This window comes from Actinomyces naeslundii (genome assembly GCF_001956585.1).
Taxonomy (GTDB): domain Bacteria; phylum Actinomycetota; class Actinomycetes; order Actinomycetales; family Actinomycetaceae; genus Actinomyces; species Actinomyces naeslundii.
In genome coordinates, this window is record NZ_MSRR01000027.1 from 1 (window position 1) to 57,671 (window position 57,671).

Consider the following 57,671-nt stretch of genomic DNA (forward strand, 5'->3'; position numbering starts at 1 on the left):
CCACCCGCCCCGCATCCCACAGCGCCGTAGCGAGGTTATGGCGTACTGTCAGCGTGCCGGGGTGGTCGGACCCCAGAACCCGCAGCTGATCGGTCAGCACCGCCTGATATGCCCCGATGGCTTCCTCCACCCGCCCCGCACTCTGCAGCGCCGCAGCGAGGTTATGGCGTACTGTCAGCGTGCCGGGGTGGTCGGACCCCAGAACCCGCAGGTGATCGGTCAGCACCGCCCGGAAAGCCTCAATGGCTTCCTCCACCCGCCCCGCATCCCGCAGCGCCCTAGCGAGGTTATGGCGCGTTGTCAGCGTGCTGGGATGGTCGGACCCCAGAACCCGCCCATAGCCTTGAACCAGCAAACGATATTCAGCAACAGCCTCACCCAACTGACTGTCCCGACAGAGCGCCACTGCCAGATTACTCCGAGCTTCAAGCACATTCTGATGATCAGAGCCAAACTTTCTTTCCATATCACCAAGAAGATCACGACAGACGCCAACCGCCACACCCTCGTGTTTATCACCCATCAAGGCCATAGTTCTGACGAAACCCACAGGGAGGAGATCATGCTCCACCGAATCACTCTCCGGCACATCACCACCATCGTTGCATAACGCCAGCGATTCTTCCGTGCGACCCAGGCAGTTCAGCAGTTCAACGAGATTACTTCGAGTAGCCCAACTATCAGGATGACCACTTCCCAACACCGCCGACTGATCCTCAAGAAGACTCCTCAACTCTGCGGCGCCATCTTCGAGTCTACCAGAACCAGCCATCGCCTTTGCTCGACCGTAGCGCACCAGCAACGTCCTTGGGTGATGAATCCCGAACGCTCGCTCAAACGCAGGCAGAAGAGCACTATACCTATTCAAAGCATCTTTCACCACCCCACCCCGAAGAACATAGTCCGCAACTGTCGCCCTGACATTGAGCATCACCTTCTCAGACAGAGGATTTCCCATAAGTAAAGCAGCTAGCGCTTTCTTTCCATGCTCGACAGCATCATCCACCTCATCGCAGGAGTCAGCATTCTGAGCAAGACACCATTGCGCTGCAGCCCGAGCCAGTATCAGTTCTTCCGACTGCCCACCTTCATCCAAGCCAAGAAACCACCGGCAGACGAAAATCGACACCTCAGTCGGATGAAGGTAGACACCCTCGGCACGATGGCAGATCCATTCCGCCAAAGCATCTTGTGTCAACAGGCGCAACTGACGCCACCCCTGCTTACCGAAATGACCATCAGCCTTCCTCCGCAGGAATTCAGCCAGCAAAGGCTCAACAAAGAACTCGACTCCCTGCTCACTTCGACACCAGCACAGCTTCTCTATAGCTCGCCTCAACCCCATACGTACGTCATAATGCACACCCTCCCCCCTCCGATTGATGACTCCCACAACAACTTCGGACACGAAACGGCAAGCACTACCATCCACGTCAGGACTGATCGCAGCGGCATAAAGAACACTCAAACTTACCGCGCCATCTAACTCATCCCACCGCCCCTTCAGAACTGCCATCACATCCTCAGGTAACCAAAAACCTTCATCCTTGAGGACGACCGCACCATGATGACCCTCGATGTGTTCCCAAGTTCGGCGCTCCGAGAGCCATAGTCTGATCAGGAAGGGGCTGTTCAGGCGGTCGGAGATCCACAACAGGTCCTCCTCACTCGTGCGAGGCGCTTCCTCCTGAATCATACTCGACAATTCACCACTCCCAAGCATCGGAATCTTTATGCGTTGCGCACCTCCGAGATTTTGCGCTTTGTTCAGCCATCGACGATAGACTCCACTATTCTCCCCCTCAGGCCACACGGTTCCAACCACCAGGACAGGCGAGCTTCTCCTGGAGGAAACGGCATCCAAGAAAGCAGGCAGCTCACGCCCCATGAGGTGCATGTCTTCTATCGCAATAATAACAGGTATCTCTCGAAGTGATAGAGAGACAATCACGTCTGCCAGCTCCTGGCTAGCAGTGCGCAGCACGCTACGACCTTGCTCTCCGAGAAGAATTTCTTTCTTCAGGCGATTGAGCTCCTGAACCCTCCGCCACGACACGCCAAGACCTTGAAATCCCCATTTCACAAGCGTTGGCCCACAAGGGATACTGATTCCATGCTTTTTCAAGACATCGAAAGCAGCACCTAGCCCCTCATCGACAAAGGCACTCCGTACCTCATCCACCACACCCACGGCCAGCCTGCGGGTTTTGTCTGTCCAGCCCTCCACCTGGCGTCGGGCCATCGTTAGCGGCAGCGTATGGGCCTCTAACTGCGGTCTCATCGCCGAGACAACATCCTGACTGGTCCCTGACGATAGGCGCTCACAGTTCAACCCCCACCAACCAAATGTGGGAAGCGTTCCTGCGGGCCACACGAAGCCACCGATCGTTGGCGCCACAAGCTTGCGTCCGGCCATCGGATCAGTTCCCGCACCGCCTCGAGTGCGCACAGCATCTCCCATTGCCGGCCAGTACGTGTCCTCCTGCTGTGAGCGGAGGCGGGCGTAGAGTTCCTGAACTATTCGGGTCTTTCCGCTCCCAGACGGACCACTCAGTACAACAACCCGAGGGAGGTCACAGTCAGGATCCCTCAGCGCCTCAAGACGCTCGAACAGGAGGTCGACAACATTCTGATGCTCACCCAACAGTGCATGAACCATGAAAATACCCTACCGCACGGGTAGTAGAACCGGTCCTGCCCACGAATCAGGCCGCCGTCGTACCTCTACGGCCACTCCTGGGACCACAGGCGGATGACGTGGCGGCGCTCACCAGCAACAATAAGGACCGACGTCCTCCCGGCCGACGCCGGGAGCCAGGCCCACCGGCGACCTCAGGGAAGGACCCCACATGCCAGCCGCCATGTCCTCAGACACCGCCCTCTCCCCCACCGGCTCGTCGGCCGGACCGCTGCTCGGCCTGGACGGCGAGCCTCTGCGTATCGGGGTCCTCACCTCCGGCGGGGACGCCCAAGGCATGAACGCGGCCGTGCGGGCCGTGGTACGCACCGCGATCCGCCTGGGGGCAAAGCCGTACGCGGTCATGGAGGGCTGGGCCGGCGCCGTGGCCGGCGGCGACGGCATCCGCCCCCTGGAGTGGGACTCGGTGGGCTCCGTCCTCCAGCGCGGCGGCACCATCATCGGCACCGCCCGCTCGGCCGAGTTCCGCGAGCGCGCCGGTCAGCTGGCGGCCGCCCGCAACCTCCTGGAGCACGGCATCGACCGGCTCGTGGTCATCGGCGGCGACGGGTCCCTGACCGGCACCAACGAGTTCCGCAAGAACTGGCCCTCCCTGCTCGAGGAGCTCGTCGCCGGCGGCGACATCAGCGCGGAGACGGCCGCCGCCCATCCCGTCCTCATGGTGACCGGCCTGGTGGGCAGCATCGACAACGATCTCGTGGGCGCCGACATGACCATCGGCACCGACTCGGCCCTCCACCGCATCCTGGAGGCCATTGACGACATCTCCTCAACGGCCGCCTCCCACCAGCGCACCTTCGTCGTGGAGGTCATGGGCCGCCACTGCGGCTACCTGGCCCTCATGGCGGCCGTGGCCGGGGGCTGTGACTACGTCCTGGTCCCCGAGCTTCCCCCGGGCAAGGACTGGGAGGAGGACATGTGCTCCAAGCTCAAGGCGGGTCGGGAGGCCGGGCGCCGCGAGTCCATGGTGATCGTCGCCGAGGGTGCCACCGACCGCGAGGGCAACCGCATCACCGCCGACGACGTCCGCCAGGTCATCGCCGACAAGCTGGGCGAGGCCGCCCGCGTCACCATCCTGGGTCACGTCCAGCGCGGTGGCCGCCCCAGCGCCTACGACCGCTGGATGTCCACGCTGCTGGGCTGCGCCGCCGCCCGCGAGGTGGTGTCCATGGAGCCGGGCAGCGAGCCGGTCATCATCGCCGAGCGTCACAACCGCATCCGCCGCCTGCCGATGATGGAGCAGATCGCCGCCACCCGCGCCGTCAAGGACCTCGTGGCCGCCCACGACTACCTCGGGGCGATCCAGGCCCGCGGCGCCAGCTTCGGCAGCATGCTCGAGCTGTTCGAGACCATGTCCACGCCTCCCGCCGAGCCCTCCACCAATGCGGACTCGACGCCTTCGTCCACTGCTCGCCCCAAGCGGGTCGCCATCATCCACGCCGGCGGCCTGGCCCCAGGGATGAACACGGCGGCGCGTGCGGCCGTGCGCCTGGGCATCGACCACGACTTCACGATGCTGGGAGTCTACGGCGGCTTCCCCGGCCTGCTCGACGGCGATGTGCATGAGCTGACCTGGGCCGACGTCGAGGGCTGGGTCGGCGACGGCGGCGCCCAGCTGGGCACGCGCCGCGAGGTGCCCACCATCGAGCAGCTCTACGCCCTGGGGCGGGCCATCGAGCTCCATGAGATCGATGCCCTGCTGGTCATCGGCGGCTACAACGCCTACCTGAGCGCCTTCCGACTGGTCACCGAGCGGGACCGCTACCCCGCCTTCCAGATCCCGATCGTGTGCGTGCCGGCCTCCATCGACAACAACCTGCCCGGCTCCGAGCTGAGCATCGGCACCGACACCGCCCTCAACAACGCGGTGGTGGCGCTGGACTCCATCAAGCTCTCCGCGGCGGCCTCGCACCGCTGCTTCGTTGCCGAGGTCATGGGCCGCAAGTGCGGCTACCTGTCCCTGATGTCCGGTCTGGCCACCGGCGCGGAGAAGGTCTACCTCAACGAGGAGGGCATCACCCTCAAGGGCCTGGCCGCCGACTCCGAGCGGATGGTGGAGTCCTTCCGCTCAGGACGCAGCCTCTACCTGGTGATCCGCAACGAGCGGGCCAGCGTCAACTACACCACCGACGTGCTGGCCCACATCTTCGCCGAGGAGGGCAAGGGCCTCTACGACGTGCGCGAGGCGATTCTGGGCCACCAGCAGCAGGGCGGCAGCCCCACGGCCTTCGACCGGATCATGGCGACCAAGCTCGTCGCCTACTCCCTGGAGCTGCTGGCCGGTGCCCTCAAGCGCGGCGAGCCGACGGCCTCCTACGTGGGCCTGGTGGGGGGCAAGGTCTCCAACCACCCGTTGGACCGGATGAACGACGACCTCGACCGCGACAACCGTCGTCCCCGCTACCAGTGGTGGCTGGGCCTGCGCCCCGCCGTGGCCCTGGTCAGCCAGAACAGTGGGACCCTGGCGCTCGAGGACGTCCCCGACTTCGGCGAGGCGGTCGACGACGCGGCCGGCGATCAGAGGTAGCAGGGGGTGCCTGCCCGCCCCGGTCCGCGGCGCGCGGCGGTCCCACCCGGGGCCGCTGGAGCCTCCACCGGGGCGGACGCGGCCCGCACTCGGAGGAGCGCCTGGGCGGCCCTGGTCCTGCTTGTCGGAAGCCTGTCGCTCGGCGTCGTCCTGGCTCTGGTGGGCGGCCCCTGGCAGGTCCTCGCCGTCCTGCACCTGGGGGCGCTGGCGATCTGGTTCCTCGTGTGGCGCCGCGGCTGGCGCGACCTGCTTCGATCCGCAGGGCCTCGCAGTCCCTGGTTGCTCTTCGCCGTCGGCGCGGGCCTGTGCGCTCTCAGCGCCGTGGCACACCACCCGATCGACCGGATGGAGCCGGTTCACCACTCCGTCCGTCGTCGCCATGCTCGCCGAGACGCTGGTGACGGCCGCAGCCGTCTGGTACCTGGGACGCCCGAGCCGCATGTCAGCATCCCACCGCTAGATCCCACCGCTAGGCCGGGCTTCGGAAGCCTGTCGGACTCGAGACTGCCCGGGGTCTGGAGGACGCACAGTGGACCTCACGGACTGCGCCCGCGACATCCGTCGTCGAGGGTGAGGGTGCGTACGCGACGAACCACGTGCTTGTCCGCGCCTGAGCTGCGGGGCCGGGTATCGTGCCTGGCGTGCGCGCGCTGACCCGACCTCGGTTCCTTCTGGCCGCCGCCTTGGCGGGCGTGGCCGCGGGTCTCGTCGGGATCGCGATGGCGCTGCTCCTGGAGCTCTTCGAGGCGCTGTTCTACGGCGTCGTCCACGGCGGGCTTCTGGAGCGCCTGGCCGCTGCCCCGCCCTGGCGGCGCGCACTCGCCCCGACCGTGGGCGGTCTCGTCGCCGGTGGCGTGTGGTGGTGGCTGCGCGCAACCGGTGGGGTGGCCGACGTGGAGACCGCGGTGGCAGACCGCTCGGGTAGGAAGGCGAACCGGATGGGACTGGCACGCCCCTTCCTCGACGCCGTCACCCAGGTCCTCACGGTCGGTTCGGGCAACTCGGTGGGCCGCGAGGGCGCCCCGCGTCTGGCCGCCGGGGCGGTCGCGGCCGGACTCGCCGCCCGCCTGGGGATCGGCAGGCCCGAGAGCGCGATCCTCATCGCCTCCGCCGCCGGGGCCGGCCTGGCGGCCATGTACAACGCGCCGCTGGGAGGGGCGGCCTACGCCGTCGAGCTCGTCATGGTCGCCGGGATGCGGCGGCACGGGGCCCTCGTAGCGGTCCCGGTGTGCGTCATCGCCACGCTCGTCTCCTGGCTGCACTCCCACGGACGACCCGCCTTCGAGGTCGCCTCGCAAGGACTGTCGTCGGGGACCGTCCTCGGACTGGTTCTGCTCGTGCCCGTCGCCGCTGCGCTGGGAGTGGGCGCCAGGCAACTGTGGTCGTGGATGCTGGTACGCCGGGTGCGCACCGTACGGCGGCTACCAGTGGCGATCGGGGTGGCGGGACTGGCAACCGGGTTGGTGAGTCTGTGGGTTCCGGCCGTCGTCGGCAATGGCCGCGACGCCATGGAGGTGGCCCTGGGCGCCCACGTTCCGGAAGACTCGAGCGGCGCCCCGGGTGCGGTCCTGGTCATGCTGCTGGGCATCGTGGCCCTCAAGCCGGTCCTCACCGGGCTCACGCTCGGGGCCGGTGCCACCGGGGGACGCCTGGCCCCCTCCCTGGCCGTGGGATCGAGCGCGGGAGCCGCGCTGGCGATCGCGCTTCAGGCCGGCGGGGTGGAGACCAGCATCTCGGTGCTGGCGATGGCGGGTGCGGGCGCGGTGCTCGCCACGACCCAGAAGGCCCCCGTCTTCGGGATCGTCTTCACCTGGGAACTGGCCCGGGCCGGAGCCTGGACGCTGACAGCACTGATCGCCGTCGTCCTGACGGTCATGCTGCTGACCTCCCCCACCTGGCGGCAATCCGCAGTATCCCGGCTGCGGGGCTCGGGGAAGCGATAGCCGAAGCCTCCTGCCACGTGTCAGGGTCATTAAATCTTCCGATCGACCGTATACTCCTGCGCGGATCGCGACAGACAGACACTTCTCACCGGAATCACTATGGATCGTCACAGGGGCGTCGCCCCGCCCCGCCACGCGTTACGGCCCTCCACGGCCGACGCCTACACCTTCGAGACCGGGCAGCCCGCTGTTTCCGAGGGCGTCACCCTTGCCGCCGTCGCCCTGCTGGTCGGCGCCCCGGCGCTGGGAATCGCCCTGGCACTCCTTCGGGGTCCGTGGATCCTCATGCTCGCCATCCTTCACCTCGGCGGGCTCGCTCTCTGGTTCGGGCTGGCCCACCGCGGCTGGCGCGACCTGCTGGCCGGTGGCGGCATCCACAGCAGGACGCTGCTCTTCACGACCGGAGCCCTGGCCGGGATCGCCTTCGGCGGACTGCACGCCTGGATGGGGCCGACAGGTACCGGCCCCCTGTGGAAGCCGGAGATCACCGCATCCACGGCGCTTCACGCTCTGGTCTTCGCCATCTTTGTCGGCATCGCGTATAACGCGATCCCTGAGGAGATCACGCTGAGACGCACCCTGTTCGCACCGGTGCGAGAGCGCCTCGGCGCCACAGCGGCCGTGCTGTTGACGACGGCATCCTTCACCGCCCTGCACCTGCCGACCTGGCTGACCTCGGAGACCAGCCTCAAGGGCTACGCCTGGCAGATTCTCCACAAGGTGCTCTTCGGACTGCTCGCCGGCTGGTCGGTGGTGCGGCTGCGGTCGGTGTTCTTCGCGCTGGGCCTGCACGTCAGCGGAAACGCGCTGGGCCTGTTCATCGGCCAGCTTCAGAGCGAGAACCTGCCCGACTTCGAGATCTCGTGGCTCAACGCGGCGATCCTGCTCACCGGCGCAGCCGTCGCCGCCGGCCTCATCCATCTCCTGGGCCGACGGCGGAAGCAGCCCTCTGCGCTCAGTCCTTGATCGTGAGGATCTCGTCGACGTCGACGCGGTCGGGGGCGAAGGCCGCCAGCGCCGAGTCCGCGGGGTGGCCCAGCGCGATCCCGACCGCCACGATCTCATCGGCTCCGATCCCCATGGCCTCGCGCACCTCGTCCGGGTACATGACCAGGGCGTAGGCGTTGATAGCGCCAAGGCCCTTGTCGGCAGCCGCTAGGACGAGCATGGCGGAGAAGGCCCCGAGGTCGTGGAAGGACCACGGAGTGGACTCGACCGGGATCGTCACGTACAGGACCGCCTGAGCGTTGAACAACCGTCCCTGCGATGCCTGGAACTCCTGGACGCCATCGCCCAGCTGGGCACCGATCTGCTCGCCGAGCGCGGCCATGTTCTCCTGGGTGGTCGGAGACCACTCGGTACGAGGCTTCACCGGAAGGTCGGAGTCTCCCTTCCTGCCGGCAGCGACGTCCGCGGCATGGCGCTTCTTGATCCCGGCCAACGTAGCCCCAGTGGCCGCATAGACCCGCCAGGGCTGGGAATTCACCCACGACGGCGCCTGCTGGGCGGTGCGGACGACGTCGACCAGGTCCTCCCGGGAGACGGGCTGATCGGTGAAGTCTCGCACCGAGTGACGATTGGCGACGACCTGGCTGAACTCCATGGTGCTCTCCTACTTCCGATGTCCACGGGTTTGTCCACCGAGACCAACGATCGGCCGGCCGGCACTATTCCAGTGACGAGGCCCTCGGGCTGGCGCGGCGAGCACCCAACCGCTCAGGCCCGACGGCGCAGCAGCACCGAGTCCCAGCCGGCCAGGACCGCGGGCAGCCCCGCGTGCCCGGAGCCGGGCTGGACGTCCGGGTCGCCGGCGCGCAGGACCTGCTCGGCCTCGGTCCACTGCCCCGCCTGCAGCCCCTCGGCCGCGAGCGCGGCCAGCAGACCGCCTTCACCGGTCAGGGTCAGGTCATCGCGGGCGCACTGGGCGATGAGCAGGAGCTGCTCGACGCGGTTCTCACCCGTCTCATCCGGCTCCGGGGACCGCCACTGACGCAGGATGACCCAGGCGGTGGGGTGGTCGGCCGCCAGGAGCCGGAAGGTGCCCAGGGCGAGGGCGTCGTCGTCGTGGCGCAGTGCGATGAGGGAGCGGTAGTGCTCGAAGACGCTGCCGGGCACTCCCGCCTGGGCTGCGGCGTGGACGGTGCCGTGGTCGGGAGCCAGGGCGATCCAGGGCTCGCCGGTGGTGAACCCGGCCTTCTCGCTACCGTCCCAGTGAACGGGGGTGCGGGCGTTGTCCCGGGAGATGGGGGCCAGACCGGTCAGGACGGCGGCCGGGTCGTCGCCGGCGCGCACGCGCTCGTGGAAGTGGTTGATGGACTCCAGGTCCCGGTAGTCCTTGATGGAGCGGAAGACCGTGTTGGCCATGCCGAGCTCCTCACCCTGGTAGACGTAGGGCGTGCCGCGGTGGGTGTGGAGGATCGTGGCGAGGGTCTTGGCCGAGCGGACGCGCCAGGCCGGGTCGTCGTCGCCGAAGCGGGAGACGGCGCGGGGCTGGTCGTGGTTGTCCCAGTAGGCGGAGTTCCAGCCCTTCTCCGCCGTGACGACGCCGGAGGAGTCCGTGACGGGGGCGAGGGCCGCCTGCCAGTCGGCGAGGTTCTTCTTGAGGACGACCAGGTTGAGGGGCTGCGGGTCGAACTTGCCTCCGGGCCCGTCGGTGAGACTGACGTGCTCGAACTGGAAGACCATGTCGAGCTCGGCGCGGGCGGGGTCGGTGTAGAGGGCGGCCTCGCTTCGCGTGGCTCCGGGCATCTCGCCAACGGTGATGACGTGGCCGGGCCGGGGTGCGAGGACCTCTTGGTTCATCTCGTGGAGGAACTCGTGGATGCGCGGCCCGTTGGCCACCGCGGCGAAGGCGTTGCCGTAGAGGTCGCCCTCGCCCTGGGGCGCGTCGGTGAGCGGGTAGGTCTTGGAGATGAAGTTGATGACGTCCATGCGGAAGCCGTCAACACCGCGCTCCAGCCACCAGGTCATCATCTCGTAAACGGCGCGGCGCATCTCGGGGTTCTCCCAGTTGAGGTCGGGCTGCTTGGGTGAGAAGAGGTGCAGGTAGAACTCCTGGGTGTCCTCGTCCCAGGCCCAGGCCGACCCGGAGAAGGCCGATCCCCAGTTGGTGGGCTCGGTGCCCGGCTGCCCGGGAGCCAGCCCGTCGACCTGCCGGGCGGGTTTCCAGATGTACCAGTCACGCTTGGGGTCCTGCGTCGAGGAGCGGCTGGCGGTGAACCAGGGGTGCTCGTCGCTGGTGTGGTTGACGACGAGGTCCATGACCAGACGCATGCCGCGGGCGTGGAGCCCCTCGATGAGGGCATCGAGGTCCTCCAGGGAGCCGAAGAGGGGGTCGATGTCCTGGTAGTCGGAGATGTCGTAGCCGTTGTCGTCCTGCGGGGAGCGGTAGACGGGGCTGAGCCACACGACGTCGACCCCGAGCTCGTCGAGGTGGTCCAGGCGGTTGGTCAGACCCGGGATGTCACCAATTCCGTCGCCGTCGGAGTCGGCGAAGGAGCGGGGGTAGACCTGGTAGACGACGGCGCGGCGCCACCAGTCCGGTTCGTCACCGACGTGGTGGGGAGAGACGACCAGAGGTGCGGGACGGGTCATGGGAGGCTTCCTTCCTACCGGCGTGTGGCGGAATCTGAAGGGGAGACAGGAGCAGGTGAGAGCAGCCCCGTCCGCATCGGGGCTGCAGGCGTCACCCGGGTGCACGACGTCGGGCCCGGCAGCTCGGGAACCGTCCCGGCTGCACCGCCGCAGTCTTGGCGGCCCCGTGCCGATTGTGTCAGAAAGCGCTGCCAGCCGCGGCCGATTATGATGATCTCTCGCGCCTTGCCCCAGGTGCCACCTCTCCCATCGTGTCCCTGTGACGACCCCTGTGAAAGGCCGATCGTTGGTTTCTCCTCTCTCCAATGCCCCTGACACGCTGCGTCCGGCAGCAGCCCCTGCCGAGGCGGTCGTCGTCGGGACGACGCCGGCCGAGTCCCGTTACCGGTTCACGGTGCTGACCTCCCGACTCATCCGCATGGAGTTCTCTCCCTCGGGCGTGTTCACCGACGCCGCTACCCAGCTGGTCGTGAACCGGGATCTCGGCGAGGCGCCGTTGTTCCGGGTGGTGCGGGGTGAGGACCGATTGGAGATCGTCACCGAGCACCTGCACCTGACCCATATCCCCTCGCTGGGCTTCTCCCCATCGGGCCTCAGCGTCAGGCTGCGCTCGACGGCGCTCCACGCCCACGGCGGCACCTGGCACCACGGCGACGTGTGGGACCCCGACGAGACCTTCCCGACGAACCTGGGCGGCACCACCCGCACCCTCGATGAGGCCGACGGCGCCGTCGCCCTCAGCCCGGGACTGCTGAGCCTGAACGGCATCACCGCCCTGGACGACTCTGCCTCGCTGCTGCTCACCCAGGACGAGTGGGTCCGGCCCCGTGAGTCCGGCAACCGCCTGGCCGACGGGGCGCAGGACCTCTACGTCTTCGGCTACGGCCAGGACTACCGGGGGGCGCTGCGCGACTTCTTCCGCCTCACCGGCCCAAGCCCTCTCATTCCGCGGGCGCTGCTGGGCAACTGGTGGAGCCGCTACTACCCCTACAGCGGCCAGGAGTACCTGGCGCTCATGGACCGCTTCACCGCCGAGGAGCTGCCCTTCTCCGTGGCCGTCATCGACATGGACTGGCACCTCACCGACATCGACCCGGCGATCGGCACGGGCTGGACCGGCTACACCTGGAACCGGGATCTCTTCCCAGACCCTGCGGCCTTCCTGGCCGGCCTGCATGAGCGGGGCATGCTCACCACGCTCAACGTCCACCCCGCCCAGGGGGTGCGGCGCCACGAGGAGGCCTATGAGGAGGTCTGCGCCGACCTGGGCCTGGATGCCGGCAGCGGGGAGGATGTGCCCTTCAACGTCGCCGACCGGGTCTTCATGGGCTCCTACCTCTCGCGCCTCCACCACCGGCTGGAGGACCAGGGCGTGGACTTCTGGTGGCTGGACTGGCAGCAGGGCGGCTCCACGACGGTTCCCGGCCTGGATCCGTTGTGGATGCTCAACCACGTCCACTACCTCGACTCGGGCCGCGAGCGCCCGACGGAGGCGGGCGGCGTGGAGCGGCGTCGGCCGGTGACCTTCTCCCGCTTCGCCGATGCCTCGAGCCACCGCACCCCGGTGGGCTTCTCCGGGGACACGATCATCAGCTGGGACTCCCTGCGCTTCCAGCCGCGGTTCACGGCCACGGCCGCCAATATCGGCTACTTCTGGTGGTCCAACGACATCGGCGGGCACATGCTGGGCTACAGCGATGACGCGATGGCGGCGCGATGGTTCCAGCTGGGCTGCTTCTCCCCCATCAACCGCCTGCACTCGTCGAACTCGGCCTTCACCTCCAAGGAGCCATGGCGCTACTCTCGCGACGCGCGCGCCACGATGGAGGCGCACCTGAGGCTGCGCCACCGGCTGGTGCCCTACCTGTACACGTGGGCGCGGCGCTCGGTGAGCGAGGGCGTGGGACCGGTGCGTCCGCTCTACCACGACCACCCGCGGACGCTGGCCGCCTACGAGCACCGGAACACCTTCTGCTTCGGAGACCTGCTGGTGGTGCCCTTCACCTCCCCACTGGACGAGACCACCGGCCTGGGCCGGGAGCTGACCTGGCTGCCCGACGGCGTCTGGTACGACCTGCCCACGGGGCGCCGTTATGAGGCCGCCGCCGGCGGGCACGGGCGCATGCTGAGTCTGTCGCGCCCACTGGACCGCATCGGTGTCCTGGCCAGGGCCGGCTCGGTCATCCCGCTGGCCGGGAACCTGATGGAGGCAGCCGGGGACAATCCGCGCGAGCTGGAGGTCGTCGTCGTGCCCGGAGACTCGGGGTCCTTCACCCTGGAGGAGGACGATGGCTCGGCCGAGCCGGGGCCGGACCGGGTCGCCCGCACGCACATGGCACTGACCTGGCCGGACACCGAGGACGAGGACGGCGGGGACGCGGTGCTGCGTATCCGCCTGGAGGGGGCCGCCGACGTCGTCCCGGACTCACGGAAGGTGACGGTACGGCTTCTGTCCTGTCGGGTGGCGGGCGCCTGGCTGGGGGTGGGCGAGCAGGCGTGCCGACTGGCCACCGAGGAGGTCGATGGTGACGGATTCACTCTGGGGGCGGGCACGCTCGTGCACGTCGGTGAGCTGTCCCGCCAGGAGCTGGCCGACGGCGTCGGACTGGTGCTGCGCGGCACGCGGCAGGAGCCGATGGACTGGCGCGACGAGGTCCACACGATCCTGGATACCGCGCGCGTGGAGTACATGGCCAAGGACCTGGCCTGGGCCGCTGTGCAGAGGGGCCTGAGCGGGACCGCCCTCCTGGGTGAGATGGAGGCCCTGGGACTGCCTGAGACGCTGCGAGCCGCCGTGGCCGAGGTACTCCCCCACTCCTGAGCACGGCGCGAGGGCCGGCTCTGGCGGGTGAGCGCGAACTGGCCGGCGCTACCGCAGCCCGCGGCTAGGCTGTCGGTCATGAGTGAGAGTCCCTCCCCCCGTTTCCCCGAGGCCGAGCCCTACTTCGTCGGGGACGAGCGCACCAATCGCGAGCGCATGCTCGCCGGTGACTGGTACGTCTCCGACGACCCGGACAGTGCCAGGATCGCGGCGCACGCCCGCAAGATGCTCTACCGCTTCGAGCGGGCCTTCGCCGAGGGTGAGGAGGACTGCTGGGACCTGCTGCGCTCGGCGATCCCGGGACTGGGTGACAAGGCTCGCCTGCTGCCGCCGGTGCGTGTGGACTACGGGGACAACATCACCGTGGGTGAGGGGACCTTCGCCAACTACGGGCTCGTGGCGCTCGACGTCGTGGAGATCCGTATCGGTGCCCACTGCCAGATCGGCCCGAACGTCCAGCTGCTCACGCCGGTCCATCCCCTGGAGCCGACGCCGCGCGCCTGCTCCCTGGAGGCGGCCGACCCCATCACGATCGGGGACAACGTGTGGCTGGGCGGTGGGGTGATCGTGTGTCCCGGTGTGACCATCGGGGACAACTGCGTCATCGGCGCGGGCTCGGTGGTCACCAAGGACATTCCCGCCGGCAGCCTCGCAGTGGGCAACCCGGCCCGGGTCCTGCGCCAGCTGGACGACTCCACCTTCGGGCCCCGACATCAGTCGTGACGCTTGCGTACGACGCCGCGTCACACCCAAGACTGAGGCTGCGCCGCAATCGGCCCCGTCAACCGGCTCCATGACCTGTCCAAGGAGACGTCACGATGAACCCCGAAGCTTTCTCCGACCTGGCCACTGCCCGGCATTCTGTGCGCGACTTCCGGCCTGACCCGGTGCCGAGCCAGGTCCTCGACGCGATCCTTGACGATGCCCGTCAGGCCCCGAGCTGGTCGAACACACGGCCCTTCATGGTGGCGCTGGCCACCGGTGAGCGGGCGGATCGCCTGCGCTCGGCCTACATCGCCGAGTTCGATGCCACACTGCCCTTCCAGCACAAGGAGCCCGGCGCCATGGCCCGCCTGGTCCTGAGCGGCAAGGCGCCCGACGGCGACTACCGCACCTGGGCGCCCTACCCCGCGGAGCTGCTGCCCCACTCCCAGGCTGTCGGCGGCCGGCTGTACGCGCACATGGGTATCGCGAGGGACGACCGCGAGGCCCGCGACGCGGCCGCCCGCCGCAACTGCGAGGCCTTCGACGCACCGATCATCGGTTTCGTCCTTATCCACAAGGGCTTCATGCCCTTCGCAGCGCTCGACGCCGGGATCATGCTGCAGACCCTGTTCCTATCGGCCAAGGCCCACGGCGTCGACTCCTGCCCCCTCGGGGTCCTGGCCACCTGGCGCCGCCCCTTCGACGCCGAGTTCGAGGCACCGGCCGACTACCACCTCATCACGGGCTTCGCCCTGGGGCATGCCTCCGACGCCCCGGTCAACGACTTCCGGGCTGAGCGGCGCCCCGTACGCCTGGTGCCGACCCGTTCATGACTGGGGGCGGGCCGTCACCAACCACGCTGCTCGACGGCGCCGCCGGGCGGCGCCAGCAGGGCGGGACGATGAGCCCGCGCCGGTGAACCGCAACCAGCACGGCCAGACCGGCCGTCGTGCACAGCAGGACTGCAACGACGGATCCCTCGACCCCCATGGATCCGCCAGTGAGCAGATCGGGGCCGGTGAAGCGGGCCTCGATGAGTCCGCGCCCCGATCCGGTGCCAGAGATGTCGGAACCGAAGACGCCGCCCTGGACGAAGTTCCAGGCGACATGCACCCCGATCGCCAGCCACAGGCGCCGGGTGAGCAGGTAGCAGGCGCCCAGCAGGATTCCTGCCTCCAGCACGATCGCCACCGAGCCGAAGACCGTGGCATGAGAGTTGGTCAGGTGGGCGGCGCCGAAGAACACCGCAGTGATGGCCAACGCCCACCAGGTCCCCAGCCATCCCTCGATGATGCGCAGCATGACACCCCTGACGAGGATCTCCTCGGTGAATCCTGCGAAGATTCCGGCTCCGAGACCGGCGAGGATCCCCGTGCTCCAGCCGACGTCCACCACATGGTAGGAACCGAGCAGGGCCAGAACCCCGATGACGGCGCACATGAGCAGCGCCCCCATGGCGAGGCCGACCGAGAACTCGCGCAGCGCCGCCCCGCGCCCGCCGAGCTCAATGACGGGCCGGCCACCGATGAGGCGCACCAGCAGCCAGTACCCGAGCAGGACCAGGGGCGCTGCGCTGATCGCCGTGACGATTCCGCCACCCGACAAGGTCTCAACACCACCATTGGCCGTGAGACGCGCGAATCCGGTGATCACTGCGAGAATCACTGCGAAAGTCTGAGCGCCGATGACGACCGGGACTCCCAGAAGGAACTGGAGCCAGCCGAGGCGCTCCGCCTTTCGCGGAGGGATGCGCCACTGGGGACTGACCGGAACGAGCCGGTCCAGGAGGCGAGGAGTCCGAGGCTCCAATGATGAAGCCGGAGAGGAAGCCGGGGTGTTCATGACCCCAGTGTTTCCTGCCTGCCGGTAGCCACGCCTCCCCCGCCAGGAGGAACCGGCCCTTATCCCGCGCTCAGCGCAGTTCTCGGTAGCGTGAGAGATTGATCCGTCAGATCTTGGCCACGGGGGCGTAGCGCAGGATAAGGCGCTTGGTGGTGGGGGCACCGTCGATGACGAACTCGACGCGGGCGGTCAGGGAGCGCCCCTTGCCCTCCAGGCCGACGACGGTGCCCACCCCATAGGAGTCGTGACGCACCTGGTCGCCGGCCCTCAGCCCGGCCACGGCCGCGGGCAGGTCCTCCGAGGCGGCTGCGTTCCCGGCCGACGAGGGGGTGCTCTGCTTGCCACGGGCCTCGAGACGGGTAGAGGCCCGTTTGGCGGCCCGGTCCTGGGCGGTCTCCACGCGCCCCAGCTTGCCCGAGCGCTTGGCACCTCCCCCCACGGGCGGGGCGAAGTCATCGTCGTCGGAGTAGCCGCCGGAGTAGGAGCCCTGCCGAGAACCACCCGAGCGCTGGCCTCCCGAGCCGAAGCCGCCCTCGCCCCAGCTGCTCCCCCAGCCGGTACCGCCGCCGCGCAGCGCCTCCATGGAGGAGGTCAGGCGCTTCCAGTCGATGGTCTCGCCCGGCACGTCGTCGAGGAAGCGGGAGGCGGGCATGGCGTTGGCGGCGCCCCAGGCCGAGCGCACGGCGGCGCGGGTGAGGTAGAGGCGCTCGCGGGCCCGGGTGAGGGCCACGTAGGCCAGGCGCCGCTCCTCGGCAAGCTCGGTCTCCTCTGCCAGGGAGCGGGCGTGAGGGAAGGTGCCGTCCTCCATGCCGGTGACGAAGACGACCGGGAACTCCAGGCCCTTGGCGGTATGGACGGTCATGAGGGTGATCTGGCCCTGTTCCTCGGCCCGCCGGGCGTCCTCGTCCTCCAGGTCGGCGCTGGGCGGGAGCTGGTCGGAGTCGGCCACGAGCGAGACGCGTTCGAGGAAGTCGGCCAGGGTGCCGTCGGGGTTGGCGGCCTGGAAGTCACTGGCCACGGAGTGGAGCTCGGCGAGGTTCTCCACGCGGGTGGCATCCTGGGGGTCGTCGCTGGCGCGCAGCTCGGCGAGGTAGCCCGAGGCGTCCAGGGCGGAGTCGAGGACGTCGGCGACGCCGTCGCCGGCAGTGACCATATGCCGCAGGGTGGTGAGCAGCTCGTGGAAGCCGCGGACCTGGTTGCGGGCCCGGGTGGTCAGGCCCTCGACCTCGGGGGGCTCGCCGGACTCGGCGATGGACGGCTGCCCGTCTGCGCTGTCAGCGCCCGCGGCCCCGCCTGGCTCATCGGCCCGCGCCTCGCGGGGGGCTCCGGCGGCGTCGGCGACGGCCTGCCCGAAGGAGACGGCGTAGCGGGCGGCGTGCTCGGCCAGGGCGCCCTCGGCCTTGTCCCCCAGGCCGCGCTTGGGGACGTTGAGGATGCGGCGCAGGTTGACGTCGTCGTCGGGATTGTCGACGGCGCGCAGGTAGGCGATGGCGTCCTTGATCTCGCGGCGGTCGTAGAAGCGGGTGCCGCCGATGACCTTGTAGGGCTGGCCGGCGCGCATGAAGGCCTCTTCGAGCGCCCGGGACTGGGCGTTGGTGCGGTAGAAGACAGCGACGTCACGGGGGTGCACGCCGTGCTCGTCGGACAGGCGGTCGACCTCCTGGCTGATCCAGCGGGCCTCGTCGTGCTCGGAGTCGGCGACGTAGCCGGTGATGGGGGCGCCGTCGCCGGCGGCGGTCCACAGGTTCTTCTCACGCCGGCCGCTGTTGCGGGAGATGACAGCGTTGGCGGCCGAGAGGATGTTCTGGGTGGAGCGGTAGTTCTGCTCGAGCAGGATGGTGCGCGCCGTCGGGTAGTCCTCCTCGAACTCCTCGATGTTGCGGATGGTGGCGCCGCGGAAGGCGTAGATGGACTGGTCGGAGTCGCCGACGACGGTGAGCTCGCCCGGGGGCAGGGCCGACCCCGCCCCGGAGGTGCCGGGGCCGCCGACGAGCTCGCGCACGAGGACGTACTGGGCATGGTTGGTGTCCTGGTACTCGTCGACCAGGATATGGCGGAAGCGGCGCCGGTACATCTCAGCCACGGCCGGCCGGGTCTGGAGCAGGGCGACGGTGCGCATGATGATGTCGTCGAAGTCCAGGGCGTTGGCGGCGCTCAGGCGCTCGGCATAGGCGCGGTAGACCTCGGCGAGGTGGCGCTCGAGGGGGTTGGAGGTGACGGCGCGCTCGGCGAACTGGGCCGGGGTGATGAGCTCGTTCTTGAGGTCGGAGATGCGGTGGGCGAAGGTCTTGGGGGTGAAACGCTTGGGGTCGATGCCCAGCTCGCGCACGATGAGGGTGATGAGGCGGGTGGAGTCGGCGGCGTCGTAGATGGAGAAGGTGGAGCGCAGGCCGGCGGCCTCGTGCTCGCGGCGCAGGATGCGCACGCAGGCGGAGTGGAAGGTGGAGACCCACATGCGCTCGCCGGCGGGGCCCACCAGGGCGGTGACGCGCTCGCGCATCTCGGCGGCGGCCTTGTTGGTGAAGGTGATGGCCAGGATCTCGCCGGGGCGGGCGCGGCCGGTGGCGATGAGGTGGGCGATGCGGTGGGTCAGGACCCGGGTCTTGCCCGATCCGGCCCCGGCGATGATGAGCAGCGGCGCGCCGGCGTGGGTGACGGCGGCCTCCTGGGCGGGGTTGAGGCCGGAGAGCAGCTCGGCCGGATCTGAGACCGTCACCCCCCAGGCCAGGCCGGAGGCGTGGCCCGACGGCGCGGCGCCGTCGGCTCGGGCCCGCGCCGCGGCGGCATTGGCCTGAGCCCGGGCGACCAGGGCGGAGATCTCGTCCTGACGCTCCTCCCAGGTGGGGGCTGCGGCGGCCTCGTCCTCGGGGGACGGGGCCTCCTCGGGGCCCCAGTCCTCCTCCGGCGCCTCGACGTCGGCCCAGGAGTCGTCGTCGAAGGCCCCGCCGGTGGGCACGAGGGCGGGTAGCGCAGCCTCGGGCGGCGGAGTGGCCGCACCGCCGGAGCCGGGCATGGGCAGGGCACCGAAGAGGGAGTTCATCGCGTTCATCGTGAGGCCAAGCCTAGGCCAGGGCACCGACACGTTCCGTTCTTCTCGACCCCAGCCCGACATTGACAGTGTACTGTCGATATTGACAGCGTGCTGTCAGTAGATGGTGAGCCAACCTGAGAGAAGCCGAGATGCGGACCATAGCCCTGTACACGACCGAAACCATGGCGGACTGGGAGTACGCCTACCTCACCACTCAGATCGCGGGCGCGGAGCACCTCAAGCCCGAGCGCTTTCGGCTGCTGCTCGTGGGCGACGGGCTGGAGCCGGTGCGCACGCTCGGGAACCTGCCGCTGGAGCCGGAGGCCGACCTCGACGCGCTGGATGCACTGGCCGACGATGGCTCGCTCGCAGCCCTGGTCATCCCTGGAGGGGACCACTACGCGGCCGGGCACGAGAAGCTCATCGAGGCGGTCGGCCATCTCGTGGATAAGGAGATTCCGGTGGCGGCGATCTGCGGTGCCACGCTTCTACTGGCCCGGGGCGGTTTCCTGGACGAGCGCCGCCACACCTCGAATGCCGCCTCGTACCTGGAGGCCAGCGGATACCGAGGGGGTGCGCACTACGAGGAGGCCCCAGTAGTCACCGACCGGGGCGTCACCACGGCCTCAGGCATTCATGCGGTCCCCTTCACCGCGGAGGTCATGCGGATCACCGGGCTTGTGCCCGATGCGATGGTCGACTCCTGGGAACAGGTCTTCCTCAACGGCAAGGAGAAGGACTACATGGCCCTGATGGAGGCGACCGTTGCCTGGCAGAACGCCTGAGGGGGACGCCCTCACCGCCTTGGTCCTTCCCGTCTTCGCCCTCAACGGGGAGCTCCTGGAGGCGGCTGCGGTGATTACGGCCCCACATGAGCTGACCCCGGCCCGGTGGCAGGTGCTGGGCGCCGTCCTAGAGGAACCGCTACCGGTGGCTGAGATCGCCCGGCGGGTCGGACTGACGCGGCAGAGCGTGCAGCGGGTGGCCAATGATGTCGTCGCGCAGGACTGGGCGCACTGGCAGCCCAATCCCGGGCGGCGCGGTCAGAACCTGCTCATCCTGACCGGCAAGGGACGGAGAGCGATCACGGCACTCACCGCGGAGCAGCACGCCTGGGCCGACACCGTCGGCCAGGAGATCGGAGAGAAGAACCTGAAGACCCTGGGGACGCTGGTCAGCAGGCTTACTGACGCATCACGCCGCTACCGGCAAGCCGCCGGAGAGGAGCCCTCGCCTGAAGCAGGAGACCACTCCAGCCGCGCCGGCCCCCGAGCGGGCACCTAGGGAGCCGCCCGTGTCCAAATCTGCAGCAAAGGAGTCGAGGTTCAGTTCTCCCGTTGAAGGAAACCGCGAAATCATGCGGTTTTCCTCCGCCGAGACGAGACCGGCAGGGGCCTTTGTTGCAGATATGGACACGACCAGACAGATTCCGGGCAGATACGGACGACGATCCCGGCCCTGTCAGGCGCTCAGGATGCCTCCGGTCTGAAACGACTATCGGTCAAGGGCGACGATTCTGTCCGCACTTCACTTCATGCGCTCCCTTATACACGAATGCGCATAACGCCGGTTCAGCCCCTGGAAGTCCATCTTCAGCGGGTTCCCTGGACTCGCATCGCTCACGGCTCGACGATAGAGAGGTGTACTCCGAGACAGTCCTGAGTGAGCAGCGCACGCTCTGGCGATCGGCGGGCGGCAGCGCCGCCACCATTCCCGCTGACGGATGCGTCGACCTCATCGTCGGCAGCGAGCAGGTGCTCCTGTGCGGCCCGCAGACTCGTGTCATCCACGCTCCTGCCAACGACATTGACCCCACCGTCGGCGTGAGGCTGGAAGCGGGTACCGCTCGCAGGGTCCTGCCCGTGGCGCTCAGCGAGCTGAGAAACCGAGTAGTGGAGCTGCGCACCGCGTTGGGATCGGAGGCGGTTGCCTTGTACGACCTGATGATGCGAGCGAGCAACGCTTCCCGGCCCGATCTCGTGCTCTCTGAGCTGCTTGTTGAACAGGCGGAGCCGTGGGTGACGACGGCGCACCGACTCGCCCGGACCGGAACGTCAGCCCGAGAGGCCGCCCGAGCTCTGGACTGGTCGGAGCGCACGCTGCGCAGACGAATGCTGGAGGCCTTCGGCTACGGGTACACCACTCTGGCACGCATTGAGCGAGTATTCCGAGCACGCTCGCTTCTCCAGCGAAGACTTTCGCCGGCCCACGTCTCAGCGATAACGGGTTATGCGGATCAGCCGCATCTGCCCCGCGAGTTCGCGCACTTGGTCGGGTGACGCCGGCTCAGTTCTCCAAGGCCGCGAAGAGGTCAACGCTATTGCCATCGGGATCGAGCACCGTGGCGTAGCGCTGCCCCCAGGGGGCGTCCCACGGCTCGGTACGGCCTTCGTGTCCTGCTCCGATGAGCCTGGCGTAGGTGGCATCCACAGCACTCGCTGTCCCCTGGTCAAAGGCCAGGGCGATGCGGTGACCTCCCGAGGGCAACTCGTAACCAGGGTCGAGGCTACGAATGAGGTCGATGGTGTCCCACGCCAGAACGGTGCCGACTTCGAGCCTGGTATCGACATGCGGCTCGTCGCTCCTTTCAGGAACGGCCGCTCCAAGCAGACGGTAGAAGGCGAGCGAGGCCGACATATTGCGAGTCACGATGCCGATGAATCCGAGTCGTAGTGCCATAGCGACACCGTATGCCGCCTACGACATCCCGTCTTGAACAGAACGGCCACGTCCAGCGGGACTCCCTGACACGCCTGATCAGTCCGCATACGCTCGAACTGCGGCGTCTCAGCTCACCGAGTGCGAGAGAGCATCACGCAGCCGAATCAAGTACCCGCCGCGGTCGGGCTCGGGTAGGCCTTCGGCGCCGTCACTCAGGTCGCTTAGCATCCCGGTCCTGCATCACCTGAAATGCATCCTATATGTGAGCATAGGACTCAGGCCGCATAGACATCCTCAGCACCCCTCAGCACCGAGGACTTGAAGTAAGGATTCTTGACCGACTCTGCAACGACCAGGTCAATCTTCCTGCCGAAGATCCTCGTCAACTCATCCTGCAGACCGAAGAAATCAGCAAATCGATCATTACGACCCGCTTGGAAATCAACAAGAAAGTCAATGTCGCTGGTATGGGGATCGAAATGATCGGTAAGTACCGACCCGAAAACACGCAATCGAGCAACACCGAACCGGGCGCATGCCTCCGCCAGCGCCTTGGTATCAATCGTCACTTTAACCGCCACAGAACTATGACCAGAGTATCCAGCACGCCGACTGCAGAGGCGGCAGGCGGCCCGAGCACTGCTGGCCCCGACGGCGGGGTTTACCGCACCGCGCGCAGGTAGCGGTCGCGGCCGGTGAGGTCCTGGCCGGTCTCGGCCTGCTTGAACCCGGCCCCGAGCGCGGCCGCTCGCAGCAGCGCCCCCTGCTCGTGGTCGTGCTCCATGACGAGTACACCGCCGGTGCGCAGTAGCGCGACCGAGCGCACGAGGACATCGATCGGAATATCCAGCCCGTCGGGTCCCCCGCCGTAGAGGGCCACGGTGGGCTCATGCTGGGAGGTCTCGGTATCCTCCACGGCGCCGGCCGGAACGTAGGGCGGGTTGGAGACGACGACGTCGACCTGCCCGTTGAGGTCATGGAGGACCAGCGGGTCGGTGGCGTCGGCGTGGATCACCTCAACGCGTCCGGGGACCAACCGCTCGCAGTTCTCGCGGGCCAGGGCCGCGGCGGTCTCGCTGATCTCGACGGCGACCACCCGGGCACCGGGCACCTCCTTGGCGACGCAGGCGGCGATCGCGCCCGAGCCGGTGCACAGGTCCGCAGTCAGGACCACTCCCCCGCCGCTGGCCATGACCTCGCGGGCGGCCTCAATGGCGGCTCCAGCCACCACCTCGGTCTCCGGGCGCACGATGAACACGCCGGGACGGCTGATGAGCTCGGCGCCCCGCAGCCACATGCGGCCGATGATGTGCTGGAGGGGCTCACGGCACTCTCGGCGCAGCACCAGCGCGTCATAAGCGGCCGGGAAGTCTCCGTCGGCGCCGTCGGCCAGCAGCAGCGCCCGCCCCAGCAGGTGCTCGGCCAGGATCCGGGCATCGACCTGGGGACTGGTCACGCCGGCCGCAGCCAGCCGTCCAGCCGCCTGGCGCACCAGCGCCCGCAGCCCGTAGCGGTCCACCGCGCCCGCCGGCGCACCGCCGCACAACTCAGGAGCCACTGCCCTCACCCACCTGGGATAATCGTTCAGCCTCGTCCATGGCGATGGCCGAGGCGATCACCGGGCCGAGGTCACCGTCAAGAACGGCATCGAGGTTGTAGGCCTTGAAGCCGGTACGGTGGTCGGCGATCCGGTTCTCAGGGAAATTGTAGGTGCGGATTCGCTCGGAGCGGTCCACAGTGCGCACCTGACTGCGACGGGCCTGTGCGGCCTCGGCGGCAGCAGCCGCCGCACGCTCGGCCAGGAGCCGGGCCCGCAGGACCCGCATGGCCGCCTCCTTGTTCTGCAGTTGGGACTTCTCGTTCTGCATGGACACGACGATCCCGGTGGGCAGGTGGGTGATGCGAACGGCCGAGTCAGTGGTGTTGACGCTCTGGCCGCCCGGGCCCGAGGAGCGGAAGACGTCGATGCGCAGGTCGGCGGCATCGATCTGGAGCTCGCCGGGGTCGTCGGCCTCCGGCATGACGAGGACGCCGGCCGCGGAGGTGTGGATACGCCCTTGGGACTCGGTGACCGGGACGCGCTGGACGCGGTGGACGCCGCCCTCGTACTTCAGGTGCGCCCACACCCCGTCCTGGGGCTCCACCGGTCCGCGGGTCTTGATGGCCAGCCGCACGTCCTTGTAGCCGCCCAGGTCGGAGTCGGTGGCATCGAGGACCTCGACGGCCCACCCCTGACGCTCGGCGTAGCGGGAGTACATGCGAGCCAGGTCGGAGGCGAACAGCGCCGACTCCTCACCGCCCTCACCCGCCTTGACCTCGATGATGACGTCCCGGGCGTCGTCGGGGTCCCGGGGCACGAGGACCTCGCGCAGGTGCTCACCGGCCTCAGTCGCAGCGGCCTCAAGCACCGGGACCTCGGCGGCGAAGTCCTCATCCTCCGCAGCCAGCTCGCGGGCATCGGCCAGGTCGGCGCTGGCCGACTGCCAGGCCCGGTAGGCGGACACGACTCTGCCCAGCTCGGCGTAGCGGCGCCCCAGCCGACGCATGGCGCCGGGGTCGGCGGCCGCGGGCCCGGCCATCTCGGCCTCGATGTCCGCGTACTCGGCCAGGAGCGGCTCTGCAGCGGAGAAGTCCTCACTCATGGACTCGGGTTCCTTCACGGGCTAGGAGTCGTGCTGACGGGCGCCTGCGGCACCCGTGCGATATGCAAACGACGCCGACGGCGGCTCTGGGAGCCGGCCGCCGGCGTCGTGAGACGCGGCTACTTGCTGCGCTTGCCGTACCGGGCCTCGAAGCGGGCAACGCGGCCACCAGTGTCGAGGATCTTCTGCTTGCCGGTGTAGAAGGGGTGGCAGGCCGAGCACACGTCCACGCGGATCTCACCGGAGGTGACGGTGGAGCGGGTCTCGAAGGTGTTGCCACAGGTGCACGTGACCGTGGTGGCCACGTAGTCGGGGTGAATGCCCTGCTTCATAGGTTTCTCCTTAAGCGTCAGAGGGTCCCGGGTCCCACGCGGGAGCGCAGGTGAACCGGAGGCCAGCAGCAGATCTTGCCACCGCCCGGAAGGCCCGTGCAAGGGCTGAGGCTCGTGATAACGGGCACCTGCCCGGGTGGCTGAGGCCCGATTGGTCCCGGGGCGAGCCCTGGAGCGTTACTCGTCCTCGCCGTCGGCCAGCGAGGTGCCGGCCGGGGTGGTCTTGGACAGGACCATGAGGAACTCGGCGTTGGACTGGGTGTCCTTGAGCTTGGAGAGCACTAGCTCGAGGGCCTGCTGCTGCTCGAGCCCGGCGAAGAGCCGGCGCAGGCGCCACATGATCTTGAGCTGGGCGGGGTCGATGAGCAGCTCCTCGCGGCGGGTGCCGGAGGCCGCCACGTCCACGGCCGGGAAGATGCGCTTGTCGGCGAGCTGGCGCGACAGCCGCAGCTCCATGTTTCCAGTGCCCTTGAACTCCTCGAAGATGACCTCGTCCATCTTGGAGCCGGTCTCCACCAGGGCCGTGGCCAGGATGGTCAGGCTTCCGCCGTTCTCCACGTTGCGGGCTGCACCGAAGAAGCGCTTGGGCGGGTAGAGGGCGGAGGCGTCCACACCACCGGAGAGGATCCGGCCGCTGGCCGGGGCCGCCAGGTTGTAGGCGCGCCCGAGGCGGGTGATGGAGTCCAGCAGCACGACGACGTCCTGGCCCAGCTCCACGAGGCGCTTAGCGCGCTCGATGGCCAGCTCGGCCACGATCGTGTGGTCGGAGGCGGGGCGGTCGAAGGTGGAGGCGATGACCTCGCCCTTGACCGTGCGCTGCATGTCGGTGACCTCCTCAGGGCGCTCGTCGACGAGCACGACCATGAGGTGGGCCTCGGGGTTGTTGACGCTGATGGCGTTGGCGATCTGCTGCAGGACGATCGTCTTACCCGCCTTGGGAGGGGAGACGATGAGCCCGCGCTGCCCCTTGCCGATGGGCGAGACCAGGTCGATGATCCGCGGGGTGACGGCCTTGGGCGTGGTCTCCAGTCGCAGCTGCTCCTGGGGGTAGAGGGGGGTGAGCTTGGCGAACTCAGGCCGGCGCTTGGAGCGCTCGGCGTCCATGCCGTTGACGGTCTCGACGCTGACCATGGGGTTGTACTTGACCCGGCCGGCGCGGTTCTGACGGCGGTTGTTGCGCCCGCCCTGGTGGGGCGTGGAGGACTCCGAGCCCTCACGGACCCAGCCGGTCACGGCGTCGCCGGCACGCAGCCCGTTGTCCTTGATGAGTTGGTTGGAGACGTAGACGTCCTTGGGACCGGGCAGGTAGCCGGAGGTGCGCAGGTAGGCGTGCTGGTTGTCGGTGACGTCCAGGATGCCGGCCACCGGCAGGAGGACCTCGTCCTCGCGCGGCTGGTTGCGGTTGCCACGCCCCGAGCCGCCGTCTCGGCCCTCACGGCCGGAGTCTCGGTCATCGCGGTCGAAGCGGTCGCGTCCGCGCTTGCGACCTCGACGGCGGCGCCCACCGCGCTCGTCGTCGTAGCCGTCGGACTCGTCGTTGCCGTCACGGCCCCGGCGCGAGCGCTCCTGGGACTCGACGACGGAGGTCCCGGTGGCGTCGGCCAGGTCGCGCATGAGGGCGGCCTTGGCGTCGGCGTGGTCCTCGGGCGAGTCGGTGTGAGGCTCGCGTGACGAGCGCTCCTGCTTCTCGGGGGCGCCGGCGGAGGCCTGGGCACGGCGGCGGCCACGGCGACCCTGATCGCGCGAGGAGCGCTCACCTCGCTCCGAGCGGCCGTGGGAGTCGCGGTCGTCGCCGCCCTCAGCCGATTCGGAGCGCTCGGCTCGCTCGCGCCACCGGCTGCGAGCGGGACGCTCCTCATCTTGACTGGAGCTGTTACCCGAGTCGTTACCGGAGGAGCCGGACCGATCAGGCAGGTCGATGCCCAGGTCGAGGGATGGTGCGGACTGGCGCTCCTCGGGAGCGCCGGAGGCCGCGGTAGCCCGACGACGGCGCGAGCGCCCTGAGCCGGCGGCCTGGGACGGCTCAGGCGAGGACTCATCGGTTGAAGAGCTGGAGGAAGAGGAGTCGGCGCCGTCGTTCACCCCGGCATCGGGCGAGCTCTTCGACGCGCTGTGGGATTTGGGAGCAGATTCTTCTGAGGAGCCACGCGCCTGGCGGATAGCGGCGACGAGCTCACTCTTTCGCATGCGGGAGGTGCCCTTGAGGCCCATGGAGCCAGCAAGCGACTGGAGCTCGGCCAGACGCATGGTGGAAAGCGAGGGCTGGGCGCTGGAGGTCTCGGTCACGAGTGTCCTAACGGTGTGATGACGCTCCGCGGGAGGAGACGTTCAACTGGGGAGACTCCCCCGGATTCATTCACGGGGAGGGTCATGCACTGCCGGTTCCTACTGAGGCCTGAGCCTCAGGTCCGGGGCTGGTGCGGTCAGCGGCGTGGTGCGATCCGCGCGGCCAACGGCCTCAGCATAGCAGCCCCTTCGCGCAGTGCCTAACGAAGTACCGGTGAGCAACGCCGGGGATGCCACCGTTATTCCACCCAGGACGTCTCTCGCCGCCACCCCAACACCGGTGGGGCCGACCGCGCGTACGACCGACCCCACCGGAATGATTGACTCGGGCACGCCCGAGGCGGCTCTCGTCCCTCCAGCAGTCCTCGAGCTCGCGGCTTCAGCGACCTGCGAGAAGCGCACCCATGGGCGTGAAGTCGGCCAACGGGTCGACCGGCGCCTGGCGCGGGAAGCGCTCCATGAGCGTGGCCAGTTCCCGCCCCGCCCGGGCCACGCGCTGACTCAAAGGAGCCTCGGGCCTCTCGGAGGATGACGGCGTCTGCCAGGCCGCACCGAAGTCCTCACTGGCTGCGAAGACCGAAGTCTGTGCCGGCAGGGCCTTCATGTAGGCGGCCAGGGGTCGCAGCGCCATCTCGGTGACGAGGCTGTGCCGCGCCGTACCGGCCGTCGCCCCCAGCAGGACCGGGACGCCCTCGAGCGTGCCGGCCGGCAGCACGTCCATGGCAGACTTGAACAGTCCGGAGTAGGAGGCCTGGAAGACCGGGCTGACCAGGATGACGCCGTCGGCGGCGGCCAGGGCGTCGATCACCTTCTGCAGGTCGGCCGGCACCGGTCCGCCTACACTGGCCAGGGCGATTTCCTTGACCAGGGGCCTGAGCCCGATGACCTCGATGCTGGCCAGGCGGGAGTCGGCCTCCAGGGCCTTGCGGGCCGACTCGGCCAGACGCTCGGCGAGCATCTGGGAGGTCGAGGGCTCCGAGACCCCGGCGTGCAGAGCCACGATCCGGCTCAGACGCCCCATCTGGGTATTGGCGTAGGCGTCATAGGTCGGCGATCCGGCCAGGGACTGGGTGCCCCCGGAAGGGGCGACGGGCGCAGTCGTGTCAGCGGTCATGTCGTCCATCTCCTGCTTGTCGCTCGTCGTGGCGAAGGTTTCCCGGGCCATCTCAGATCCTCACCTTCCGGCCCGTGAGCGGGTCGAACTCGTTGGACATGGAGAAGGGCTCCTCAGCCGGGGGCTCGGTACCCTCCAACAGGGCCCGGTGGCGCGGGTGGAGCGGTGCGTCCGGAACGCGCTTGGGCTTGGTGGGCTCCAGCTCGGCGCGCAGTGCCGGGACGATCTCGGAGCCCAGGTACTCGATCTGCTTCATGATCTCCTTATGCGGGACGCCGCCCAGGTCCACGTTGAAGGCCTGACGCTGGTAGTCGCCGATCGCGTCCCGGTAGGTCAGGTACTTCTCCACGATCTGCTCGGGCGTGCCGACGGCGAGAGGCGTGTGCTGCGTCATCTCCTCCAGAGCCGCGCCCTGGTAGACGTAGGTGTTGCGGAAGTAGGGGGTGTAGCGCTCGATGGCCTCGGCCTCGCTCCTGGCGGCGAAGATCTGCCCGCCCAGGCCCACGATCGCCTGCTCGGGCTCGCCATGGCCGTAGAAGGCGAAGCGCTCGCGGTAGAGGTCGATCATCTTCTTGACGTGGTCGATGGGCCAGAAGATGTTGTTGTGCAGGTAGCCGTCTCCGTAGTAAGCAGCCTGCTCGGCGATCTGGGGCGAGCGGATGGAGGCGTGCCACACGAAGGGCGGGACACCGTCGAGCGGGCGGGGCATGGAGGTGAAGTCCTGCAGCGCCGTGCGGAACTCGCCCTCCCAGTCCACGTTGGTCTCACGCCACAGGCGGCGCAGCAGGTCGTAGTTCTCCACCGCGAGCGAGATGCCCTTGCGGATGTCCTTGCCGAACCAGGGGTAGACCGGTCCGGTGTTACCGCGCCCCATCATGAGGTCGACGCGTCCGTCGGAGAGGTGCTGGAGGTAGGCGTACTCCTCAGCCAGACGCACCGGGTCGTTGGTGGTGATGAGGGTGGTCGCGGTGGTCAGGAGCAGCTTGTCCGTGCGTGCGGCGATGTTGGCCAGCAGGGTCGGGGGCGACGACGGCGCAAAGGGCGGGTTGTGGTGCTCCCCGGTGGCGAAGAAGTCCAGGCCCGCCTGCTCGGCCAGGACCGCCATCTCAACAGTGTTCTTGATGCGCTGGTGCTCACTGGGGGGCTTGCCGGTGGCCGGGTCGGTGGTGATGTCTCCAACCGTGAAGATTCCGAACTGCATGAGACGTCCTCGCTGTTCCTGCACTGGTTCTACGTAATCTCTTGTGTACTGATGGAACCGGAGACATCTATAGTTTATTTCTCAACTACATGAGTGTGACGCGCTTCCCACGACGAGGCTCGATGCCGCTGCCCCGCCCAGGCTCCGAGGCGGACACAGGTCGCGGGCGCCCTCGGACTCGAGGACGCCCGCGATCAAGGAAGCGGAAGAGGAAGCCGTTCGCACGGATCAGGAGGTCAGCACCGCCCCGCGAGTATCAATACCGGGGCTGAGCACGCTCCAGCCGTGGTTCTCCAGGGCGAAGCGGGTCTGCTCCGCCAGGGTGGACAGGACGAGCACCGTGGGCCCCGCCCCGGAGATGACGGCGGGATAGCCCTGCTCGCGCAGGGAGTCCATGACCGCCATCGAGGCGGGCAGGACCCCGCGCCGGTACTCCTGGTGGAGCCGGTCCTCGGTGCCGGCCATGAGCAGGTCGGGGCGCCCGGCGAGCGCCAGCATGAGCACGGCCGCCCGGGAGGTGTTGAACAGGGCGTCCTCGCGCGGCACCGAGACGGGCAGGACCTGGCGGGCCTCCTTGGTGGACAGGCGGGTGGTCGACGGCGGGATGAGCAGGCTCACCCCGAGCGAGGCGTCCACGGGCATGGGCGCCATGCGCGGGTGTCCGCCGCGCTCGACCCAGGCGACGGTCGCCCCTCCGAAGACCGCGGGGGCGACGTTGTCGGGGTGCCCCTCGAAGTCAGTGGCCAGGGAGAAGATGCGGTCATCGCTGAGGGCCTCGGGCTCGGAGATGAGGCCGCGCGCCAGCATGAGCCCGGCCACCGCCGCGCTGGCGGAGGATCCCATGCCCCCGCCGTGGGGGATTCGGTTGACGCAGCGCATCTCGAAACCGGCTTGCGGGGCACCGACGGCGTCCAGGCCGGCCCTCAGCGCCCGTACAACGAGGTTGTCATCATCAGTGGGCACGGTATCGGCGCCGACACCCTCGACGATGACGCGGGTGGTACCGGTGATCGGGCGCACCGAGACCTCGTCGTAGTAGCGGAAGGCCATGCCGAAGGAGTCGAAGCCCGGCCCCATGTTCGCCGTCGTTGCCGGGACGCGGACGGCGGCGCGCTCATAGACGATCCGCATGTCACTCGCCCTCGACGCGTTGGATGGAGACGACCTCGGCAACCCGGTCCGAGGATCGCAGCCCCTCGACGGCGGCGTCGAGGTGGAAGACGGGCGCCGGGTGGGTCACGAAGGTGACGACGGCCTGGTCCTCGCTGCCGTCGGCGGTGACGTAGGCGCTCTGGCGCACCGAGTTGATGGAGACCCCGTTCTCGGCGAAGACGGAGGCCATAGCGGCCAGGGAGCCGACGGCGTCGTCGGCGCGCAGCTGGATCTGGTAGCGGGTGACGGCCGCCTCGGGGCCGAGGACCGGCAGGTGGGCGTAGGAGGATTCGCGGGGGGCCTGACCACCATGGACCCGGTGGGCGGCGGCGGCGACGACGTCGGACAGGACCGCGGAGGCGGTCGGGGCTCCCCCGGCCCCCTGTCCGTAGAACATGAGGCGCCCGGCGCTCTCACCCTCGACGAGGACGGCGTTGTAGGCGCCGTGGACGCTGGCCAGCGGGTGGTCGTTGGGCACGAGGGCGGGGTGGACGCGCACGGAGACGCCGTGGGCGTGCTCGTCCTCGCGGCGCTGGGCGATGGCGAGCAGCTTGAGCTCACAGCCCGAGGCGTGGGCCTCGCGGATGTCGTCGGCGGTGATCGCGCGAATGCCTTCGACAGAGACGTCGTCGAGACCCACGCGGGTGTGGAAGGCCAGTGAGGCGATGATGGCGGCCTTGGCGGCGGCGTCCAGGCCGTCGACGTCGGCGGTGGGGTCGGCCTCGGCGTAGCCGAGCTCCTGGGCAGTGGCCAGAGCGGTCTCGAAGGACAGACCCTTGGTGCTCATCTCGTCGAGGATGTAGTTCGTGGTGCCGTTGACGATACCGAGCACGCTGGTGACGCGATCGCCGGCCATCGACTCGCGCAGCGCGTAGACGACCGGGATGGCACCGGCGACGGCGGCCTCGTAGTAGAAGTCGGTGCCGGCGGCGGCCGCGGCCGCATAGAGCTCAGGGCCGTGGGCGGCGATGAGGGCCTTGTTGCCGGTGATGACGCTCGCACCGGACTTGAAGGCGGCCAGGATGAGGGTGCGGGCCGGCTCAATGCCTCCGATGAGCTCGATGACCAGGTCGTTCCCGGTGGCGACGGCGGTGACGTCATCGGTGAGAAGGTCCCGGCGGACCGCGGTGTCCCGCGGAGCATTGACGTCGCGCACGGCGACGCCCGTGACCTCCAGGCGCGCACCGGAGCGGGCGGCGAAGTCATCGGCCTGCTCGGTAAGCAGACGGATCACCTGGCTGCCGACGGTCCCGGCGCCGAGGACGCCGACGGTGAGGGTGCGCTGGGCGGGTGAGAGCTCCTGAGCCACGGAATGACCACCTTGCTGTGTTGCGTACTGCTGTGTTGCGTGCCGCGTGCGGACACGTCGACTTCCTGAGGCGATGGGGACGGGTACGGCTAGGTCACCCGACCGGCTGCCGGTCTGAGCCGACCATCGCTGCGGGCCAGCATAAGGGTCATAGACCTCAGCGCGCGTGCGCGTCCGTCAGCGGGAACACGGCCCAGGGTTCTCAGCGACGCCAGATGATCTGCTTGAGCAACCGGCCAATCACCCGGCTCAGGCCCATGGACATCGGAACCGCGGCGTCGTCGGAGCGGTGCCAGGCCGGGGGCGGCTGCTCCAGGGAGGAGACGAAGGAGGTCAGTGAGGAGGGTAAAGACGATGTGGCTGCGCTCATGCCTCAAGGTTAGGAACCGGCGCGCCGACGTGGTGACCCCCAAGAGAATGATTGATGGGGAGGGGTACTCATCCCTCCGGCCGAGATATCCCGTTGACGTCTCCTGCTTGCGACAGGCACCCGGTGGCAGGGCGGATGACCTCTCGGAGGGACGACACCTGGGAACGCCAGTGGCCCCGTCCCGGCTGAACCGGGACGGGGCCACTGGGCTCTTGTGACGGAGCGTTCAGGCTCGAGAAGCGGTGACCCGCACTCAGGAGGCCTTGCGACGGCGAGCCATCAGCAGGGCACCGCCACCCACGCCGGCACCGGCGAGCAGCAGGAGCGCGACGGCGTTAGCACCGGTGTGCGCCAGCGGCGGGTTGCCGGTGGGCTTCTTCGGGGTGCTGGTCGGCGTCTTCGGGGTGGAGGTGGCCGGCGGGGCCGCGGGCGGAGCCACGGTGGCCGGGGGGTTCGAGGCCGTCGGCGGCTGCTGCGTGGTCGTCGGAGGCGCGGGCGGAGCCACGGTGGCCGGGGGGTTCGACGCCGTCGGCGGCTGCTGCGTGGTCGTCGGAGGCGTGGTGGCCGGCGGAGTCGTGGTGGTGGTCGTCGTGTTGGTCAGCGAGACCTTGACGAGCTCCTGGTCGCGGATGGTGAAGGTGTTGGTGTTCTCGCCATCCACAGTGAAGACCGGCTTGCCCCAGCTGAAGCCGGAAGCGGCGGGCTGCGCCTTGGAGGTGTCCTCGCTCAGCGTGATCTTGGTGCCCACCGGGAAGGTGCCGTCGAAGGCAACCGGCTCACCCGGCTTGACCGTGACGGAGGCGGTGCCGGTGCGGCCCTCGCCGCTGGCCTTCTGACCCTCGGGAGCCTTCCAGTCCGGGTAGGAGTTGGCGGCGGCCGGCAGCTCGTAGGCGACGTCGACGACGAAGGAGGAGCCTGCGGCCTGAGCAGCGGCCTCACCCTCGACGACCTTGGTCACGCTGAAGCCGCCGAAGCCGGGCTCCATCTGGACCGAGATGTCGAAGTACTGGACGTAGGACTGCTGCTGGGTGCTGGTCAGGTCCGTGCCCTGGAGGTTGACGGTGTTCTCGTAAGCGGCTCCCCGGGTGGCCGCGACGGCGTTGCCGTTGGCGTCCACGAAGGAGACCGGGTACTCCAGGGTGAAGTTGGTGCCGTTCTTGAACGGACCGGTCACCTCGTAGGTAGCGGTGCGGCCGTCCTGGGAGTAGCTGGCCTTGACGTCGAAGTCACCGTACTCGCTGCTGGAGTCCTGGCCGGCGGCGTTGGTCACCGGGACGGTGGAGCCATCCGCAGGGCGAACGTTGAGGATCGTACGGGTGGCGTCAGCCTGGTTGAAGCTCATGCCCTCACTGAGGGTGTCGGTGAAGACAATGGTCTGACGGGAACCGTCGAAGGTCTTGCCGAGCTTGCCACCAGTGGTCTGGTTGGTCCCGAAGTTCACACCCCAGGTCAGCTCCTTGTAGTTGTTGTAGAAGCTGGAGGCCCACTTGGTGAGCTCCCAGTCGCTCTGCTCGGGGCCGCCGATGCCGCCGCCACCGGGCAGGACAACAGCGGTGGTCACGCCGTTGGCAGTGAGGTTGACGGACTGCTCATCGGTGGTCTTGGCAACCGCCACCAGGGCGGAGCCGCTGCCCTTGAAGTTGTGGAAGCCAGCGGCCTTGAGCTCGTCAACCTTGGAGTTGAAGGTGCAGGTGACCTCCTTGGCGGTCAGGGTGCAGCTGCCGACCTCGACGTTCTGACCGTTGTACTCGACGGTCATCGGGTGGGTGTCACTGTTCTGCAGGTTGCTGAAGTAATCACCCAGACCGATGGTGAAGGAGTCGCCCGACTTGAGGTTGGCGTCGACGCCGCTCCAGTCGAAGCTCAGGCGAGCGAGGTCGTAGATGCTGAGCTTTCCATCGTGCTCAACATTGTTACCGTCCACACGTGTCAGAGACAGGTTGGAAACGTTGACGCTCTTGTTCTCGTCTGCGCTCGCCTGGGGCGAGAGCTGAGACATGATCGCCACAAGGAAGAGAGCAAGGATGGCGACGAGTCCCCTCACCGCCCCTCGCGAGAGGGCGGGCCGAGAGGCTGCGCCCACGGACAATGTGTTCATGAGATCTCCGGATTCCTGGCATAGATGACAAGGTCTGCCTCGTGAACCATCATGGGGCGCTCCCACCATCCGTTCAGGCGACAGGAAGGCGGTCCCGTGATGACCAAGGCCACTGTGTCACAAACCGACTGTTTGGGAGTAGCGAACACACAAAACACGCACTAGGTCACAATCTCAACACAACTGTAATCCAGGTTTCAAACAACTGATCACGCTGACAATTGTAGGAAACACACAATAATTATGTGCTGAACCTGTGATGGCACTGTGTCTCCCCTATCAAGCGGACCGCATTGTGGTTGTTCCAGTCCTCCAAACAGACGTTCTTCAGGTTCGCTGAGACACGGCCCCTCTCAGACCTCTCCCAGGTTGTCACCGCTCTCAGGGAAGTCCCACGATCCTGACGGAACATACGCAGGGGCGCCTTCGTAGCAGGAATTGTTCCTGGAACGAAGGCGCCCCTGCGATATGAGGGAAAGGAAAGCTCAGCCCTCGAGGCGCAGGAGGTCCTCGATGGTCTCCGGGCGCAGGATCCAGCCCGACTCACCCTCACGTACCCAGCGCACGCCGGGGCGGGTGAAGAGGTTGTAGTTGGAGGCCATGGAGCGCCCGTAGGCGCCCGTTGCGGGCACGGCCAGCACGTCACCGACAGCGAGGTCCGCGGGCAGGTCCACGTCACGCACGACGACGTCGCCGGACTCGCAGTGCTTGCCCACCACCCGGCTGCGCACCAACCCGGCCTGCGAGTCGGGGCGGCGGTTGGCGACCAGGGCCGTGTAGGCGGCCTCGTAGAGGGCGGGGCGGATGTTGTCGCTCATGCCGCCGTCGACGCTCACGTAGAGGCGCGAGGCCCCCTCCCCCAGCTCGACGCGCTTGAGCCCGGAGACCGTGTAGAGCATGACGGTGCTCGGGCCGGCGACGCTGCGCCCGGGCTCGACGGACATGTGCGGGACCGGGTCGCCGAGCTCCGTACACAGTTCGCGCACCGTCTCGGCGAGGGTTCGGGCGACCTCGGCCGGGCTGGGCGGCACCGGATCCGCACCGGTGTAGGCGATGCCGTAGCCGCCGCCCAGGTCGACCTCCGGGCACAGGTGCCCCGTATCCGCAGCAACCTCGTGGCGCAGGGTGAGGACGACGCGGGCGGCCTCACGGAAGCCGGCCAGGTCCATGATCTGGGAGCCGATGTGGGAGTGCAGCCCGTGCAGCTCGAGCTCGGGGGCGGCGATGATCGCGTCGATGGCCTGCCGGGCAGCGCCTCCGTGGACGGAGAGACCGAACTTCTGGTCCTCGTGGCCGGTGGAGATGAACTCGTGGCCCCCGGCGTGCACGCCAGTGGTCAGTCGCACCATGACCTTGCCGGTCTCCTCGGGTCCGTAGACGCCGCTGGAGCGCAGGTCGCGCACGGCGCGGACGGCGAGGTCGACCTCCTCGAGGGAGTCGAGGACGAGGTGGCCCACGTGGTGGGTGAGGGCGACGGCGATCTCGGCCTGCGTCTTGCCGTTGCCGTGCAGGCCCACACGGGTGGCGCTGGTGGTGGCCTCCGCCCCGTCCACCTCCTGCAGAGCGGCCAGTCCCACGGCGAGCTCGCCGCGGCTGGCGGTGTCGATACCCATGCCCTCCTCGAGGACCCACTGGGCGACCTTGGTGGTGAGGAAGGCCTTGCCGGCGTAGAAGGCCTCTCCCCCGGCCATGCCGTAGCTAGGCCAGAACTCCTCGTGCATGGCGGCGCTCCAGGAGGCGGCGCGACCGCGCAGGTCGGCCTCGTCCAGGACGAAGACGGGACTGGGGGCGTCGGTGAGGATCTCGGAGACGGTCAGCCCGCCCAGGGCGAGCTCGCCGGCAGGAGTGCGCCGCGCCGTCGTGGGCCACAGATCGGGTCGGTCCTCGGGTTCGGGGCAGGCCAGCGCCCCCAGGGGCGGCTCAGCGTTGGGAACCTGGTTCATCACGGTTTCACATCCTCTCGGGAGCGGTCACGCCCAGCAGATCGAGCCCGTTGGCGAGGACCTGCCCGACGGCGTCGTTGAGCCACAGGCGGGCCACGTGGCCGGAGTTGACGGCGTCGTCCCCACGGGGGGTGACGCGAGTGGCGCCGTACCAGGTGTGGTAGGCGGCGGCCAGCTGCTCGAGGTAGCGGGCCACGCGGTGCTGCTCGCGCAGCTGCGCGGCCTGGGCGACGATCGCCGGGAACTGGGCGAGTACGCCGAGCAGTGCGGAGTCCGCCGGGTCGTCCAGAGCGGCGGGCTCGAAGGGGGCCACGTTCGGGTCGCGGCTCACGCCGTGCTCGGCGGCGTTGCGGGCCACGTTGCGGGTGCGGGCGTGGGCGTACTGGACGTAGTAGACGGGGTTGTCGGAGGTGGAGGAGGCCAGCAGGTCCAGGTCGATGTCGATCATGGAGTCCATGGAGGAACGGGCCAGGGCGTAGCGGGCGGCGTCCACACCGACGGCGTCGACCAGGTCCTCCAGAGTGACGATGGTGCCGGCGCGCTTGGACATGCGCACCGGGACGCCGTTGCGCACGAGGTTGACGAGCTGGCCGATGAGGATCTGCATGTTGGTGCCCGGAGTGTCCCCGAAGGCCGCGCACATGGCCATCATGCGGCCGATGTAGCCGTGGTGATCGGCCCCGAACAGGTAGAGGGCGCAGTCGGCGCCGCGCTCGCGCTTGTCCAGGTAGTAGGCGAGATCGGCCGCGAAGTAGGCGGCGTTTCCGTCGGACTTGATGAGGACCCGGTCCTTGTCGTCGCCGAAGTCGGTGGTGCGCAGCCAGGTGGCGCCGTCGCGCTCCTCGATGACGCCGCGCTCGCGCAGGCGGTCGATGGCGCGCTCGACGGCGCCGGAGGTGTGCAGGGAGTCCTCGTGGAAGAAGACGTCGAAGTCGGAGCGGAATGCGTGCAGCTCGGCCTTGACGGCGGCGAACATGAGGTCGACGCCGCGGGCCCGGAAGACCTCGGCGGCCTCGGCGTCGGGCAGAGTGGCCGGGTCGGGGCGGCCGGCGGCGAGCTCGTCGGCGGTCACCTGCTGGGCGATCTCACTGATGTAGGCGCCGCCGTAGCCGTCCTCGGGGGTCTCCTGGCCGCGGGCGGAGGCCAGCAGGGAGGCGGCAAAGCGGTCGATCTGGGTACCGTGGTCGTTGAAGTAGTACTCACGGGTGACTTCGGCGCCGCAGGCGGACAGGATCCGGGCCAGGGAGTCGCCGACGGCGGCCCAGCGGGCACCGCCCAGGTGCACCGGGCCGGTGGGGTTGGCGGAGACGTACTCGAGGTTGATGTGCTGGCCGCTCAGGGAGTCGTTGCGCCCATAGGCCTCGCCGGCCTCGACGATGGAGCGGGCGAGCTCGCCGGCGCTGGCGGCGTCGAGGCGGATGTTGAGGAAGCCGGGGCCGGCGACCTCCACGGAGGCGAGGCCGTCGAGGGCCTCAAGACGAGGGACGAGGAGCTCGGCGAGGTCGCGCGGCTTGGTACCCGCCTTCTTGGCCAGCTGCATGGCGACATTGGTAGACCAGTCACCGTGGTCACGGTTGCGGGGACGCTCGACGCGGGGGTCGGGGATCTCTGCTGCGGGCAGGGCGAGGACACCCTCGGCGGAGGCCTCTTCCAGGATGGTGCGGATGGCTGCGGCAAGCTCTTCTGGGGTCACGCGCGTCAGCGTACCGTCAACAGGCGGAGCGGATCACGAGGGATACCGGCGGCCGCCGGGCATCGTGGGACATGTCGCAGTCTCACGCCGGTTTCGCTCCGGGGCCAGGACGCTGGTACAGTCACGCCTCGGGCCCCGGTAGCTCAGTGGATAGAGCGTCTGCCTCCGGAGCAGAAGGTCGCAGGTTCGAATCCTGTCCGGGGCGCCATCCCCGAGCCCCCGTCGCCACCCGCGGCGGGGGCTTGATCGTGCGCGCTGCGGTACAGGCCTCTTGACGCGCTCTTCAGCCCAGGGTCTGGAGGGCGAGGGTGGGGACGTCGGTCATGATGGCGTCGACGTTGAGGTCGGCCAGCTGTCGCATCCGCTCAGGCTCGTCCACCGTCCAGACGTGAACCTCCAGGTCGGCGGCGTGCGCGGAGGCGACGAAGCGCCGAGTGACCACCGGGACGCCGTGGTAGCTCTCGGGGACCTGGACCGCGTCGACCCTTCCGCGCGTCCATCCCCAGCGGGTCTGCGGCAACGGGACGGCGGCCTCACTGCGCAGCATGAGTCCGAGCACGTCACTGACCCCCAGGGAGGTCATGGCCCGGGGCTCCTGGCGGCGCAGGACGGCCAGCCGACGGGCGGAGAAGGAGGCGAAGCGAACCCGTTCGAGGGCATTGGCGTCACGCACCGTCTGCAGGGCAGCCTGGACGACGTTGGAGTCCTTGAGGTCGATGTTGAACTTCATCGTCGGGTGGGCGTACAAGGCGTCGTCGAGCCGGACGAAGCCGCGCCCGTCACCGGAGTCGAGGTCGGCCAACTCGGCCCACATGACCTCCCCCACGGCACGGGGGTCGTCCGCGGTGCGGCGCAGGTCCTCGTCGTGGCTGAGGACAACGATGCCGTCGGCGGTCAGCCGCAGGTCGGTCTCCATCCATTCGAGCCCGAGCGCGGCCACGTGCTCAACGGCGCTCCAGGTGTTCTCGGGCACCTCGCTCCCGCCGCCGCGATGGGCGATGACGGCAGGACGACGTCGTGTTCGTGACGCGGCAGGCGGCACAGTGGGTCTCCCTCAGCTGCAGTTGGTGGTGAGCTCGACAGCGCCGTGCTCCTTGAGCCAGCCCCACGGCTCCACGGTCGACTCGTCCGCGGTGTCGTCCTTGGTGCGCACCTCGAAGTGCAAGTGCGAGCCGGAGGACCGCCCGGTGTTACCCACGCCGGCGATCATCTGGCCGGCCGTGACGGTGTCACCGGCTTTGACGTAGATGCCGTCCTCGTACATGTGGAGGTAGCTGGTGTACCAGACACGTCCGTCGATCTCGTGCTTGATGGTGACGGTTCCGGTGCCGTCCACCATGCCGGCGGTGGTGACGGTCCCAGCGGCGGCGGCGTAGATGGGCGTCCCGACGGGTGCGGCCATGTCCTGGCCGGCGTGCAGCTTGCGGTAGCCGAGGGTGGGGTGGGTGCGGTAACCGTACTCCGAGGAGATCTCGTAGGTGCCCGGGAGCATCGGGTAGAACAGCTGCGGCTTGGAGCTGAAGGCGCTCGTGTCTCCGGAGGCGCCGGTCGTCGAGGAACAGGTCTTGGCGGCGTTCTGGTAGGCCTCGCGGATCCTGGCCCGGGTGGCGGCGTCGGGGACGTTGGACAGCTGGGTGTCGGGGCTCTCGTCCAGGTCGTCACTGCCGAGCACGGCGCTGGCCACGGACGAGGGCTTCGTCCCGGAGGCGGCCGGGCCCTGCGTGGCGGCATTACTGACATGCATCTTCATCGCCGCCGAGGCCAAGGGCGTGTTGTCGAGGTGACTGGACAGCGGGACGAGGACCGTGGCCACGGCCAGGGCCGAGAGCACCGCGGTGCGCCCCAGGATCCCGGTTCCGGTACGGCGCCGAGCGGGACGCGCGGAGGCGGGGCCGGTCGAGGAGTCGCGGTGGGTGTCAGGCTTGGATGCCGGAGAGACCCGGGCCGACGACGTCGAGGCGGCCGCCTCCTCCGAGGCGGTGTCCGCGGCGGTCGTCTCGGACTTCTTGGCCGACCGGGTCTTCTGGGCGGCCTTGGCCGCGCGGATGGCCGACTCGTCAGCGAGCGGCACCCCGGCCTTGCGAGCGGCCATGATCTTGCGGACCTCGGGGACCTCAACGGTCTCGGCGCCGCGGAAGTCCGTGATCCGGCGTGAGAAGCGGATCTCGTGAGGAGCCTCGGGAGCCGACGACGTCGCCACGGCCGGCTCGACGGTCACCTCCGGTATCGGGGTGGAGGCTGCGCCCGCCGAGGCACTGGTCGCAGTGCTGTAGGAGCCGGTGTGATGAGTGGTGGAGGCGACAACGGGCTTGGCCGAGACGCTGGCGGGCGTTGCCGCGGACGTGTGCCTCGCACGGCGGCTCTCCGGCCGGGAGGAGGCTGCGGAGACCGACGAGGTGCTGGGCACAGCCGGAGCGGCGTGACTGTGGGGCTCCGCCGTCCCGGGCGAGGCCGGGACCGCGTCACCGGCGCCCCACCACGGTGCACTGCCGGCGGACTGGCCGGCCGCAGGCTCGAGTCCGGCGGTCGACTCGGCCAACGAGGCCGCAACCAGGGGCGTCAGAGCCGAGGGCGCCGACGACGTCGGTGCAGCGGCGGGCTGCTCGGCGGCGTGGGAGCGGTGGCTGCGACGGCTCTCCGTCTGAGCCTCGTATCGATGAGCCGGGGCCTCCGGCACATCCACCACCGCAGGGTTCTCTCGCGTCTGCTGACTGTCCCCGGAGTCCCGGGCCGCACGCAGGTCCTTGCGGGAGCGCCGGCTCGGGCGAGCATCCCCCGACGCCTGCGGTGAGGCGGAGCGGGCGGAAGGCGTTGCGGGCGAGGATCCGGCGGCCTCCGCCGCCGGCGCGCTGACCGCCCCGGAAGGAAGAGCGTGCCCGGTCGCACCGGGCACCTGAGAGCGCCGATCCGCGCTCGGGACGGGCTGCTCGGTGCCGCCCTGACGGCGTCGAGCCATACGGCTCATCGGGGCGATCGGTTGCTGGTCGGCCCGCCCGGACTGCTCCGCGGGAGCCGGAGCACTGGACGCGTGCATCGCTGAGCGCGCAGCCGGGGCCGTGGGCCGTTGCGGGCGATTCTGCTTCTGGGGAGCGACCGGGACGTCGGGGAGCGCGGAGGGACTCGGGGCCGTGACGACGCTGGACGGGGTGCCGGTCGCGGAGCGGTGCGCGGGGAGATCGCGGCGCGAGCTGCGGGTGGTTCCGGCGGCGTGAGTCGTGTGCGCCGTCGGCGGTGACGGCGGGTTGGCTCCGGCCTCCGCCTCGGCGAGCTGGCGAGCGGCTTCGGCAGCACGTTCCGCCTCGCGACGCTGGCGTCGACTCATGGGCTGCGGGGTCACGCGGGAAGCCTCCAGGTGGCTGGTGTCATGGGGAAGTCGTTGCTGCCGGCGATCCGGTGGTGACGACGTGCTGGCTGCCAGGGCGACAGCCTCGGGTTGTGCTCGGTTAAAACAGTAGCGGTCTCCTGTGGGTCTTGCCAGGAGAACCAGCACACCTTTGTGTGACCTGCACTTCTCACACAAATATCGAGGCGCTCCCCAACGTCGCCGACTCTGAGACGGAAACACGTGTCATACGAACGGATCGGCACCAGTTCACCGTTCCTTGGACAGTAGTCGACGATCGTCGCCCGACGCGGCACGAGTTGTGGATATCCGCCGATCAGCGCCCTCAGATCACGATTTAATCACGGCGCTGGTGCTCCTCGCGCTGCATGGCGTCGTTGACCTCGCCGACAAGCTCTTCGAGGATGTCCTCCAGGAAGAGGACCCCGACGAATCGTCCCTGCGCGTTGCGCACGTGCCCGAGGTGGGCCCCCGAGCGCTGCATGGCAGCCAGCGCCTCCTCGACCTCGTCGTCGTAGCCGACGGGCACGAGTGCGCGAGCACGCCAGGCGGGCACCGGCTCGGTGCGGTCGGCGCCGTCGGCGTAGAGGATGTCCTTGAGATGGAGGTAGCCGGTGATGACGGGCTCCGCTCCCCCGTCGGCTGCGGCCTGCTCGGCCACGAGCGGGAAGCGGGAGAAGCCGGTGGAGGCCACGGCCCGCTCCACGTCCTCCGGGGTGCACTCCTGGGGCAGGGTAACGAGCTCGCTCAGGGGCACCATGACGCTGCCGGCGGTCTCCTCGGAGAACTCCAGGGCGCCGCTGAGCAGGCCGGTGGAGTCCTCCAGGACGCCCTCGGCGGTGGAGCGCTCGACGATGGAGGCGACCTCCTCGGCGTTGAAGGCGGCGGAGATCTCCTCCTTGGCCTCGATGCCCAGGACCTTGAGGACCCCGTTGGCGAAGCCGTTGAGAGCGTTGACCACGGGGCTGAAGACGCGCGAGCACCACACCAGGGGCGGGGCGAGCCAGCGCACGGCCTTCTCCGGGGAGGCGATGGAGATGTTCTTGGGCACCATCTCTCCGGCGACGACGTGCAGTCCCACGACGATGACCAGGGCGATGACGACGGCGACGGCGTGGGAGCCGGCGTGCCCGACGCCGACGGCCGCGAGCAGAGGCTCCAGGGCATGGGCGATGGCCGGCTCGGCGACGACGCCCAGGCCGGTGGAGCACAGGGTGACGCCGAGCTGGGCGGTGGCCAGCATGCGCGAGACGTGCTGCAGGGCCCACAGGGCGGTGGCGGCGCGGGTGTCGCCGGCCTCGGCCAGCGGCTCGAGCTGGCTGCGGCGCGAGGAGGTGACGGCGAACTCGGCGCCGACGAAGAAGGCGTTGCCGGCCAGGAGGATGACGGTGACCACCAGGGCCAGGGGCGTGCTCATCGGCGCTCCCCCTCAGCTCCTTGGTGGTCCCCGGGGGTGGCTTCGGGGTCCTTGGGACGCACGTGGAGGCGGGTGACGCGGCGCCCGTCCATGGCGTCGACGGTCAGGGAGGCGTGAGTCAGCTCGACGACGTCGCCGACGGCGGGGATGCGGCCGAGCTCGGTCATGACCAGGCCGCCGAGGGTCTCGTAGGGGCCGTCGTCGGGCACCTGGATGGCGGCGCGGGTGGCGAGCTCGTCGGGGCGCATCCACCCCGGGACGACCCAGTGGCCCGAGGGGTCGAGGTGGGCGCCGGCGCGGCGGCGGTCGTGCTCGTCGGCGACGTCCCCGACGACCTCTTCGACGGCGTCCTCAAGGGTGACGACGCCGGCGGTGCCGCCGTACTCGTCGACGACGAGCGCCATCTGAGAGCCCTGGGCACGCAGCTCGACGAGCAGGTCGGCCAGTGGCATGGTCTCGGGGACTCGGGGCGCGGGGGTCATGAGGGAGGTGGAGGCGACGGGGACGTCGGCGCGCCGCTCGTAGGGGACGCCGATGGCGCGGCGCAGGTGGACGATGCCCATGACGTCGTCGACGTCGCGGCCGATGACGGGGAAGCGGGAGTGGCCGGTGGCGCGGGCCAGGTGCACGACGTCCTCGGCGGAGTCGTCGGCCTCGAGGGTGTGGAGGCGGCCGCGGTCGGTCATGACGTCGACAGCGGTGAGCGCTCCCAGGCCGATGGAGCGGGTGAGCAGGGTGGCGGTGGAGGCGTCGAGGGTGCCCTCCTCGGCGCTGTGGCGCACGAGGGAGGCGAGCTCGCCGGCGCTGCGAGTGCCGCTGAGCTCCTCGGCCGGCTCGATGCCCATGGCGTGCAGGACGGCGTTGGCCGCGTTGTTGAGCACGAGGATGAGGGGCTTGAGCAGGGTGGCGAAGCCCATGAGGAAGGGAGCCACGAGGCCGGCGGCGCGCATGGGGTCGGACAGGGTGGCGTTCTTGGGGATGAGCTCGCCCATGACCATGGAGAAGGCGTTGACGACGATGAGCGCGATGACGACCGCGGCGCCGGTGGCCACGGAGACAGCCATCCAGTGGCTCATGAGGTCGATGAGAAGGTTGGCCAGGGCGGCCTGCATGGTGTAGCCCAGGAGCACCGTGGTCAGGGTGATGCCGACCTGGGCGCCGGACAGGAGTGTGGACAGGCGCCCCAGGGCCCGCTGGACGACGGTGGCGCGCTTGTCCCCGGTGGCGGCGCGGGTCTCGACGGTGGAGGGGTCGAGGGCGACCAGGGAGAACTCACCGGCCACGAACAGGGCGGTGCCCACCGTGAGGACCACGCCGACGGCGATCATGAGCCAGTCGGTCATGCGGGCCACTCCCCCATGTGGAGTACGACGTGGGCGCCGGAGGCGGACGAGTCGGGGTGGGGGTGGTCAGAGGCGGGCGAGGAGGCGCGGTGCGTGCGGGTGCGGCGCCTGCGGGCCCGGCGGAAAGCCGATCGCATAGTGACCGAACGGTACCACCGCGGCGGAATCGAAGCAGAGGTAGCCATCAGGTGTCGCACCGCCATCACCAGAGGAACTGATCTCTCACGTCTCTCACGACTGGGAGAACCTGCACCGCAGACCAAGCGAGAATGGAGGTTGCGATGCCACCACGGAGGGCAGAAGACAGTCCGTTCAACCGATCCAGACCAGTCCCCATGGTGGCTCCTTGCGCCAGCCCGCGGCACAGTCGTAGGCGCGACCATTCCTTACCTCAGCGCACTCGGTCTCAAGTGGGCCGCAGCATACGTGGCACTCAATGCCACCGGAGGACTAACCGTCCCGACACCTCAGTTCCGCGAGCGGATCTCAGGAGGCTTCGCGCTCGAGGACGGCTCGAGGACGTCAAGGGTAACCTGAGGATGCTGCTGCGAAAGAAGACGGAAATAGGAAGTTCGATCTTTATCCAGGCCCAATTTATCGTGACTCCAGAGAATCGTTCCAAGGTCGAGCTCTTCGAGCCCCACTGGCTTGCAGAGCCAGGAGTCGACCAGGCCGCAATCCGCCACGAACGGGCACATGCGGGACGGACGGTCCGGCATGACCAGTATCAGAATCGGGAAGAGTTGCGGCAACCTTGCAGGTATCTGTGGGAGAGCGTTGTGATTATGCAGGACGGCACCGCGATGCCCTGCTGCAAAGATTTCGACGCGAAGGCACCGCCGGGTAACGCTTTCGAGCAGGACATGGGTGAGATATGGGATGGGGATACAGCATATGAGGGTGTGGGAATAATGGTCAGCACATTGTCGGCGGAGATTGTGGCGCGCGTGCGGCAGGAAGTAAATACCAACGAGTACTCCAGGTGCGAAATATTCGCTTCCCCCTTTGCAAATGTTTCGGTGCAGACGCATCCTGCCCTCACACCCCTTCTGCGCTCACACCTCTATTACCCCGACACACCATCGGCAGCAGACATCTGGTCGGTAAGTGCTGTCGAGAGCGACTATCTCTGGGATTTCACAGTCGAACAGTTAAATCCTGCGTGGACGCCTGTCTTGGATTATGGCACAGACGGTCATGTCGTCGATATCGATCAACAAGCCCGCCTCATCATGATCCCGAGCACGAGAACCGTAATCGTCCGGGATTGTGCGGAGAAGAAGGTCTACATAGTTGGCAGAGATGTTCGAGGTCTTTTCGTAGAGCTGTATCGGGTTGTCCGGGGCGTTCACACAGCGTCGGCCATCAACAGCGGGGCGATGGCGTTCCACTCCTCGTCGGTTGTTCGTCAGGGCCGTGGGGTCTGCTTCGTAGGTGATAAGGGCGCAGGGAAGTCGACGGCGTTGCTCGCTGCTGCCACATCTCATCTCGACGGGCTGAGTATCCTTACGAACGACAGGGCGTTTCTCCATTTTGATCGTGACCTGGAGATCCTGGCGTGGCCTAGTGCTGTCAATGTGGACGCGGGAAGCCTATTGGCTCTGGGCGGTGACCGCGTTCTCAAGCCGGAGTTTCATTACCGGTATGGCGCGATGGCCTACCTACTTCTCGATCTTCCACTGATCGAGAAGTTGTCGACGGGCGATGAAGCTTCGGCGCCCGCCAAAGTGATGTTACTGCCGGAAGAGATGCGCCGTGCACTGGGTACCTCGTTTTCCACTGAGGGCCGCGTCGTCGCGATTATCGAGAGCAAGCTCGCACTGGACGAGCCGCACAGCCGCTTCGAACTCGTCTTGGACGCCGATGAACGAGCGAACCTCGTCCGCCGAAATGCCTGCACCGACTGGACCAATCATCCCGACTGGCTCGGTCTCATCACCACGTCTCCCGGGGAAGAGAGCGTCATAGGTCGGCTAGAGGAGGTGGCGGACGACGTCGCGATAGCAAGACTTCGAGTTGGGCGTGATGGAAAAGATGTGACAAGGGGTCTCATCGCCGCTTTCACTTCCTCCAACTCCCCTATCGAGTTGGGTACGGAGATCGCCGCAGGCCCGCTTCCCACTTACCACTTCGGGGTATATGCGCGCATTGTGCGGGACGGCCGGCTGTTGTGCGTGAAAAAGACACGCGGCCCCTACACTGGTCTGCTCGACCTCCCCGGCGGGCGACCCGAATTCGCTGAGAACTGGGAAGATGCCCTCCGACGCGAGTTGGCGGAGGAGGTGGGTGCCGAGTCCGTGTCCATCGCTAATTGCGCTCGGTTCTCGCTACATGTCGATTTTAACACCGCTGGCGAGAATATCGACTTCCACCACCATGGAGCTGTCGCAGATGTGCACCTATGGGGCGCGCTTTCTGAACACGGAATGTCGTCGTCGGACACGAATGGATGGGAGTGGTTCGATCTCGGATCAGGTGACCGATTGTGCCTCAGCCCCCTCGCGCGGTCGGTTCTAGACGGATGAGGCCGTGTGTCCGTCCTCCGATAGAACCGCGACTCGCGGACGACTCGGAACTCCAGGAGCTCCGTCCTGCGACGTCGACAGCCCACCACGCCATCCACCTCGGCAACTACGCCCAACTTTTCTTCGCCAAGTCGGACGACATGAAAGCGATCATCCTGACTGAAAGGCGATAACCCTCGCCAATGATGATGAGCGGTCTTTACTAGCCGAATGTCACTTCAACCTGTTTGCCCATTCACCCGAGCACCACAAGGAGTCCGGAAGGGCGCTCGAGAAACTTCTGGCAGACGGTGTGATGGCAGGTGGCTGGTCATTCGAGATGAACCTGGAGCGGCTCCGGAGCGAGGAGGACCCTCGGACGGATCTGCTCGAGGCGGTGGCTCAGGCACTTGAAGACGGCGACACATCCCGGCTCGACGCCTTCGAGGAGTGGCGCGACATGTAGGTCACCGTCGTCGGGCCGTTCGACCCAGGGCCGCGAGCGCGTCACAGCCGGGACACGCATGTGTCCTTGGTCCCGCATTTGCTCGCCTGAGACGCCTTTCACCTCCTAGGATGTCCTACGGACACCGCCGTTCCTCCCCGGGTCCCGCCGAGGTTCCCAGCGCCGGGACGGCAGACTGACGAGTTCACCGAGGAGACCCGACGTGCCCACGCAGGACCAGACCAGCCCAGGCTTCGGTGCCAACGAGTGGATGGTGGAGGAGATGCGGGCCGCCTGGTCGGCAGATCCCTCCTCCGTGAGCCCCCAGTGGCGAGAGCTCTTCGAGACCGACCCGAGTGCCGGCCTGCGGCGACCGAGCTCGACCCCCTCGAACGACTTCGCCAACGGTTCTGCGTCGTCAGCCCCCGGAGGGCCGCGCCGGGCGACCATCACGCCGCAAGCCGCCGTCCTCCAGCGCCGCTCCTCCGCGGTCCAGGACGTCACCCGCTCCGACCTTCCCCCGGCCCCGCCGTCGGACACCGCTCCCCCGACCTCCCCCTACGCCCAGCGCCTGACCGCCCACCCCGCCCACGACCTGGAGGGCGATGGCTGCGAGGACAGCTCCGTCCGCCTCAAGGGCGCGGCCGCCCGCACCGCCAAGAACATGGACGACTCCCTGTCCATGCCCACGGCCACCTCCGCCCGGGCCGTCCCCGCCAAGGTCCTCATCGAGAACCGCGCCGTCATCAACAGCCACCTGGCCCGCACCCGCGGCGGCAAGGTCTCCTTCACCCACCTCATCGGCTGGGCGGTGGTCGAGTCCCTGTCCGAGATGCCCTCGATGAATGTCTCCTACGGGGTCGACGAGACCGGCAAGCCGGTCCTGAACGAGCCAGCCCACGTGGCCTTCGGCCTGGCCATCGACGTGCCCGGCGCCGACGGGCAGCGCCGCCTGCTGGTGCCCTCCATCAAGCAGGCCGACCTCATGGACCTGTCCCGGTTCGTGGAGGCCTATGAGGGCCTCGTGGCCAAGGCCCGCCAGAACAAGCTGGACCTCGACGACTTCCGCGGCACCACCGTGACCCTGACCAACCCCGGCATGATCGGCACCCTGCACTCGGTGCCCCGCCTCATGCCCGGCCAGGGACTCATCGTGGGGGTGGGGAGCATGGACTACCCGGCGGCCTTCGCCGGCGCCAGCCCCGACACCCTGGCCCGCCAGGGCATCGGCAAGGTCGTCACCCTGACCTCCACCTACGACCACCGCGTCATCCAGGGCGCCGCCTCGGGCGAGTTCCTGCGCCTGGTGGAGCGCAAGCTCCTGGGGCTGGACGGTTTCTGGAGCCGGGCCTTCGAGTCCCTGCGCATCCCCCTCGAGCCGGTCGAGTGGGTGCGCGACACCACCTACGATCCGGAGCTGGAGACCGGCAAGCCGGCGCGCGTGGCCGAGCTCATCCACGCCTTCCGTCAGCGCGGGCACCTCGCCGCGGACACCGACCCGCTCACCTACCGCCTGCGCCGCCACCCGGACCTGGACATCACCTCCTACGGGCTGAGCCTGTGGGACCTGGACCGCTCCTTCCCCACCAGGGGCCTGGGCGGGCGCGACCGCGCCACCCTGCGCGAGATCCTCAAGATGCTGCACGACGCCTACTGCCGCACCGTGGGCGTGGAGTACATGCACATCCAGGACCCGGCCCAGCGCACCTGGTGGCAGGAGCGACTCGAGCGCGACTGGGAGGACATCGGTGACGAGGAGCGCCGTCGGATCCTCACCAAGCTGGAGCAGGCCGAGGCCTTCGAGACCTTCCTGCAGACCAAGTACGTGGGCCAGAAGCGCTTCAGTCTCGAGGGCGGGGAGTCCCTCATCGTGGCCCTGGACCGTCTGCTCGACGCCGCCGCCCACGACGGCCTCGACGAGGTCGTCATCGGCATGGCCCACCGCGGCCGGCTCAACGTGCTCACCAACATCGCCGGCAAGTCCTACGGCCAGGTCTTCGACGAGTTCGAGGGCAACGGCGTCATCGAGGGAGCCGGAACCGGGGACGTCAAATACCACCTGGGCACCGTGGGCGTCTTCTCCGGGACCGACGGCGTGTCCACCCGCGTCTCCCTGGCCGCCAACCCCTCCCACCTGGAGACGGTCGACGGCGTCGTCGAGGGGATCGTGCGCGCCAAGCAGGACCGCATCGGCCTGGGCGAGAAGGGCTACACGGTCATGCCGGTCCTCGTCCACGGCGACGCGGCCTTCGCCGGTCAGGGCGTGGTCTACGAGACCCTCAACATGAGCCAGCTACCCGCCTACCGCACCGGCGGTACCGTCCACATCATCGTCAACAACCAGATCGGCTTCACCACCGGCTCGGCCTCGGCCCGTTCCACCATCTACGCCACCGACCTGGCCAAGGGCCTGCAGGTGCCGATCTTCCACGTCAACGCCGACGACCCCGAGACGGTGGCCCGCACCGCCCGCCACGCCTACGAGTACCGACGCACCTTCCACAAGGACGTCATCATCGACCTCATCTGCTACCGGCGCCGCGGGCACAACGAGGGCGACGACCCCTCGATGACCCAGCCACTCATGTACCGGCTCATCGACTCCCTGGACTCCACCCGCGGGGTCTACACCGCCGCTCTCGTCGGGCGTGGCGACATCACCCCGGAGGAGGCCCGCGAGATCGCCGAGAACTACCAGGGCGAGCTGGAGCGGATCTTCACCGAGGCCCGCATCCAGATCACCGGGGAAGGAAAGGGCTCCAGGGACCCCGGGGAGGCTGCCGCCTCGGGGGCCGCCGCCCAGGACCTGTCCGACCCCACGAAGGTCGGCGTGCCCCTGTCCTCCCTGGAGGTCCCCTACTCCCAGCAGGCGGGCAGCGGCATGATGCTCGGCTGGACCTCAGCGGTACCGCGCGACGTCGTCGAGCGCATCGGGGACGCCCAGGTCGCCTGGCCGGGCTCCTTCACCGTCCACCCCAAGCTCCAGGCCATGCTCGCCAAGCGCCGCGAGACCACGCGCGAGGGCGGCATCGACTGGGGCCTGGGCGAGCTCATCGCCCTGGGGAGTCTGCTCATGGAGGGCGTGCCGATCCGCATCGCCGGTGAGGACGCCCGCCGGGCGACCTTCGCCCAGCGCCACGCGGTCCTGCACGATCACGTCTCCGGTCAGGAGTGGACGCCGCTGAGCTTCCTCACCCCGGACCAGGCGCCTCTGGAGATCTACGACTCGCTGCTCAGCGAGTACGCGGCCCTGGCCTTCGAGTACGGCTACTCAGTGGAGCGGCCCGAGGGACTGACGATGTGGGAGGCCCAGTTCGGCGACTTCGCCAACGGAGCCCAGTCCGTCATCGACGAGTACGTCACCTCCGCCGCCCAGAAGTGGGGGCAGCGCTCCGGCCTGGTCATGCTGCTTCCCCACGGCCAGGAGGGGCAGGGGCCGGACCACTCCTCGGGGCGCATCGAGCGCTACCTGCAGATGTGCGCCCAGGACAACATGCTGGTGGCTCAGCCCTCCACACCCGCCAGCTACTTCCACCTCCTGCGGGAGCACACCTACCACCGCCCGCGCCGCCCGCTCATCGTCTTCACCCCCAAGCAGCTGCTGCGTCTGAAGGCCGCCTGCTCGCCGGTGGAGGACTTCACCTCCGGCACCTTCCAGCCGGTCATCGGCGAGGTCGACGACGCCGTCCTGGCCACGGCGCAGGATCAGGGCGTGGACCGGGTGCTGCTGTGCTCGGGGCGCGTCTACTACGACCTGCTGGCCCAGCGCACCAAGACCGGGGACACGAGCACGGCCATCGTCCGCCTCGAGCAGCTCTACCCGTTGGAGACCTCGGCCATCGCCGAGGCGCTGGCACCCTTCAGCGGGGCCGAGCTGGTGTGGGTGCAGGACGAGCCGGCCAACCAGGGAATGTGGCCCTACCTGGTACTCCACCTGCCCACGGAGCTGACCGGTGGCGTCCTGCCTACGCTGGTCTCCCGCCCCGAGGCCGCCGCGCCCGCGGTGGGCACCGCCGGCGTCCACCGCGCCCAGCAGGAGGAGATCATCCGTCAGGCCTTCGCCCGCGACTGAGAAAGGGCTGATTGTTCCCGACTCATTGCAGGCCAAAGCCTCCGAAATGCCGTCAGCCTCCCGCGCAAGACCGCAAGGTCACGATAATGTCAAGACAGCATGAGGGATCGTGAGTCATGAGGAGGCGCTGCCATGCGTGAGACGAGGCTGAGCTTCATTGGCGACGAGCTGGTGGCCGGTCATGGTGACGGACGCGCTCTGGGCTGGACGGGCCGGGTCATGGCCCGTACGCCACGGGACGCCGACATCCTGTGGACCTCGCTGGCGGTGCCCGGTGAGACGACCGCGCAGATGTCCGACCGCTGGGGGCCCGAGGTGGCCCGCCGCTCCACGCACACCGGTATCAACCGGCTCGTGGTGGGGCTGGGCGTGGCCGACGTGCTCGCCGGCATTTCCTATGCCCGCTCCCGCCTGGCCCTGGCCAACATCCTCGACACGGCCGCCTCCGACCACCGCGAGTGCTTCGTCGTCGGGCCCCCGCCTCTGCCCGAGGCCGATCCCGACGCCACCGCTCAGCTCTCCCAGGCCGCCGAGGAGGTGTGCCTGCGCCGCAACGTGCCCTACGTGGACGCCTTCGAGCCGCTGCGCAACCACGAGCAGTGGACGGCTGACGTCGCCGCCGCCGGCGGCACGCACCCGGGCCAGGCCGGCTACGGTCTGCTGGCCTGGCTGGTACTGCACCGCGGCTGGTACGAGTGGCTCGGCGTCGAGCGCCCCGAGTCCTGAGGCCTCGATACCCGCCGCTCAGGCAGGCGCTGGGGAGCCTTCGTCAGACGACGACTCGGAGGCGGCGAAGATGTCGCCGCTGATCCCCACCAGGCGGTTGGAGACGTGGTTGTTGAAGAAACCGACGATAGGGCCGATGAAGAAGCCCATGATGACCGTGCCCAGGGCGACGATGCCCAGTGAGAGGTCGAACCTGATCAGGAGCAGGGCCAGGAAGATCGTGATGATGTCCTGGACCAGCCGGTAGGCGCGGTAGCGGTAGCGCGGGAAGTGCCGCCTGAGCGAGGGAGCGATCCCGTCATAGGGGCACTGGCCCAGGTCGCAGGTGATGTACATGGAGACTCCCAGGCAGAACAGCGGCAGCCCGATCGCCAGGTGGAGGAGCATACTGCCGACGGAGTACTCGACGTGGAAGAAGCTGCGGTAGATCGGGCGGAAGTAGTCCACGAGGACGCCCACGACGGTGAAGTTGATGACCGTCCCCAGACCGAAGATGGACCGGTCGAAGGGGAAGACGAGGATCAGCATGATGATGTTAACGATCGGGACGATCGCCGCGAAGGAGATCCCGGAGACGTGGGAGATGCCCTGCAGGAAGGCGGTGAACGGGTCGACGCCGCTCTTGCCCTCCAGGCAGATCGCGATCCCGACCGCCGTGATCACCTCCCCCAGGAAGCACACGAGGATGCGCCGCAGGAGCGAGTTGTCAGAGAGTGTCCACTGGTCTGGTGCTGTCAGGTTCCTCAGGTTCATGTCACACCGCCGTCGTTGGGGAGGAGCCGGCAAGGCCATACCCACGAGACACCACCGGGTTCCTCGGTGAGAGGTTGGACAGTGCCCCTCACCACGAATCAGGCCGTGTCCCGCGGCTCACACCTCAGCGTCTCATCACCGTCAAGGCCGTAGGACCCAAACTGCGAGCGCGAACCGGCGCCTGACCAGGGCGGTTGCGGGACGGCTAAAGGACGGCGTCGGCCGGTCACCGCGGTGGTGACCGGCCGACGTCTGTTATGTCTCAGGGCGTTGCGCTCGGCGCGCTCCCCGGCTCAGGCGTTGGGACGCTTGCCGTGGTTGGCGCTGGACTTGGCGCGTGCACGACGCTTACGACCGCGCTTGCTCATCACTGCCTCCTCGTGTCTGGACTCGCCCCACGAGGGGGCACGGAACGCCGCTGATTCTCGCACAAGGCGACGCGACCCGGCCAGTCTCGCACCGCCGACCAGCCGGTGAAGGCGACCACATGTCACGGCGGGCGAGGACGCGGCCGCGGGCCAGCGGCCTCAACCTGACCGGGCGCCTCCTCAGTCGCGCTCGAAGTGGACGGTCCGGGAGGACTCGACCCGGGACTCCACGATGCGCACGACCCGCCCGGAGGCGGAGGCCTGAGTCTGGGTCGTGGTCGACGTCGTCGTCACGCTCACCGCGGTGGCACGCAGGGTCGACAGGCGCCCCAGGACCCGGGCACGCAGCTCGGGAGGGGCCTGCTCGGCGCACCGCGAGCGCAGGATCTCACGCAGGTGGGTCTCGGCGTCGGCGATGCGCGAGCAGTGCGGGCAGGTGGCGACGTGCTGGGCGAGGCGCTCGGTGAGGTCGGCCGTGCACTCCCGGTCGAGGAATGCCTCCAGGTGGGCGCGGGCCTCGGCGCAGGAGCAGTCCTGGGAGCCGGCTGCCGTCTTGGGATCCTCGGCGGATTCGGCGCTGTTCTCACCGTTCGTTCCCGGTTCCATACGGTCTCTCATTTCTCCTCCTCCCCGTAGCCGTACTCGCGGGCGTAGTCGGCCAGCAGCTCGCGCAGCTGGCGGCGCCCTCGATGCAGCCTGGACATGACGGTCCCGATCGGCGTGTCCATGATCTCGGCGATCTCCTTGTAGGAGAAGCCCTCCACGTCCGCCAGGTAGACGGCCAGGCGCCGGTCCTCGGTGAGCTGGCCGAGGGCCTCCTTGATGTCGGAGTCCGGCAGGGAGTCCAGGGCGAGGTTCTCGGCACTGGGCAGCCCCACCGAGTCGTGGGAGGCGGCCCGGTGCAGCTGCCAGTCCTCGACGGTGTCCGCGTCGGACTGGAGCGGCTCGCGCTGCTTCTTGCGGTAGGAGTTGATGAAGGTGTTGGTCAGGATCCGGTAGAGCCAGGCCTTGAGGTTGGTGCCGGGCCGGTACTGGTGGAAGGAGCCGAAGGCCTTGGCGTAGGCGTCCTGAACGAGGTCCTCGGCATCGGCCCGGTTGCGGGTCATGCGCAGGGCGGCACCGTAGAGCTGGTCCAGGTAGGGCAGGGCCTCGGCCTCGAAGCGAGCGGCCCGGGCCGCCTCGTCCTCATCGGAGGGAGCGCGGTCGAGGCCGTCCGCACCATCGTTCGGGTCGATCACCTCATCCAGGGTGATCTCGTCTGTGTGGTCATCGATGTCCGTCATCGCCCACGAGCCTAGCCCGATCCGGGCCTCCCGGACGTCATCAGCGCCAGGGGGACCGGTCATTGTGGCGGGTCGGTCCGACGAGCCGCCGGGGAACCGGGTCGGTCCTGGGCCACTGGTGCCGGCGCGCCCGCCAGGACCATCCAGCCGGTCGAGTCGACGCCGCGGGCCGCTCGCGGACGGGATCCTCGGCGCGCTCCGGCGTCGGGAGGGCCGGCTCGACGTCGGCACGATCGGCTGCTGAGTGCTCATGTCCTGACCAACAGGACGGTGCCCCGGATTCATTCCCCGTCCGCGCTCAGCGAGGCGCGTGCCACGTTCTTGCGGCGAAGTCGCTGGCCCGAGCCGCTCCGGTAGGCCAGGATGGGGGCATGAACATTCTGCGCTCCTTCGCCCGCCCGATGCTCGCTGCGCCCTTCATCGTCGACGGGCTCGATGCCCTCGCGCGCCCGTCACGCCACGTGGAGAAGTTCGAGAAGGTCGCCCCCACCCTGGAACGCGCCGGGCTGCCTCCGGTGCTGACCTCCGACGCCCGGATGCTCACTCGCGCCTCGGGCGCCGTGAGCCTCGTGGCCGGGCTGGGTCTGGCCGCCGGCCGGGCGCCCCGCACGAACGCCACGATCCTGGCCGCCCTCAACATCCCCCTGACCGTGGTCAACAACCCCGTCTGGGCGGTCAAGGGGACGACGGCTCGCAAGGAGGCCCTCTCCGGCCTGCTGCGCGGGGCCGCGCTGGGCGCCGGGCTCGTCCTGGCCGCCGTCGACCGCCAGGGCAGGCCGTCCCTGGCCTGGCAGCTGCGCAACTCCCGTCAGCAGCGCGAGGCGATCGAGGCCGCCCAGGAGGCCGTCCGCCAGCGCTACGTGACCGCCTGAGACACGCCGCCGGGGTCAGCCGGTTCGCACCCCGCCCCCGTCATCGCCGTCACCTGGACGTCACAGGTGACGGTTAGCCTCACCTCGTCCACTCCACCCCACCTCACCACGCGCAGACACGTCATCGACACGCAGGGAGCACCTATGACCGTCCAGTCCGCCCAGCCGGCCCAGGCAAGCCAGTCGACCCAGTCGAGGCAGACCGCGGAGCCCGACATCGTCTACACCTGGACCGACGAGGCGCCGATGCTGGCGACCCACTCCTTCCTGCCGATCGTGCGCGGCTTCGCCCGGCGGGCGGGCGTGAGCGTGGGCACCGCGGACATCTCGCTGGCGGGCCGCATCCTGGCGGCCTTCTCCCTGGCCGACGACGACCTGGCCCGCCTGGGCGAGCTCACCCAGTCCCCTGCGGCCACCATCATCAAGCTGCCCAACATCTCGGCCTCCCTGCCTCAGCTCAAGGCCGCCATCGCCGAGCTCAAGGCCCTGGGCCACGAGATCCCCGACTACCCCGACTCCCCCAGCACGCCCGCCGAGCGGGAGGCCCGCGCCGCCTACGACGCCGTCAAGGGCAGCGCCGTTAACCCCGTCCTGCGCGAGGGCAACTCGGACCGCCGCGCCCCGGCGGCCGTCAAGGCCTACGCCCGCTCGCACCCGCACTCGATGGGGGCCTGGTCGCCCGAGTCGCGCACGCGCGTGGCCACGATGGGGTCCGGCGACTTCCGGCACAACGAGCGCAGCGTCGTCGTCCCCGAGGCCGGCACCCTGCAGATCCGGCTGCGCCCGGCCGACGGCGGAGACCCCGTCATCCTGCGGGAGTCGCTGCCGGTAACGGCCGGGGAGGTCGTGGACGCCACCTTCATGAGCGCCGTCGCCCTGGACGAGTTCCTCGCACGGCAGGTGGCCGCCGCCAAGGATGAGGACCTGCTGCTGTCGGTGCACCTCAAGGCCACGATGATGAAGGTCTCCGACCCGCTCATCTTCGGCCACACGGTGCGCGCCGCCCTGCCGGGCGTCTTCTCCACCTACGGGCAGGTGCTGGCCGAGGCCGGCCTGCGCGCCGAGGACGGGCTGGGCTCGATCCTGGCGGGATTGAAGGCGCTGCCCCAGGGCGAGGAGATCCGCGCCGCCATCGAGGCCGAGCTCGCCGCCGGGCCGCGCCTGTCCATGGTGGACTCCGACCGCGGCATCACGAACCTGCACGTGCCCAGCGACGTCATCATCGACGCCTCCATGCCCGCCATGATCCGGGCCGGCGGCCACCTGTGGGGGCCGGACGGCCAGACTGCGGACACGCTCGCCGTCATTCCGGACTCCTCCTACGCCGGGGTCTACCAGGCCGCCATCGAGGACTGCCGCACCCACGGGGCCCTGGACCCGGCCACCATGGGCTCGGTGCCCAACGTGGGTCTCATGGCCCGCAAGGCCGAGGAGTACGGCAGCCACGACAAGACCTTCCTCATCCCGGCCGACGGCACCGTGGAGGTCGTCGTAGTCGAGGGCGCAGGCGCCGCGCCCGGCACGGTACTGCTGTCCCACGAGGTGACCGCCGGCGACATCTGGCGGGCCTGCACCACCCAGGGCGCCCCCATCCGCGACTGGGTGCACCTGGCGGTCACACGGGCCCGGGCCACCGGCGCCCCGGCCGTGTTCTGGCTGGACCCCGAGCGTGGTCACGACGCCGTCCTCATCGACCTGGTGCACCGTTACCTGGCCGATGAGGACACCGAGGGCCTGGACATCCGCGTCCTAGACCCGGTGGCGGCCACGCGCCTGTCCCTGGAGCGCGCCCGCCGCGGCGAGGACACGATCTCGGTGACCGGCAACGTCCTGCGCGACTACAACACGGACCTCTTCCCCATCCTCGAGCTGGGCACGAGCGCCAAGATGCTCTCCGTGGTGCCGCTGATGAACGGCGGCGGCCTGTACGAGACCGGGGCCGGGGGCTCGGCCCCCAAGCACGTGCGCCAGCTGCTCGAGGAGGACTACCTGCGCTGGGACTCCCTGGGCGAGTTCCTGGCCCTGGCCGAGGCCTTCCACCACGTGGCCCAGGTCAGCGGCAACGAGCGCGCCGAGGTCCTGGCCGACGCCCTGGAGGCCGCCACGGCCCGGCTGCTGGAGGAGAACCGTTCACCGGCGCGCCGACTGGGGCAGATCGACAACCGCGGCTCGCACGCCTGGCTGGCCCTGTACTGGGCCCGAGAGCTGGCCGCGCAGGAGACCAGCCCGGAGCTCGCCGCCGTCTTCGACCCGATCGCCCAGCAGCTCGAGGCCTTCAACGACACGATCCAGGCCGAGCTGCTGGCCGTCCAGGGCTCCCCGGTGGACATCGGCGGCTACTACCGTCCCGATACGACCCTGACCGACGCCGTCATGCGCCCCTCGACTACCCTCAACGCGGTCATCGAGGCCCTGGCGTGACCGACAGCCCCAGCGCCTCGGGCGCATCCGCCACGGCGGCTGCATCAGCGGACTCATACGAGCCGTGGCGGGCGCCGGTGGCGGCGGGGGCGCTGGACGCCGTCGTGGAGCTGCCGGGGTCGAAGTCGCTGAGCGCGCGGGCTCTGCTGCTGGCCGCCGTCG

The 57,671-nt window shown here is 68.8% G+C and carries 43 protein-coding genes and 1 tRNA gene (1 of these 44 running past the window's edge); 17 read left to right on the forward strand and 27 right to left on the reverse strand.

Annotated features, from left to right (window positions below; translation table 11 throughout):
• A partial coding sequence (locus tag BKH33_RS13735; RefSeq protein WP_158068333.1) for a tetratricopeptide repeat protein occupies window positions 1-2,242 on the reverse strand: 2,242 nt, incomplete at its 3' end.
• Window positions 2,243-2,849: 607 nt separating this feature from the next.
• Between BKH33_RS13735 and BKH33_RS11070 the strand changes: the two genes are divergently transcribed.
• The 4 genes from BKH33_RS11070 to BKH33_RS11080 all read left to right on the forward strand — a co-directional run bounded on the left by BKH33_RS11070 (window position 2,850) and on the right by BKH33_RS11080 (window position 8,134).
• Window positions 2,850-5,225, forward strand: coding sequence for a 6-phosphofructokinase (locus tag BKH33_RS11070; protein WP_171973411.1), 2,376 nt, complete (start codon window positions 2,850-2,852; stop codon window positions 5,223-5,225).
• A 6-nt stretch (window positions 5,226-5,231) separates the two neighbouring features.
• The gene (locus BKH33_RS13740; protein ID WP_003785612.1) at window positions 5,232-5,879 is read left to right on the forward strand and encodes a hypothetical protein; all 648 of its coding nucleotides are present in this window, start codon (window positions 5,232-5,234) and stop codon (window positions 5,877-5,879) included.
• The gene (locus BKH33_RS11075) at window positions 5,867-7,168 is read left to right on the forward strand and encodes a chloride channel protein (protein ID WP_003785607.1); all 1,302 of its coding nucleotides are present in this window, start codon (window positions 5,867-5,869) and stop codon (window positions 7,166-7,168) included. Before BKH33_RS13740 ends, BKH33_RS11075 begins: the two co-directional genes overlap by 13 nt.
• A 99-nt stretch (window positions 7,169-7,267) precedes the next feature.
• Window positions 7,268-8,134, forward strand: coding sequence for a CPBP family intramembrane glutamic endopeptidase (locus tag BKH33_RS11080; protein ID WP_003785610.1), 867 nt, complete (start codon window positions 7,268-7,270; stop codon window positions 8,132-8,134).
• Here the strand turns inward: BKH33_RS11080 and BKH33_RS11085 are convergent.
• Both BKH33_RS11085 and BKH33_RS11090 read right to left on the reverse strand, forming a co-directional pair.
• Window positions 8,124-8,771 (reverse strand): nitroreductase, encoded by a 648-nt coding sequence (locus tag BKH33_RS11085; RefSeq protein WP_003785605.1) that lies wholly within the window; start codon window positions 8,769-8,771, stop codon window positions 8,124-8,126. The two genes, BKH33_RS11080 and BKH33_RS11085, sit on opposite strands and share 11 nt — an antisense overlap.
• A 113-nt stretch (window positions 8,772-8,884) precedes the next feature.
• Complete coding sequence (locus tag BKH33_RS11090) at window positions 8,885-10,762, reverse strand: alpha-glucosidase (protein ID WP_076142749.1); 1,878 nt, start codon at window positions 10,760-10,762, stop codon at window positions 8,885-8,887.
• A gap of 286 nt (window positions 10,763-11,048) precedes the next feature.
• Between BKH33_RS11090 and BKH33_RS11095 the strand changes: the two genes are divergently transcribed.
• The 3 genes from BKH33_RS11095 to BKH33_RS11105 all read left to right on the forward strand — a co-directional run bounded on the left by BKH33_RS11095 (window position 11,049) and on the right by BKH33_RS11105 (window position 15,121).
• Window positions 11,049-13,583: a glycoside hydrolase family 31 protein gene (locus BKH33_RS11095; RefSeq protein ID WP_003781917.1), complete on the forward strand. Its 2,535-nt coding sequence runs from the start codon at window positions 11,049-11,051 to the stop codon at window positions 13,581-13,583.
• A gap of 78 nt (window positions 13,584-13,661) precedes the next feature.
• Entirely contained in the window at window positions 13,662-14,306 is a 645-nt protein-coding gene (locus tag BKH33_RS11100; protein ID WP_003781919.1) for a sugar O-acetyltransferase, read from the forward strand.
• Between the two features lie 95 nt (window positions 14,307-14,401).
• Window positions 14,402-15,121, forward strand: a complete 720-nt coding sequence (locus tag BKH33_RS11105; RefSeq protein WP_043539066.1) for a nitroreductase family protein — start codon at window positions 14,402-14,404, stop codon at window positions 15,119-15,121.
• On the opposite strand, the gene BKH33_RS11110 is transcribed toward BKH33_RS11105, so the two are convergent.
• A complete protein-coding gene (locus BKH33_RS11110) occupies window positions 15,066-16,130 on the reverse strand; it encodes a CPBP family intramembrane glutamic endopeptidase (RefSeq protein ID WP_003781924.1) in 1,065 nt (354 codons plus the stop codon). The two genes, BKH33_RS11105 and BKH33_RS11110, sit on opposite strands and share 56 nt — an antisense overlap.
• Window positions 16,131-16,236: 106 nt before the next feature.
• Window positions 16,237-19,179 carry a UvrD-helicase domain-containing protein gene (locus BKH33_RS11115; protein ID WP_076142750.1) on the reverse strand — a complete coding sequence of 981 codons (2,943 nt, stop codon included), beginning with the start codon at window positions 19,177-19,179 and terminating at the stop codon, window positions 16,237-16,239.
• A gap of 131 nt (window positions 19,180-19,310) precedes the next feature.
• Here BKH33_RS11115 and BKH33_RS11120 point away from each other — a divergent pair, with 131 nt between their 5' ends.
• The 3 genes from BKH33_RS11120 to BKH33_RS11130 all read left to right on the forward strand — a co-directional run bounded on the left by BKH33_RS11120 (window position 19,311) and on the right by BKH33_RS11130 (window position 21,440).
• Window positions 19,311-19,946, forward strand: a complete 636-nt coding sequence (locus BKH33_RS11120; RefSeq protein WP_003782353.1) for a DJ-1/PfpI family protein — start codon at window positions 19,311-19,313, stop codon at window positions 19,944-19,946.
• On the forward strand, window positions 19,927-20,445 hold the full coding sequence (locus BKH33_RS11125; RefSeq protein ID WP_050998497.1) for a MarR family winged helix-turn-helix transcriptional regulator: 519 nt from the start codon (window positions 19,927-19,929) through the stop codon (window positions 20,443-20,445). Before BKH33_RS11120 ends, BKH33_RS11125 begins: the two co-directional genes overlap by 20 nt.
• A gap of 356 nt (window positions 20,446-20,801) precedes the next feature.
• Window positions 20,802-21,440 (forward strand): helix-turn-helix domain-containing protein, encoded by a 639-nt coding sequence (locus BKH33_RS11130; RefSeq protein WP_003782352.1) that lies wholly within the window; start codon window positions 20,802-20,804, stop codon window positions 21,438-21,440.
• Window positions 21,441-21,447: 7 nt separating this feature from the next.
• On the opposite strand, the gene BKH33_RS11135 is transcribed toward BKH33_RS11130, so the two are convergent.
• The 14 genes from BKH33_RS11135 to argS form a co-directional block, all read right to left on the reverse strand.
• Complete coding sequence (locus tag BKH33_RS11135; protein ID WP_003782360.1) at window positions 21,448-21,840, reverse strand: VOC family protein; 393 nt, start codon at window positions 21,838-21,840, stop codon at window positions 21,448-21,450.
• Between the two features lie 257 nt (window positions 21,841-22,097).
• A complete protein-coding gene (locus BKH33_RS11140) occupies window positions 22,098-22,391 on the reverse strand; it encodes a nucleotidyltransferase family protein (protein ID WP_003782358.1) in 294 nt (97 codons plus the stop codon).
• Between the two features lie 92 nt (window positions 22,392-22,483).
• Entirely contained in the window at window positions 22,484-23,380 is an 897-nt protein-coding gene (prmC, locus tag BKH33_RS11145; protein ID WP_075408803.1) for a peptide chain release factor N(5)-glutamine methyltransferase, read from the reverse strand.
• Window positions 23,370-24,464, reverse strand: a complete 1,095-nt coding sequence (gene prfA / locus BKH33_RS11150; protein ID WP_003784966.1) for a peptide chain release factor 1 — start codon at window positions 24,462-24,464, stop codon at window positions 23,370-23,372. Before prfA ends, prmC begins: the two co-directional genes overlap by 11 nt.
• Window positions 24,465-24,583: 119 nt before the next feature.
• Window positions 24,584-24,796, reverse strand: a complete 213-nt coding sequence (rpmE, locus tag BKH33_RS11155) for a 50S ribosomal protein L31 (RefSeq protein WP_003782958.1) — start codon at window positions 24,794-24,796, stop codon at window positions 24,584-24,586.
• Window positions 24,797-24,973: 177 nt separating this feature from the next.
• Complete coding sequence (rho, locus tag BKH33_RS11160; RefSeq protein ID WP_003782964.1) at window positions 24,974-27,082, reverse strand: transcription termination factor Rho; 2,109 nt, start codon at window positions 27,080-27,082, stop codon at window positions 24,974-24,976.
• 379 nt (window positions 27,083-27,461) lie between these two features.
• The gene (locus tag BKH33_RS11170; RefSeq protein WP_003782966.1) at window positions 27,462-28,247 is read right to left on the reverse strand and encodes a CE1759 family FMN reductase; all 786 of its coding nucleotides are present in this window, start codon (window positions 28,245-28,247) and stop codon (window positions 27,462-27,464) included.
• A gap of 1 nt (window position 28,248) precedes the next feature.
• Window positions 28,249-29,397 (reverse strand): CE1758 family FMN-dependent luciferase-like monooxygenase, encoded by a 1,149-nt coding sequence (locus BKH33_RS11175; protein ID WP_043539298.1) that lies wholly within the window; start codon window positions 29,395-29,397, stop codon window positions 28,249-28,251.
• A gap of 228 nt (window positions 29,398-29,625) precedes the next feature.
• Entirely contained in the window at window positions 29,626-30,528 is a 903-nt protein-coding gene (thrB, locus tag BKH33_RS11180) for a homoserine kinase (protein ID WP_003782954.1), read from the reverse strand.
• Window position 30,529: 1 nt separating this feature from the next.
• Window positions 30,530-31,858: a homoserine dehydrogenase gene (locus BKH33_RS11185; protein ID WP_003782960.1), complete on the reverse strand. Its 1,329-nt coding sequence runs from the start codon at window positions 31,856-31,858 to the stop codon at window positions 30,530-30,532.
• Window positions 31,859-32,060: 202 nt separating this feature from the next.
• Window positions 32,061-32,228, reverse strand: a complete 168-nt coding sequence (locus BKH33_RS13900; RefSeq protein WP_003782962.1) for a hypothetical protein — start codon at window positions 32,226-32,228, stop codon at window positions 32,061-32,063.
• A gap of 253 nt (window positions 32,229-32,481) precedes the next feature.
• Window positions 32,482-34,326, reverse strand: a complete 1,845-nt coding sequence (locus BKH33_RS11190; RefSeq protein ID WP_076142752.1) for a DUF7926 domain-containing protein — start codon at window positions 34,324-34,326, stop codon at window positions 32,482-32,484.
• A gap of 485 nt (window positions 34,327-34,811) precedes the next feature.
• Window positions 34,812-36,269 carry a diaminopimelate decarboxylase gene (gene lysA, locus BKH33_RS11195; RefSeq protein ID WP_076142753.1) on the reverse strand — a complete coding sequence of 486 codons (1,458 nt, stop codon included), beginning with the start codon at window positions 36,267-36,269 and terminating at the stop codon, window positions 34,812-34,814.
• A 7-nt stretch (window positions 36,270-36,276) separates the two neighbouring features.
• A complete protein-coding gene (argS, locus tag BKH33_RS11200; RefSeq protein ID WP_003785743.1) occupies window positions 36,277-37,962 on the reverse strand; it encodes an arginine--tRNA ligase in 1,686 nt (561 codons plus the stop codon).
• Window positions 37,963-38,094: 132 nt separating this feature from the next.
• Here argS and BKH33_RS11205 point away from each other — a divergent pair.
• Window positions 38,095-38,170: transfer RNA gene (locus BKH33_RS11205), tRNA-Arg, on the forward strand.
• Window positions 38,171-38,245: 75 nt separating this feature from the next.
• Here BKH33_RS11205 and BKH33_RS11210 read toward each other — a convergent pair.
• The 4 genes from BKH33_RS11210 to BKH33_RS11230 all read right to left on the reverse strand — a co-directional run bounded on the left by BKH33_RS11210 (window position 38,246) and on the right by BKH33_RS11230 (window position 44,065).
• The gene (locus BKH33_RS11210; protein ID WP_003785716.1) at window positions 38,246-39,004 is read right to left on the reverse strand and encodes a glycerophosphodiester phosphodiesterase family protein; all 759 of its coding nucleotides are present in this window, start codon (window positions 39,002-39,004) and stop codon (window positions 38,246-38,248) included.
• Between the two features lie 12 nt (window positions 39,005-39,016).
• A complete protein-coding gene (locus BKH33_RS13905) occupies window positions 39,017-41,299 on the reverse strand; it encodes a M23 family metallopeptidase (RefSeq protein ID WP_003785739.1) in 2,283 nt (760 codons plus the stop codon).
• A 343-nt stretch (window positions 41,300-41,642) separates the two neighbouring features.
• Complete coding sequence (locus BKH33_RS11225; protein WP_003785730.1) at window positions 41,643-42,722, reverse strand: hemolysin family protein; 1,080 nt, start codon at window positions 42,720-42,722, stop codon at window positions 41,643-41,645.
• A complete protein-coding gene (locus tag BKH33_RS11230; RefSeq protein ID WP_003785724.1) occupies window positions 42,719-44,065 on the reverse strand; it encodes a hemolysin family protein in 1,347 nt (448 codons plus the stop codon). Before BKH33_RS11230 ends, BKH33_RS11225 begins: the two co-directional genes overlap by 4 nt.
• Window positions 44,066-44,604: 539 nt before the next feature.
• Between BKH33_RS11230 and BKH33_RS11235 the strand changes: the two genes are divergently transcribed.
• The 3 genes from BKH33_RS11235 to BKH33_RS11245 all read left to right on the forward strand — a co-directional run bounded on the left by BKH33_RS11235 (window position 44,605) and on the right by BKH33_RS11245 (window position 51,812).
• On the forward strand, window positions 44,605-46,590 hold the full coding sequence (locus BKH33_RS11235) for an NUDIX domain-containing protein (protein ID WP_003785751.1): 1,986 nt from the start codon (window positions 44,605-44,607) through the stop codon (window positions 46,588-46,590).
• A 647-nt stretch (window positions 46,591-47,237) separates the two neighbouring features.
• Window positions 47,238-51,086 carry a multifunctional oxoglutarate decarboxylase/oxoglutarate dehydrogenase thiamine pyrophosphate-binding subunit/dihydrolipoyllysine-residue succinyltransferase subunit gene (locus tag BKH33_RS11240; protein WP_076071958.1) on the forward strand — a complete coding sequence of 1,283 codons (3,849 nt, stop codon included), beginning with the start codon at window positions 47,238-47,240 and terminating at the stop codon, window positions 51,084-51,086.
• A gap of 132 nt (window positions 51,087-51,218) precedes the next feature.
• Window positions 51,219-51,812, forward strand: a complete 594-nt coding sequence (locus tag BKH33_RS11245) for a GDSL-type esterase/lipase family protein (protein ID WP_003785741.1) — start codon at window positions 51,219-51,221, stop codon at window positions 51,810-51,812.
• 18 nt (window positions 51,813-51,830) lie between these two features.
• Here BKH33_RS11245 and BKH33_RS11250 read toward each other — a convergent pair whose 3' ends face one another.
• From BKH33_RS11250 to BKH33_RS11260, 4 genes are all read right to left on the reverse strand, one after another.
• The gene (locus BKH33_RS11250; RefSeq protein ID WP_003785719.1) at window positions 51,831-52,565 is read right to left on the reverse strand and encodes a YczE/YyaS/YitT family protein; all 735 of its coding nucleotides are present in this window, start codon (window positions 52,563-52,565) and stop codon (window positions 51,831-51,833) included.
• Between the two features lie 293 nt (window positions 52,566-52,858).
• Window positions 52,859-52,933 carry a 50S ribosomal protein bL37 gene (locus BKH33_RS14395; protein WP_370538935.1) on the reverse strand — a complete coding sequence of 25 codons (75 nt, stop codon included), beginning with the start codon at window positions 52,931-52,933 and terminating at the stop codon, window positions 52,859-52,861.
• Between the two features lie 180 nt (window positions 52,934-53,113).
• On the reverse strand, window positions 53,114-53,551 hold the full coding sequence (gene rsrA, locus BKH33_RS11255; protein ID WP_043539987.1) for a mycothiol system anti-sigma-R factor: 438 nt from the start codon (window positions 53,549-53,551) through the stop codon (window positions 53,114-53,116).
• The gene (locus BKH33_RS11260) at window positions 53,548-54,216 is read right to left on the reverse strand and encodes a sigma-70 family RNA polymerase sigma factor (protein ID WP_003785717.1); all 669 of its coding nucleotides are present in this window, start codon (window positions 54,214-54,216) and stop codon (window positions 53,548-53,550) included. Before BKH33_RS11260 ends, rsrA begins: the two co-directional genes overlap by 4 nt.
• A 371-nt stretch (window positions 54,217-54,587) precedes the next feature.
• Between BKH33_RS11260 and BKH33_RS11265 the strand changes: the two genes are divergently transcribed.
• From BKH33_RS11265 to aroA, 3 genes are all read left to right on the forward strand, one after another.
• On the forward strand, window positions 54,588-55,088 hold the full coding sequence (locus BKH33_RS11265) for a DoxX family protein (protein WP_003785726.1): 501 nt from the start codon (window positions 54,588-54,590) through the stop codon (window positions 55,086-55,088).
• A 144-nt stretch (window positions 55,089-55,232) separates the two neighbouring features.
• Complete coding sequence (locus tag BKH33_RS11270) at window positions 55,233-57,509, forward strand: NADP-dependent isocitrate dehydrogenase (protein ID WP_003785745.1); 2,277 nt, start codon at window positions 55,233-55,235, stop codon at window positions 57,507-57,509.
• Window positions 57,506-57,671, forward strand: partial view of a 3-phosphoshikimate 1-carboxyvinyltransferase gene (aroA, locus tag BKH33_RS11275; RefSeq protein ID WP_081395138.1) — the beginning only. Its footprint extends 1,289 nt past the window's final position; only the first 166 of its 1,455 coding nucleotides appear in the window; the start codon lies at window positions 57,506-57,508; its stop codon lies beyond the right edge, outside the window. Before BKH33_RS11270 ends, aroA begins: the two co-directional genes overlap by 4 nt.

Bases quoted from the DNA above. Each gene is read 5' to 3' on its own strand.
- BKH33_RS11070 (WP_171973411.1), top strand. From the start codon at position 2,850: ATGCCAGCCGCCATGTCCTCAGACACCGCCCTCTCCCCCACCGGCTCG.
- BKH33_RS11080 (WP_003785610.1), top strand. From the start codon at position 7,268: ATGGATCGTCACAGGGGCGTCGCCCCGCCCCGCCACGCGTTACGGCCC.
- BKH33_RS11085 (WP_003785605.1), bottom strand. From the start codon at position 8,771: ATGGAGTTCAGCCAGGTCGTCGCCAATCGTCACTCGGTGCGAGACTTC.
- BKH33_RS11090 (WP_076142749.1), bottom strand. From the start codon at position 10,762: ATGACCCGTCCCGCACCTCTGGTCGTCTCTCCCCACCACGTCGGTGAC.
- BKH33_RS11100 (WP_003781919.1), top strand. From the start codon at position 13,662: ATGAGTGAGAGTCCCTCCCCCCGTTTCCCCGAGGCCGAGCCCTACTTC.
- BKH33_RS11105 (WP_043539066.1), top strand. From the start codon at position 14,402: ATGAACCCCGAAGCTTTCTCCGACCTGGCCACTGCCCGGCATTCTGTG.
- BKH33_RS11110 (WP_003781924.1), bottom strand. From the start codon at position 16,130: ATGAACACCCCGGCTTCCTCTCCGGCTTCATCATTGGAGCCTCGGACT.
- BKH33_RS11115 (WP_076142750.1), bottom strand. From the start codon at position 19,179: ATGAACGCGATGAACTCCCTCTTCGGTGCCCTGCCCATGCCCGGCTCC.
- BKH33_RS11120 (WP_003782353.1), top strand. From the start codon at position 19,311: ATGCGGACCATAGCCCTGTACACGACCGAAACCATGGCGGACTGGGAG.
- BKH33_RS11135 (WP_003782360.1), bottom strand. From the start codon at position 21,840: ATGGCACTACGACTCGGATTCATCGGCATCGTGACTCGCAATATGTCG.
- prfA (WP_003784966.1), bottom strand. From the start codon at position 24,464: ATGAGTGAGGACTTCTCCGCTGCAGAGCCGCTCCTGGCCGAGTACGCG.
- rpmE (WP_003782958.1), bottom strand. From the start codon at position 24,796: ATGAAGCAGGGCATTCACCCCGACTACGTGGCCACCACGGTCACGTGC.
- BKH33_RS11170 (WP_003782966.1), bottom strand. From the start codon at position 28,247: ATGGCCCGGGAAACCTTCGCCACGACGAGCGACAAGCAGGAGATGGAC.
- BKH33_RS11175 (WP_043539298.1), bottom strand. From the start codon at position 29,397: ATGCAGTTCGGAATCTTCACGGTTGGAGACATCACCACCGACCCGGCC.
- thrB (WP_003782954.1), bottom strand. From the start codon at position 30,528: ATGCGGATCGTCTATGAGCGCGCCGCCGTCCGCGTCCCGGCAACGACG.
- BKH33_RS13900 (WP_003782962.1), bottom strand. From the start codon at position 32,228: ATGAGCGCAGCCACATCGTCTTTACCCTCCTCACTGACCTCCTTCGTC.
- BKH33_RS11190 (WP_076142752.1), bottom strand. From the start codon at position 34,326: ATGAACACATTGTCCGTGGGCGCAGCCTCTCGGCCCGCCCTCTCGCGA.
- lysA (WP_076142753.1), bottom strand. From the start codon at position 36,269: ATGAACCAGGTTCCCAACGCTGAGCCGCCCCTGGGGGCGCTGGCCTGC.
- BKH33_RS11225 (WP_003785730.1), bottom strand. From the start codon at position 42,722: ATGAGCACGCCCCTGGCCCTGGTGGTCACCGTCATCCTCCTGGCCGGC.
- BKH33_RS11230 (WP_003785724.1), bottom strand. From the start codon at position 44,065: ATGACCGACTGGCTCATGATCGCCGTCGGCGTGGTCCTCACGGTGGGC.
- BKH33_RS11235 (WP_003785751.1), top strand. From the start codon at position 44,605: ATGCTGCTGCGAAAGAAGACGGAAATAGGAAGTTCGATCTTTATCCAG.
- BKH33_RS11245 (WP_003785741.1), top strand. From the start codon at position 51,219: ATGCGTGAGACGAGGCTGAGCTTCATTGGCGACGAGCTGGTGGCCGGT.
- BKH33_RS11250 (WP_003785719.1), bottom strand. From the start codon at position 52,565: ATGAACCTGAGGAACCTGACAGCACCAGACCAGTGGACACTCTCTGAC.
- rsrA (WP_043539987.1), bottom strand. From the start codon at position 53,551: ATGAGAGACCGTATGGAACCGGGAACGAACGGTGAGAACAGCGCCGAA.
- BKH33_RS11260 (WP_003785717.1), bottom strand. From the start codon at position 54,216: ATGACGGACATCGATGACCACACAGACGAGATCACCCTGGATGAGGTG.
- BKH33_RS11265 (WP_003785726.1), top strand. From the start codon at position 54,588: ATGAACATTCTGCGCTCCTTCGCCCGCCCGATGCTCGCTGCGCCCTTC.
- BKH33_RS11270 (WP_003785745.1), top strand. From the start codon at position 55,233: ATGACCGTCCAGTCCGCCCAGCCGGCCCAGGCAAGCCAGTCGACCCAG.